Consider the following 56,091-nt stretch of genomic DNA (forward strand, 5'->3'; position numbering starts at 1 on the left):
CGGCGGAAGGGGTGGCCAGCGCCGCCTGGTCCGTCGGAATCTCGGTCTCGAAGAATGTGTAGGACAGGGTGATCTGGGTGACGTAGCGCCCCTCGGGGTCATTCACCATCGCCGGGTCGACATAGAAGGTCACCGGCATCTGCACCCGCTCGCCGGGTTGCAGCACCTGCATCTCGAAGCAGAAGCAGTCGATCTTGGTGAAGTAGCCGCCTGCCGAATAGGGAAACACGTTGTAGCTGGCGCTGCCCGCAACGGCGCGGTCGGTCGGGTTGTAGGCCTCGTAGAAGGCAAGGCCGGTCTCTCCGATCCGCAGGTCCATCTCGGGCACCAGCGGCTTGAATTCCCACGGGAAGCCCGCGACCTTCGATCCGTCGAAGCGGATCTTCACGGTGCGGTCCAGGATCACGTCGGACCCGGTTTCCGCGACCGAGGTCGTGCCCGCAAAGCCCGTCACCTGGCAGAACCAGCGGTAGAACGGCACCGCAGCGAAGGACAGCGACACCATCAGCACCACCACCCCGGCCAGGGCCGTTGCCGTCCGCCGCGGCCCGGTCATTTGACCACATCCGCAGGCAGCAGTTCGGGCCGCAGCACATGGTCGAAACCCTGCATCTGGCCCACGCGCTGCACCTTGACCACGGTCAGCCCGAACACCAGCGCCACGAACCCCGCCAGCACCAGCCCGAGGCCCAGATTGCGTCCGAAGCGGCGTTTGTAGATCTCGTGTTCTTCCCCGAATGCCATGCTACCAGCCTCCCAGCCCGAAAGTTTTCAGTGCGGCTTCCAGCAGGAACGCCCCGAAATGCAGGAACAGGTAATACAGCGAAAAGCGGAACACCTGCTTTTCGACCGCATACTTGTCCGCCTCGGCCATCACCTCGTCGCGCCGCCAGATCCGCACCGCGCCCCACAGGAAGATCGCGTTCAGCACGACCGAGGCCGCCAGATACACCGGCCCGCCGATCGACGTGAACCCGGCCGCCAGCGCCACCGGCACCAGCGCGATGGTATAGACCAGCACATGCGCCCGTGTCGCGCGGCGTCCATGCGTCACCGTCAGCATCGGCACGCCGGCGTTGGAGTAATCTTCCTTCATGAACAGCGCCAGCGCCCAGAAGTGCGGCGGCGTCCACATGAAGATCAGCGCGAACATCAGCGCGCTTTCCATCGATACGCCCCCCGTCGCCACCGCCCAGCCGATCATCGGCGGAAAGGCCCCGGCGGCGCCGCCGATCACGATGTTCTGCGGCGTCAGCCGCTTCAGCCACATCGAATAGACCACGGCATAGAAGAAGATGGTGAAGGCCAGCAACCCGGCGGCAAAGAGGTTGGTCGCCAGCCCCAGCATCACCACCGAGATCCCCGACAGCGCCAGCCCGAACCCCAGCGCCTCGCCCGGGGTCACCCGGCCCGCAGGCACGGGGCGGTTGCGGGTGCGCCGCATCACGGCGTCGATGTCGGCATCCCACCACATGTTCAGCGCGCCCGAGGCCCCTGCCCCCAGCGCAATGAACAGGATCGCGGCCAGCCCGACCACCGGATGCACGCCCACGGGTGCCACCAGCAGCCCGACCACGGCGGTAAACACCACCAGCGACATCACCCGCGGCTTCAGCAGCGCCACGAAATCGGCAAAACCCGCCTCGACGCTTGCCGTGTCCGGGGCCACATCCACCCGAATGTCACTCATACCGCTTCCCCCCAGGCAATGCCCGTCCCGGTCAATCTGCCGCCGCAAGTGTCACAGGCGTGCCGACATCGGCGCTCAGCTGCACATTCCCGGCCTTGGCCCCGGCCAGCCAAACATCATACGCCGCCTGGCTGACGACCTTGACGGTGATCGGCATGTAGGCATGGCTCTTTCCGCACAATTCGGAACACTGACCGAAATAGACGCCCTCGCGTTCCGGCGTGAACCACAGTTGCGCCAGGCGGCCCGGAACCCCGTCCTGCTTGACGCCGAAGGCGGGCATCGCCCAGGAATGGATCACGTCGGCGCCGGTCACCTGCATCACGACGGACTTGCCGATCGGCAGCACCACGGCGGTATCGGTCGCCAGCAGGAAGTCGTCGCGGCTGTAGCCCAGCGCCTCCAGCTTCATCACCGCCACGTCGTCCAGCACCTCGGCCCGCCCGATCGGCTGGTCAGCGCCCAGCGCATCGACCCGGGTCGCGCCATCGACCAGGAAACTGTCGAAGGCCACATCCTCGCCGACGTATTCATAGCCCCAGTACCACTGGTAGCCGGTGACCTTGATGGTGATGTCGCCCTGCGGAATCTCCTGCTGCTTGAACAGCACCGGCAGCGAGAACGCCCCGATGAACACCAGGATCACGATCGGCACCACCGTCCAGGCCACCTCCAGCGGCGAGTTGTGGGTGAAGGTCGCGGGCGTCGGGTTGGCGCGGCTGTTGTAGCGGATGATCACCCAGATCAGCAGCGCCGTGACCAGAACGGTGATCGCGCTGATGATCAGCAGGACCATGTGATCCAGATCCTGCAGGTCGCGCGCGATCTCGGTCGCGGCGGGCTGGAAGCCCATCTTGCCGTCGATCGGCCGTCCGACCGTCTCAAGCCCCTGCGCCAGCGCCGCCCGGCCAAGGGAAACCATGCCGCATCCGGCAGCACTGGCGGAAAGAAAGGTCATCAGACGCATGTTCATATCCCGTTCGAAATCGCGGTTTTCGGCGCCGCCTGTCTGCCCTGCCCGGTGGTTGGGCAGAATCCCGTTGTTTCTGCTTCCTTTGAAACCATATTGAGACTTCGACGACAAGAGTCGTGTTGCGTCACTTCGACGCTGTTTGACATGGATCAAGGACAAAGCGATGACCGACACCCCGTTCCGGCCCTTCGAAAGCCATATCGACGAAGCGGTTGCCCTGTCCGTGCTGCGCGAAGCAACCGCCGGGGCCGAGGATGGCGAATTGTTCCTCGAACGCCGCCGGTCCGAATCGCTGGTGCTGGACGACGGGCGCGTCAAGACCGCCAGCTACGACGCCGCCGAAGGCTTCGGGCTGCGTGCGGTCAACGGCGAGGTTGCAGGCTACGCCCATTCGACCGAGATTTCCGAACGCGCCCTGCGCCGCGCCGCCGAAACCGCCCGCCTCGCGGTCGGATCGGGCGGCGGCACGCTGGCGACAGGCCCGCGGCGCAGCGATGCCCGACTCTACGGCGATTCCGACCCGATGCAGGACGCGACCTTCGCGGTCAAGATCGACCTGCTGCGCGAGATCGACGCCTACGCCCGCGCGCTCGACCCGCGCGTGGTGCAGGTCTCGGCCACGGTGTCCGCCGGGCTGCAGGAGGTCGAGATCCTGCGCCCCGACGGCCAGCGCCTGCGCGACATCCGCCCGATGGCGCGGATCAACATCTCGGTCATCGTCGAGCAGAACGGGCGCCGCGAAAGCGGCGGCACCGGCGGCGGCGGCCGCCACGGCCTCGCGCAACTGATGGAGCCCGCGTACTGGGAGGCGCAGGCGCGCGAGGCGCTGCGCATCGCCTGCGTGAACCTCGAGTCCGTCCCTGCCCCGGCCGGCACGATGGACGTGGTGCTGGGCGCGGGCTGGCCCGGCATCCTGCTGCACGAGGCCGTGGGTCACGGGCTGGAAGGCGACTTCAACCGCAAGAAGACCTCGGCCTTCGCCGGGCTGATGGGCCGGCGGGTCGCGGCCCCCGGCGTCACCGTGCTGGACGACGGCACCCTGCCCGACCGGCGCGGCTCGCTCAGCATCGACGACGAGGGCACGCCCTCGGCCCGCAACGTGCTGATCGAGGACGGCATTCTGGTCGGCCTGATGCAGGACCGCCAGAACGCCCGCCTGATGGGCGTCGCCGCCACCGGCAACGGGCGGCGCGAAAGCTTCGCCCACATCCCGATGCCGCGCATGACCAATACCTACATGCTGGGCGGCACCACCGACCCCGCCGACATCATCGCCAGCCTGAAGGACGGCATCTACGCCGTGGGCTTTGGCGGCGGCCAGGTCGACATCACCAACGGCAAGTTCGTGTTCTCCTGCACCGAGGCCTACCGGGTGCAGAACGGCCGGATCGGCGCCCCGGTCAAGGGCGCCACCCTGATCGGCGATGGCGCCACCGCGCTGCAGCAGATCCGCGCCATCGGCAACGACATGGCGCTCGATCCGGGCATCGGCAACTGCGGCAAGGCGGGGCAGTTCGTCCCGGTCGGCGTCGGTCAACCCACCCTGCTGATCGGCGGCCTCACGGTCGGCGGCTCGGCAGCATGAACCGGCGGTCCGGGCCTTTGGCACAGACGGGGGGCTGTCTGCCCCCCACGCCTTCGGCTCCCCCCGAGGGTATTTTCGCCAAAAAGAAACCGCAGGGCACCTACATGTTTCTCATTGGTCCAAATACCCTCGGGGGGTGAATTGGCCGCAGGTGTCGGTGTTCACTTGGTCTGAATGTGTGGTGCAAATGGTTTGATATCGGAAGAGGGAACCTGACGGCGGAAGACCGTGGCTGACGATTTCGGGGAATAGCTGGGAACAGATGGTTACTCGCGATTGGGGAGGTCGGGCGGTTTGCCGTGGCGTTGCCACCAGCGGTGCAGGCTGCTGCGGCTGATGTGGCGGTCGGGCGTGAAGTGTTCTGCCACGGCGGTGACGATCTGGTCGAAGGTCATCCGATCAAGCCGCGCGCGGACGAAGGCTTCAATCTCCGGGTCGGCGGTGATCCGGGATGGGACTCCGCATCGGTGAAGGCGCGATGTTCGGCGGTTGGCGAGACTGGGTCGGGCGTCGGGATGAAGCCGCCGTGAAGGATGGCTTCAAGGGCGGTTAAAGCGTTTGCGGTCGATGCAGTGGCAAGGGCAAGAAGGTCGCGGCTTCGCTGCGTCTGAGCCAGGGCGTCGGCGACCAGGGCTGCGGTGGCGCGCGGCGTGCTGCGGTGATCGGTCATCTCGACTGCCTTGCCGCTTCGGCCTTCAGCCATTTCCGGACGCTGATGTCGCTGGTGCGGAGCGTCCGGGCGATATCGGCGGTGGAATGGCCCTGCCATTCCAGGACGGCGGCAAGCCATGCCTTGGCAAGCGGGACGCGGCGTTGCGTGATCCGGGTGGACCTGCCCAGAGCGCGGGCCTTGTCCGGTCCGACCAGAGTTTCAAGGCGGGACCGGCCCTTGGGTTCGGCTGCCAGGTAGAGTTCCGCCCCGTCGAAGGTCAGCAGGAATTCAACGGTCAGCTCCGCGCCCAGCACGTTGAAGTAGGGTTCCACCTGCGCGGTTGGCCGGGGGAAGGGGCGCGCGAGTTCTGTCATTCGGGAAGGTTCCTGCTTTGCGGTGTTTCGCCCGACCCCCCGCCAACCGGCCCAGGAAAAAAAAATCCGGCCGGCGGGGTGCCACTCGCGGAGCTCTCTCTTCTCCGCTGGCATCAGGCCGGGTTTCCCCGACCCGATCTTCAATCCCTCAGCGTGCCCGGAGGCAGCCCGAGCTGCGCGCAGACGGCTTCCGCCATGTCAGACCCGGTGCGCGACGCGGGGCTTCCCGGCGGCTGCGCGCCCATGTGCGACGGCTTGAGGAGATGCGCAAAGGGCGGCACCGTGCTGGCAACGAAGCGGTCAAAGCTCGCCTCGTCGTTCATGCAGAGCGCGGTGGCCCATCCCTTCATCGCTGGCGAAATGTAGCCGCGCCGCAGGGCATCCGCGACCTTCTGAGGCGGTGGCAAGGGTCAGGTTGCGTTCGGCCAGCATGGCCTGCACCGTCTCGACCGGCACGAACTTGGCCGGGTCCGGGGCATCAGTGCCCTTGGCCTTCAGCAGCTCTGCCAGGGCGGCCAGCATCTCTTCTTCGGTTGCGTCCGGCCCGAGCTTCAGGGCTTCGGCAAGGCGGGCGTAGCGTACTGCGGGAGTGCTTTCGGGGGGCATGGTGTCTTCCTGACTGGCAAGGGCGGCAAGGTGGAGGTTCGGGTTGTGCACGAGGCCCGCGCCTTTCAGCCGGACAATCGCCTTGGTCTTCGGGTGGAAGAGGAAGCTCGGGACAGGTAGCGGTATTCCCGGTTGCCGATCATCTCGCGCGCGGTGGCCGTCCATTCCACCCGGCCCCAGAGCCCGCCCGCCGCGATCTTCAGTTCCTTGATCCAGCCCGCCGCCGGAACCGGGCCGTTCAGCTTGGCTTCCGGCCGGTCGTTCTGGTGTTCGTAGTCGATCGGCAGATCGACGCCGGCCGACTGGAAGGCCAGCACCAGGGCGGCCGGGTCCGCCAGATCGAATTCGCGACCGTCGCGCCCGGTCATCCGCCCTTCCGGGAAGAGCTGCACCCATTCGGGCGCGGAACCGCCCGGCGCAAGGGCGCGGTCGCAGATGCCAAGGGCAAGCCCGGGCATGGCGTCAGGCCACATACGGCGTGACGATCAGTTCCGCCGTGCCCTTCCAGGGGTTCGACCCGCCGCCGTCCTTCGTTTCGGTGTTCAGCGGGTGCAGCGCCGCGCTTTCCAGTGACGGCGGCACCACCAGGACAGTCGGGGGCACGCCCAGGATGCGCCCGCCGTCGCTCTTGAAGTTCATCATCGCCGCCCGCGCGGCAGCGTAGTTCGCTTCGGTCAGGTCGGCTTTGGAGCCGAAGGCAAGCTGCCAGAGACCGAAGCCAGCATTGACCCGCGCCCGGACGCCGTAGATGTACTCGTCGTTCATGAACACATGCTGGTCGTTGGCGCCGGTGATCGACTGGAACTCGTACTTCTCGCGTTCCTGCCAGATGATCGGGCGCACGGCGCGCGACGTGTCCAGCAGGAACCAGGGCGCGCCCGATCCCGCCTGCATGTTGCTGACCAAAACCGGCGCGGCCCCGGCGTCCAGTTCAACCGGGTGATCGGTGTCGAAGAAGTTCTGGCCGTCGAAACAGTTGGTGGTGAAGCCCGCCTTCAGCAGGCCGAAGACCAGCTCTTCGGGGTGACGGCGGCTGTCCTGCCCCATTTCCGCGAACATCGGCTTGAAGAGCCCGAGCTTGTCGTCGGCAATGTCGGTGCGACCGACCGAAACCGTCGCCTCGAACTTGCGGTTCGCGATGGTGAAGCCGTGCGCCTTCAGCCCGTTGACGTAGCGCCCCCCGACCCATTCGCGCAGGCGGGGGAACATGCCCAACCAGCCATAGGTCTCATCGCGGCTGGCACTCGGCACCGTCATGGCGATCTTGTCGGCATGGGCCGGGGCGGCGGCAAAGGCATCGGAATAGACGGTCTTGAAGCCCCGGAAGGCAAGGTCCAGCGTTTGGCTGTTGATGATCACGGCGATAGGCCCTTCCTGTCATTGCGGCTTTGTGCAAGCCGTTGTGGATGGAAGGACCATACTCGCGCGCGCGCGTGCAAAACACCCGCACACCCTTGCGGGGGAATGCGGCTGGGCGGGTTGAAGGGAGGGCTTGCCGGTCCCGTACCTGAACGCCCGAAGCGGTTTCGCGTTATGAGCGCGACGGCCTCATGCCCCGGCAAGCCGCCCGAGACTATCAGACCGCCCCGATTCCGGGAAGCCCCGGGCGAGGCCGCGCGACCGGCGCGGAGCTGGAATCGAACCAGCATCAGGTCTTCGATTTCTCGAAAAGCCCCCTTCCCAATCGGGGGACACCGCGCCGATATTCCCGCCCGGATGCGCGGCCAACGGAGCCTGCCAATCAGGATCGTGAAATTAAACAGGTGTCCGACGAAATTAAACGGGGTGAGGGGGTTTCCGGTAGTCAGGTGGCCCGGAACACGAAAGGGCCTTCCACGGCCTTCCTATGGAGTCTGCGGCAATGGCAAAGGGCGGCACGATTTCCCGCGCCGCCCATTCTTGCACCCCGTCCAGGTTGTGTTTCGGCGTGCAATTTTGACCCCTCAGGCGGGGTGATCGGCGTGCAATTTTGACCCCCCTGCTGATCTGTCAGACCGTTCGTTGCGGGGCAGCGGACGGAGGGGGAGTTGAAGCGGGTGGATACGATCGCGCGGGTCCGGCGGGCCTTTCATGTTCAGGGTTGGTCGATGAAGAAGATCGCCCGGGATCTGCATCTGTCGCGCAATACCGTGCGCAAGATCCTGCGGTCGGGTGAGACGGACTTCACCTATGAGCGGGAGCGACAGCCGATGCCGCGGATCGGGCCTTGGCAGGGTCAGCTGGAGCAGTTCCTGTCGGCCAATGCGGGCAAGGCGTCACGAGAACGGCTGACGCTGATCCGGATCTTCGAGGAACTGCGCGGGCTCGGATACGAGGGCGGCTATGATGCCGTGCGTCGGTTCGCCAAGGCCTGGTCGCAGAACCGGGGGGCCGCGACGGCCGAGGCCTATGTGCCGCTCTACTATGCGCCGGGTGAGGCGTATCAGTTCGACTGGAGCCACGAGGTCATCCTGATCTCGGGCGTAACCGTCACCGTGAAGGTGGCGCATGTCCGGCTTTGCCACAGCCGGATGATGTTCGTCCGGGCCTACATGCGCGAGAGCCAGGAGATGGTCTTTGACGCGCATGACCGGGCGTTCGCCTTCTTCAAGGGCACCTGCACGCGCGGGATTTACGATAACATGAAGACGGCGGTCGAGGCGGTCTTCAGTGGCAAGGAACGGCAATACAACCGCCGTTTCCTGCAGATGTGCAGCCATTACCTGGTCCAGCCTGTCGCTTGCACGCCTGCCTCAGGCTGGGAGAAGGGCCAGGTCGAGAACCAGGTCGGGTTGGTGCGCGAGCGGTTCTTCACGCCGCGCCTGCGGGTCAGGAGCCTGGAAAAGCTGAACGCCTGGCTGATGGACAAATGCGTGGCCTATGCCAAGGCGCACCGCCATCCCGAACAGACCGACAAGACGATCTGGGAGATGTTCGAGGCCGAGCGCCCCCATCTCGTTCCCTATGTTGGCTCCTTCGACGGCTTCCACAGCGTGCCTGCTTCCGTGTCGAAGACCTGCACGGTCCGGTTCGACAACAACAAGTATTCCGTCATGGCCACGGCGGTCGGGCGGCCTGTCGATGTCCATGCCTATGCCGACCGGATCGTCATCCGGCAGGATGGCGCGGTGGTCGCAGAACATCCCCGCGCCTTTGGTCGGGGTGAGACGGTTTATGATCCGTGGCACTATGTGCCTGTTCTGGCGCGTAAGCCCGGCGCCCTGCGCAATGGTGCCCCGTTCAGGGACTGGGTCCTGCCGCAGGCCATGGCCGCTGTCCGGCGCAAGCTGAAGGGCAGCGACGATGGTGATCGTCAGATGGTCCAGATCCTGACCTGCGTGCGGGATGACGGGCTGCAGGCGGTCGAAGCGGCCTGCCGCGAAGCCCTCGATCAAGGCGTCCATTCCGCCCCGGTCATCATCAACATCCTTGCCCGCAGCAAGGACGCCGCACCGCCACCGCTGCTGCTCACGCCCGCAAGCCTGCGCCTCACCCATGCGCCGGTGGCAGATTGTGCCAGATATGACAGCCTCAGGAGGACAACCAGTCATGGAACGAACCCAAATCCTCGACCTGATGAGCAGCCTCAAGCTCTACGGGATGCGCAGTGCCTATGACGAGGTCATGGGCAACGGCATCAAACGCCAGCATGAACCGCCGCGCATTGTAGGGGATCTGCTGCAGTCCGAGATCGCCGAGATCGAGCCAGCGTGTCGCCATCGGTTCGAGACCGCTGGCGAGGGGCCCGGTCCATCCGCTACCAGATGACCATCGCCAAGCTGCCGCTGGCCAAGGAATGAGGAGGGTCAGCGGACCTTCCAGTGGAAGGTCCGCCCGACGAATGACGCCTTCGACTTCACCGGCACGCCGATCAACGAGGGTCTGGTGCGCGATCTGGCCACCGGCGGCTTCGTGGCCGACCAGCGCAATGTCGTCCTGATCGGTGGCACCGGCACCGGCAAGACACACCTTGGGATCGCCATCGCCCGCGCGCTCATTCGCAACGGCACGCGCGGCCGCTTCTTCAACGTCGTCGATCTGGTGAACCGGCTGGAGACCGAGACCCGCGGTGGCAAGCAAGGCCGCACGGCGGACTATCTGACCCGCATGGACTTCGTCATTCTCGACGAGCTGGGCTATCTGCCCTTCGCCCAGTCTGGCGGTCAACTCCTGTTCCACCTCATCAGCCGCCTCTACGAACGCACCTCGGTCATCGTCACAACAAACCTCGCCTTCGTCGAATGGCCCACCGTTTTCGGCGACGCCAAAATGACGGCCGCCTTGGGTGGTGTCGCGGGAGTGGTGGAAATTTGAAGGCGGCGTAATCTCCGGGTGAACTGAAACCCACCCAGCCGGCGGCGCCAACCGCCAGGGAGATCACGCCATGAACGACATTACCGACAGCTCGGCCTTTTCGCTACTGCCCGACACGACCGGGTATGACCCGATCGAGGAGCGCCTGCGGGCGAGCGTCCGCGCGACCATCGAGACCATGTTTGAAGAGGAACTGGCCGAGTTTCTCGGCCGCATGCGCTACGGTCGCGGCGACGAGAAGGCGAAGGGCTATCGCCACGGGCACCGCGAGCGGCAGCTGACCGGCACCTTCGGCACCGAAACGGTGTGCGTGCCCCGCGCCCGGGTCGAGGACGAGGACGGCAAGGCTAAGGAATGGCGCTCGAAGGCGCTGCCGCGCTACCAGCGGCTGACGAAGAAGGCCGAGGCGCTGATCGCGGCGGTCTATCTTGCCGGGACCAACACCCGGCGCGTCAAGCGGGCGCTGTTCGGGCTGTTCGAGGGCGCCGTCAGCAAGGATGTGGTCAGCCGGGCCTGGCGCAAGGTGAAGGTGGATTGGGATGCCTGGTCGGCCCGCAGCCTGGCCGACGAGGACATCGTCCGGCTGATCCTCGACGGCACCGTGATCCGGACCCGGCTGGACCGCAAGGCCACCAACATCTCGGTGCTGGCGGCGATCGGCATCCGCCGCGACGGGCAGAAGGTATTGTTATCCATCAAGAACATGGGCGGAGAGAGCACATCTGCCTGGCGCCAGTTCCTCGACGACCTTGATGCCCGCGGTCTGAAGCGGCCCGAATTCGTCATCGTCGATGGCGCTCCCGGGCTTGAAGCCGCTCTGGTCGCGCTCTGGGGCGAGGCTCTGCCGATCCGGCGCTGCACGGTCCACAAGCACCGAAACCTGCTGGCGCACGCGCCCAGGCACCTGCACGACGAGCTGACCGAGGACTACCGCGACATGATCTGCGCCGACACCGCCGCCGGGATCGAGACCCGCCGCAAGGCATTCCTGCGCAAGTGGCAGCTCAAGTGCAAGGCCGTTGCCGACAGCCTTGAAGAAGCAGGGGACCGGCTCTTCAGCTTCACCCGCCTCGATCCCTCGCAATGGAAGTCGGCCCGGACCACCAACGCCATCGAACGGCTGAACGAGGAGTTCCGTCGCCGCGTCAAGACCCAGACCGTGCTGCCCTGCGCCGAGACCGTGCCGATGCTGCTCTGGGCGCTGCTGGCATCCGGTCAGATCCAGATGCGCAAGGTCGACGGCTGGGAGACGCTTTCCCAGCCCCTCGACCCGATGCCTCTTGACGCAGCCGCCTGAGAAACCGAACCTTCACATGCCCGGAGTGAGCCGCCAGGGAATTTCCACAGCATTCGCGACACGACCCGTTCCGGCCCGGTCTTCGGTGAACCGGGTTTTGCCGTCCAATGTTCTATAATATGTGGTGAAGGGCCCCAGGATCGTTTATCGGAACTTCAAAACGAAATTCTGCACGCCATCGAATCCGGGAACCAAAACCCGCGATCCCGAAGTTTCCCGAGCCCGCCAAGACGAGATGGCATCCAAGATCACGCATCCCTGACCCGCGACCATGCTGACCCGACATGCCACCCGACGAGCAGATACACCCATCCGAGACGCTCCCATCTTCATGCGGAGCCGGTGTCGTTTCCTCGCGTGCAAACACTTTGACCAAGGTATGCCGAACATCATCTCGATATCGACCATGAGCATTGACCTCCGGAGCCTCCCGAAATCCGATGAGCAGACGGAGTCGAATGCGAGAGATTTGGTTGATCTCACGCCGCATGATGGCGTCCTTTTTTGAGTGCCCGGAGATCAGGAATTACCCAGCGACGCCTTGAACGGACCATCCGGACTGCCAACTCCGGACGCAAGATGTTCGATGCCCCCACCTGGGCACCTCGAAAAATTGCCGTGACGACGCTGCCTTTGTAGGATGAAGGGGGCGTTTGGCTACTGGAGGATAACGATGGCGCAGATGGGGTTCTTTGATCTTTCAGACCGTTACGCGAGCCTTGATGCCAAGCGGGACCCGTTGGTCGAGATCGACGCCATCGTGCCTTGGGAGGAGTTTCGTCCGACGCTGGAGCGGGTCTGGCGGAAGCCTGAGGCGGAGCGGAAGTCGCGGGCAGGGCGCAAGCCGATGGACGCGGTGGTGATGTTCAAGACGCTGGTGCTGGGCGCGCTCTACAACCTGTCCGATGACCAGATGGAGTATCAGGTGCGCGACCGGCTGTCCCTCATGCGGTTTCTTGGTCTGGGGCTCGAGGACCGGGTGCCCGACGCCAAGACCGTCTGGCTGTATCGCGAGGGTCTGGCGCAGGCGGGTGTGGTCGATGCGCTGTTCAAGCAATTCGACGGGTATCTGGCGCGGCAGGGTTATATCGCGCGCGGCGGGCAGATCCTGGACGCCTCCATCGTGCCGGTGCCGCGCAACCATAACAAGCGGGATGAGAACAAGGTGCGTGTTTCGCTTGATGGTGGGCATCGATTTCACGGGATCATGGGCAGTCATTTCGCGTGAAGCTGGGCACTGATTTCGCGGGATCGCGGGCAGGTCTGGTCGGCAAATTGAGGATAGTTGCGCCTTCAGGAATGAAGGGGTGGCTTGATGCCGACAGGACGATTGAACATGCGCCGGATACGAGATGTTTTGCGATTGAAGCTTGGGCAAGGCCTGAGCGAGCGGTCCATTGCCGCTTCCCTCGGTCTGAGCAAGGGGAGCGTCGGAAGCTACACCCAACGGGCGCGTCATGCCGGGCTCACGTGGCCCTTGCCGGAGGGGATCGATGACGACAGCCTTGAACTTCTTTTGTTTCCAGCCCCGCCCACGGTGCCGGACGCGGAGCGGCTTGTGCCCGACTGGGCGGAGATTGACCGCGAGTTGCGCCGCCCTGGGGTGACGCGGATGCTGCTCTGGGAAGAATACCGTGCCGCGCACCCCGGGGGTTTTGCCTATACTTGGTTTTGCACGCATTACGAGGCTTGGAAGGGTCGGGTGCGCCCGACGATGCGCCAGACACATGTGGGCGGCGAGAAGGTGTTCGTTGACTTTGCCGGCGACACCATCGACGTGATCGACCCCACGACCGGCGAAGCGCGGGCCATGAAGCTGTTCGTGGCGGCAATGGGGGCATCGAATCACACCTATGCCGAGGCGGTGGCATCGGAGGGGTTGGAAGATTGGATCCTCGCGCATATCCGGATGTTCGCCTTTCTGGGCGGCGTGCCAAAGGCGGTGGTTCCGGACAATCTGAAGTCCGCCGTGATCAAGGCAGACCGGTTTGATCCGGGGCTGAACCGGACCTATGCCGAGATGGCGGCGCATTATGGCACCGCCGTTCTGCCCGCCCGGCCGCGCAAACCCCGGGACAAGGCGAAGGTGGAAGTGGCTGTCCAAGTGGCACAACGCTGGATTCTGGCGCGGCTGCGGAACCACCGGTTCTTCTCATTGGCCGAGTTGAACGTGGCGATCCGGCGGCTGCTGGACGAGTTGAACATGCGCGTGATGCGCGGCTATGGCGCCAGCCGCGCCGATCTGTTTGCCACTTTGGATCGGCCCAATCTTCAGCCCCTACCGCCCGAACCTTATGTCTTCGCCCGCTGGAAGCGCGCCCGCGTGGCACCCGACTATCACGTTGAGGTCGACAGCTCATGGTATTCCGTGCCCTTCGCGCTGATCAAACAAGAGGTCGATGTTCGCACAAGCGGCCAGACGGTCGAGATATTCCATCGTGGTCAGAGGGTTGCGAGCCACGTGCGCACCCCGGGGCGGCGCAGCCATGTCACCGTGGCCGACCATATGCCATCGGCCCATCGTCGCTTTGCCGAATGGACCCCGGCCAGAATGCTGGCGCAGGCAACCAAGACCGGCCCCGCCGTCGCCGCCTTTTGCGAGATGGTGATGGCTGACCGCCCCCATCCTGAACAGGGGTTCCGCACCTGCCTGGGTGTGCTGGCCTTGGTCAAAACCTATGGGCCGGAGCGCGTTGATGCGGCCTGCCAGCGGGGTGTGACCATCCGGGCCCGCACCGTCACCTCCATTCGTTCGATCCTCAAGACCGGCCTCGATCGCGCCTTCCTGGAAGGCTCCGAAGAGGTCGCCCCCCTCCAGCACGCCAACATTCGTGGCGGCAGCTATTACCATTGAGAAAGGACTAAAATGCTGACCCATCCCACCCACGACCGACTGTTGGCGCTCGGCCTGACCGGCATTGCATCGGCGCTCGAAGAACAACGCAGGTCAACCGCCTTCGACGCCCTCTCGTTCGAAGAGCGTCTCGGCCTGCTGGTCGACCGCGAGGCTGCAGAGCGCGACACCAAGAAACTGGCCTCCCGGCTCAAGTTTGCGGCTCTGCGCCAAGATGCCAGCGTCGAGGATCTGGACCTGCGCAGCCCACGTGGTCTTGACCGCAGTGTCATGGCGCATCTTGCCGATGGCGGCTGGATCGCCCGGCACGAGAACCTGCTGATAACCGGGCCGACCGGTTTGGGCAAAAGCTGGATCGCCTGCGCCCTTGGCCACAAGGCGTGCCGGGATGGGCGGCCCGTCCTCTATCAACGTGCGCCGCGCATGTTCGAGGCCCTTGCTCTGGCCCGTGGCGATGGCCGCCATGAACGCATCCTCAAAACCATCGCCCGCATGGATGTGCTGATCATTGACGATTGGGGCCTCGCCGTCCTCACCGCCCCGGAGCGCCGTGACCTGCTGGAAATCCTCGAAGACCGCCACGGCCGCGCTTCCACCATCGTCACAAGCCAACTCCCCGTTGACCAGTGGCACGAAGCCATCGGCGACCCAACGCTCGCAGATGCCATCCTCGACCGCCTCGTTCACAACGCACACCGCCTCACCCTCTCAGGTGAAAGCCTGCGCAGGCGCTCCGCCGTCACAAAAAAGCTTGACCAAATCGTTCAAGCCTGACTCCATGAAAGCGTCGGCCAGCCTGCCCACGATCCCGTGAAATGACTGCCCAGAATGGCGCGAAACGCGTGCCCACGATCGCGCGAAATCAGCGCCCATTCTCCGCGAAATCCGCAAACAAGGCGATCAAGAACGGCGAGGTGCCGGAGGGCTGGGCCGACAAGCCCGCCATGCGGTCGCAGAAAGATACCAATGCGCGCTGGACCAAGAAGCACGGGAAAGTGTAGCGCGTCAACCAGCATGTCCGTGACCGTCAACCACGTTGGCCGGTTTTAGGCCGCTGGGTTGGCGTATCTGGAATTGTTTTTCGCTCAGCCTTCTCCTTTGTCCTTGTTGTCGGCGATGGTTGTCGTTGGCGGTCTGCTCAGCGCCTCTTTGTTGGAGGCGGCCGCGCGCTGGCGGAAGCTTTCGGCATTCATCTCCAGGATCGCTGCGTGATGAACCAGCCGGTCGATGGCGGCGACGGTCATCGCCTTGTCCGGGAAGATCTGGTCCCAGCCGCTGAAGGGCTGGTTGGCGGCGATGGCGATGCTGCGGCATTCGTAGCGCCGGGCGATCAGCTCGAAGAGCACGCCTGTCTCGGCCTGATCCTTGTGGGCGTAGGTGATGTCGTCGAGGATGATCAGGTCGAACTTGTCGAGCTTGGCGAGCGCGGCTTCGAGCACCAGATCGCGGCGGGCGGCCTGAAGTCGCTGCACCAGATCGCTGGTGCGGGTATAGAACACGCGGTGTCCCCGCTCGATCAGGGCATGGCCTATCGCGCAGAGAATGTGCGTTTTGCCCGTGCCGGAATTGCCGATGGCGATCAGATTGCCGCCACCCTCCAGCCAGTCGCCGGCCGCCAAGGCCTCGATCCGGGCGCGCGGCAGGGTTGGCAGCGCCTTGAAGTCGAAGGTCGCCAGCGTCTTGCCAGCCGGTAGCTGTGCCTCGTTCATGTGGCGCTGAATGCGGCGCATGTCGCGCTCGGCCAGTTCGTATTCCGCGAGGACAGCCAGAAAGCGGGCAGCGGGCCAGCCTTCGGTGTCGGCACGGGTGGCGATGTCGGCCCAAAGCTTGTGGAAGCTGGGCAGGCGCAGCGCGGTCAGCATGCCTGGCAGCGTGTGGATGTCGATCTCGCGGGAGGTCATGCGCAGGCTCCCAGAAGGGCATCGAAGCTGTCGAGCGAGGGATGGGCGACGGCAACATCTCTCGGCAGCGCCGTTTGCCGCGGGTTCAGGCAGGATGCCAGAGGTCCGGGATCGGGCACCCGGCCCGCGTCCAATTCTGCTGCCAGCAGATGTGCCAGTTCCGCCTCGCAGGCCCGGTCGTGGGCGATGAACAGCAGGTCGACCATGCGGCGGCAGGCGTCGCGGCGGGGCAGATCGCGCTGCAGCACCTTCCAGGCCTCAGCGTATTCGGTTCGCGGGAACAGGCTGTCGCGGTAGATCGAACTCCACAGGGCTTGCGGTTTGCGCCGCAGCGCATGGATGACGTGATGGTAGTTGATGACATGCACGCGATGGCCATCGCCGCGACCTCGCGCCCTTGTATGGCTGACGACCAGGGTGCTGCCGAGAAAGGCCTCAAGGCGATCGTCGTAAAGGTGGACCCGCAAGCGCTGCCCGATCAGCTGCGACGGGGCGCTGTAGAAGATGCTCTTGACCAGAAAGCCGCTGGTGCGGGTGACCGGAACCACGGTCTCTGTAAAGTCGGTGGTGCGCCGGCGCGGCAGGGGCTTCAGATGCGCCCGTTCCACCTGCGTGGCCGCCGCCCGCTGCCGGTTGCGCCGTGCCACCAGAATGTCGATGAAGCGGCGGTAGTCCTCGATGCTGGCGAAGTCGCGGCTGCCGCGCAGGATCAGCGCCTGTTCGATGGCCTTCTTCAGGTGCCGGTTCTGGGACTCCACCGCGCCGTTCTCATGAGCTTCCCCGCGGTTGTTGCGACTGGCCTCCATGCCGTAATGGCCGACGAAGGCATTGTAGCGCGTGGTGATATCCTGGCGCTGGTCAGCCGTCAGGTTGCGGAAAGCGGCCGAGAGGCTGTCGGTGCGATGCTCCTGTGGTGCCCCGCCGAGCGACCAGAGCGCCTGCTGCAGGTTCTCGGCCAGGGCCGTGAAGCTCTCCCCGCCCAGGACCACCCCGACATGCTCCCACCGGCTGTAGACCATGACGAAGTGGTAGAGCAGATGCGGGAATAGCTGGCCCGCGATCGTCACCTCCAGCTCCTCGGCATGGGTGAAGTCCGACTGGGCCATGAAGCCAGGCTCCGGCGTCTGGCGGAAGATGATGTCGCGCTCGGGTCCGTTCAGCGCCCGCCACTGCCGCACCCGCCGTTCCAGGGTGCGCCGGATGCGGTCATCGGGGAAGGCCAGCGGGTGCAGGCCCTGAAGGTGGCGCAGCAGGGTGACTGAACCGCCCCGGGTTTACCGGAGGGCAAAACTCTCGGAGAATTGCCCGTTATGGAACAGACCTCAAAGAAGAAGACCTCGAAGCCGTATTCACCTGAGTTCCGCGAGCGTGCGGTGCGGCTGGCGATGGAACACCGCGATGATTATCAGAGCGAGGCTGCGGCGCTGACGGCGATTGCAGGTAAATTGGGCTGTTCGACGGACAGCCTTCGCGTCTGGATGCGACAGGTCCAGCGCGATGGTGGCGAACGGCCGGGACCTACCAGCGCTGAGATCGCGCGGATCAAAGAGCTTGAGCGCGAGAACCGGGAACTGCGGCAAGCGAACGAGATTCTGCGCAAAGCTTCAGCGTATTTTGCCCAGGCGGAGCTCGACCGCCCGTTTCGCAAATGACTGCTTTCATTGAGGAAAGCCGAGAGGCATTCGGGGTCGAGCCGATCTGCAGGGCACTGCAGTTTGCCCCTTCCACCTTTTATGACCGGCGGGCGATCATGCGTGATCCTGACCGGGCCTCGGCCCGGGCCAAATCGGATGCCGCCCTGAGCCTCAAGATCGACGCGGCCTGGGATGCCAACCGCAAGCTCTATGGCGCGCGGAAGATCTGGCATGTTTTGCGACGGCAGGGTGAAGACGCCGCCCGCTGCACCGTGGAACGATTGATGCGCCATCTGGGCATCAGGGGCGTGGTCCGTGGCAAGAAGGTCATCACGACCAATCCTGACACGTCTCTGCCTTGCCCGGACGACAAGGTGAACCGGCTGTTCATGGCGGATCGGCCGAACAAGCTGTGGGTTTCAGATTTCACCTATGTGCCCACATGGTCCGGCACCGTCTACGTGGCCTTCGTCATCGACGTCTTTGCACGTCGTATTGTCGGTTGGCGCGTCTCGACATCGATGAAGACCCAGTTTGTGCTCGACGCGCTGGAGCAAGCGATCTGGCAAAGAAAGACGCCGGATAACAAGAGCTTGGTCCACCATTCGGACCGCGGATCACAATACCTGTCGATCAAATACACCGAACGCCTGGCCAAGGCCGAGATCGACCTTTCCGTTGGAACAGTTGGCGATGCCTATGACAACGCCTTGGCTGAATGCGTCATCGGCCTGTTCAAGACAGAGGTCATCAACCAGATCGGCCCCTGGAAATCAATGCGCGAGGTCGAATGGGAAACGCTGAAATGGATCGATTGGTATAACAACCGCCGCCTGCTTGGCCCAATCGGATACATCCCACCCGCAGAAGCAGAGGAGGCGTTCTATGCAAACCTGAACTCACTCGATATGGTCGCGTAGTCATTGAACAAACCACCCTCCGGTAAACCCGGGGCGGTTCAGAGAGGCTGTCGGTGCGATGCTCCTGTGGTGCCCCGCCGAGCGACCAGAGCGCCTGCTGCAGGTTCTCGGCCAGGGCCGTGAAGCTCTCCCCGCCCAGGACCACCCCGACATGCTCCCACCGGCTGTAGACCATGACGAAGTGGTAGAGCAGATGCGGGAATAGCTGGCCCGCGATCGTCACCTCCAGCTCCTCGGCATGGGTGAAGTCCGACTGGGCCATGCGGCCCGGCTCCGGCGTCTGGCGGAAGATGATGTCGCGCTCGGGCCCGTTCAGCGCCCGCCACTGCCGCACCCGCCGTTCCAGGGTGCGCCGGATGCGGTCGTCGGGGAAGGCCAGCGGGTGCAGGCCCTGAAGGTGGCGCAGCAGGGTGACGGCCTGCAAAGTGCTGTCCCTCTCCAGCAAAGGAAGGATGTCGCCCTCCCAATAACCCTCGAGGGGATCGGCCACCGTGCGCCCGTGAACAATCTTGCGGTTCGAGGGCAGCGTCGGATTGGCATCGAACCGTCGGGCCGTGCGCTCACTGAACCCGGCGCGGGCGGCCGACGTGCGCTGACTGTGATATCGGAGGTCGGACATGTATAATCTCAATTGCTGGTCGGTGATGGGTTTGTAGGCCAACCCGGATCCTCCGTTTGACGGCAGAGGAACCCGGCTTACCAACCCGCAGCGACCAGCACCTTCCCCGAAATCACTCAAGCCGGTGGGGCTGCCCTCCAGACGGGCATGCCCGTCTTCCGTTCAGCCCCACCGGCCAAGGTGGTTGTCGGCACCGGCCAAGATGGTTGTCGCTGAACATGCGCAAGGTCGACGGCTGGGAGACGCTTTCCCAGCCCCTCGACCCGATACCTCTTGACGCAGCCGCCTGAGAAACCGAACCTTCACATGCCCGGACCACACCGCCAGGGAATTTCCACAGCATTCGCGACACGACCCAAAGCGCTGGGCCTGTTGCTGGCAGCAATCACCATCGCGTTCGCGGCCTGCTCGAACCAGTGGCGCAGGACCGCTCACTCCTGCTGAACCTCCGCCACACGGGTGAACGCGCCGGTGGGCTGGCAGAGCACTTTTCGACATCGGAGAGAACCCATGAAATCCAACGCCAGATGCTTGAGGCCGTCAGCCGCTGCCCTGCCAATCGCGATGCCCTGCCTGACCGGCGGCCCGATGGCCGGTTCTGAAAGCTTGGGACGTGTCTGTCCGCCCTTGGTGGTCTTGCGACCGATCAGGCATTTGACACCAAAGAGATGGGCGCGGTTCCGGAGGGCACTTTGGTCGTACGTATGCCCTGCATTATGGGGTTTTGTCGGCTCAAGGCAAAACCAAAAACTGTGGAAGCCCGACCTTGGCATACCAAAGCGCACCCGCCACTGCGAGACCGGTCATCAGAAGTCCGGCGCCGACCAGCCAAGGATAACTTGCTGTTCCCATCCGAAATGCAAGGAAGATCCGGATCACGGTATTGACCATGATGGCGACGGCCATGGGAAGCACGGCTTCGGGGCTTGTCATCTGACCCGCGCCCACCAATGACGCCAGCGCGACTGCAGCCGAGCTCGTGCTGACGGCTCCGGCAATCGCAACCGTGATGATCACGCCGCTCGCGCCGAACATATCGTTCACGAAGGCGGAAATCACCAGGACCGCAGTCACGACCACAGCAAAGGCCACGGCGCTTCTGATGCTGAAGATCTGGGAAGGCAACTCGACGCCGGCCTGCTCGCCGCCTTGACGCAACCCGATATAGGTCAGCACACCTCCATAGATCGCGGCGACTATGATCGGCAGCGCGAGGATCGGTACGGTTGCGGCAAACAGCATTGGACTGAGAAACAGCAGGATCACCCCGGTTTGCAGGAGCGACGAGATCGACGAAAGGGTCGCCCCTGCGGCGGCCGCAAGTGCTTGCGCCGGGATTTCCTTCGCCTTGGTGGCCATGGCCGAGACGACGGCAGTTGATGACACGAATCCGGAAAGCAATCCGCCAAGGGGCAGACCGAGTCGCGCCCCGAGAACGCGCGTGGAGATGTGACTGCCGGCACCGATGGCCATCACGAGCAGGACCATGAGGAACAGACGCTGAGGATTGATTGCTTCACCGGGTCCGATACCCTGGTCGGGCAGGACGGGCAGGATCACCAGGGTTGCCACCCCAAGGATCAACCCGTCACGCAATTCTACTGCAGTCAGAATCGATCGACTGAAGTCGTGCAGGACCGACCGCGCGAACAGAAGCGCGGCCACGAGCACCGCAGCAGCGGCGGCAAGCATCGTGTTGTCTGCCGCCAGCCCGCCGAGGATGACCACGATCAGCAGCGCGAAACTTGTGGTCAGCCCGGACTGGGCTTTCGGCGCGGTAAATTGCGCCAAAGCCCAAAGCCCCCCGACAAGGCCAAGTGCTACGGCAAGCAGCGGCCAGCCACCCGCGATCTGGCACAGCGCGCCAAGCAACGCTGCCAGTGCAAAGGTCCGTACACCGGCCGTGGCAGCAGCACCCTGCTTCTGGGCGTTGCGCTCCCGCTCGATGCCGATCAAAATGCCGATGCCGAGAGCCTCAAGGAGTACGTAGATTTGGGCTGGGTCCAGGGTCATCGCAAAGCGCCTCCAGCCACACCTCCGCTTAGCAGCGGCGTGATCACGCAACGGGTTGTCGCGAATTGCGCGTAACCTCGGGCCTAGACTTGGTCAAGCCCACTCGGCGGGTACCAGACATGGGCCGCGGGCAATCTCGAAGATCGGCGACAATCTGAACGCATTCGAGGATTTGGTTCTCGATCGCTGCTACTTTCGTCTGACGACGATCCGGCCTGAGCCGGTCAGGGCTGGCTGGCGCGGCCTGAGGTGGACCGCGATCACCGAGGCCAGTGTCAGCGGGGCAACGAACCAGATCATCGCAAAGGTGAATGTCGCCAGCTAGGATTAAGCAAGTCCCTAAGAAGACGTAACAGGCCAGGAATACCGCCCCCTGCCCGCGCGCAATCTCGCGGCCGGTCAAAAAGATCGGCGCCACCTGCATCTGCTGCCAACCCGCCCACCCACGCGCACCGATGTGGCTTGGACCGGAACCTCTGTGCTAATGGATCTGCGAGCGCATCAATTCGGCAATCGTGCGGTGCGGTCGACGATTTTCCGTTAGCAGAAATTGTAAAATACGGGTGCAGTCTCCATCTTCCTAAGGTGGGTATGTCCACGCCTAGGGGGAATTGGCACGATGGCACTTGCGGACGGAAATGGGAAATGGATCCTCGGTGGCGGCGTGCTTGCAGCGGCGGTCGCCGGGGGATGGCTGCTGTTCGGCAATGCTGGTGAAGGCGAAAGTACTGAGGACGATGAAGAAACGTCTGTCCCCGAAGTCCAGCCGTCAGTTGGCGCTGACGACGAAGATGGCGACAGCGAAGATGACGCCGAGACAGAAGACGAAAACGAAGCGGGTGAGGCGCCTGAATCCAACTGATCATGCGACGCGAAGTCTGAGTTGCTGGGGCAGATCTGGTAAGCTCTGCGGGCAGAAAGTGTGCCTCATATGACAGGGGCGGGCCAGAGCTGGGCTCCGGCGCGCAACAGGTGCCATCCGCTTGCGCATGTCTGCAATCTGGGCCCTCCGTCTTGTCAGGGCGCTGAGAACGAGGAGGTTCTCCTTCGGCAACCTGCGTCCAGCCTCTGGCCGGAAATGCATGGACCGGGCGATAAGGTCAGCATCAATCCGCTTTGTCTTCGCTTGTGTGCCGCACGAGAGAGCTTAGGCCTTGATCTGTGCCGGCGGGAAGTTGCGTCGCGTCCACGCCCGCGGCGAGCGTGGCCAAGAGCAAGCATTCCTGACCGCCCTTCGCCTCAAACCCAACCTTCACCAGCCCTCGCGCTCTCCCGGGCCGCAGCTATCAGCTGTTCATGGCCCTCGGATGAGGCCGCCAATCTGAACCTCTGCTCGTCGGCAAAGCCAAACCCGTCCTGCCACTCGCAGAACACATCCATCCCGACCAAAGTCGTTGCTGCATTCGTCGCCATCGCACGCAAGCTCGCCGCCATCGCAAACGCCATCCTCAAATCTGGTATCCCTTGGCAAGCAGAGCCGACTACTGTGCCACAATTGCTAGGCGTTCCGTCGGCTTTGAGGACTGCCACAGTGCAGCTCTTGCCACCGCTTGACCATCCGCTCCGGGCCGGGTGAGGTGCGTCATTCCAGATTGACGTCGCCGAGGCGCGGAGCATGGACGTGTGTTTGCACAAGGAAGGCAGCGGCTACGCCCGCGATAGCTCCGAACAGATGAGCCTCCCAGGAGACTCCCGGTTGACCCGGCAGAACACCCCAGAGAATGGAACCATACAGGACACCGACCAGCAGTGCCGCGCCCAGCGTGATCGGCGAGCGATCCACCAGGCCGCGCGCCACAAGGAAGCCGAACCAGCCGAAGACCAGCCCTGACGCACCGATATGGATGGCGGAGCTTCCGAACAGCCAGACAAGGCCGCCGCCGAGGCCAATCACCACGGCGTTTACAGACAGCAAGGCCCGTGTGGTCGTGGCCACAAGCAACCCACCCATCACCAACAGCGGCGGCGTATTGGCCATCAGATGCGCGAAGTTTCCGTGCAGGAGGGGCATTGCGATGACGCCGTCCAACCCGCTGACGTGCCGGGGGATAAGGCCGAAGGCGGGGTTGAAGCCGTAACCGATGATCCAATTGACGGCGTGGACCGCCCAGAGCAGTGCGACAAAGGCTGCAAGCGCCGTGGCGCGCCGAAAGAATGCGCGCATGTGATCCCGATTTCTCATGTCGGCAAAGTATACGTCTTCACAGCGTCTTCAACGGCTTTCGCGCGCAGCACGGCAGGCCGTCTCTGCGAACGAGGATCGCGGGGGCCTACCTACTCCTTCACGGCTCAAGCTGAACGAATTGCTGCTTCCGGATAGTTGCGATGTGGCATCCGAGTCTGTTCTCTATGACGGCTTCGGGCCGAAAGCGTCATCACTGTCCATTCGGCGTCACGTCCCTCATCTCCTTCTGCAGCAGCAGAGCCACTTGGTCGGAGGTGAACTTGAACCCCTGTCCGTCCGGGATGCGTTCGGCCGAAACCGGATACTTCGGCCTGCGAGGGTCGATGCCGACAATCCGGAAGGTCTCGCGACCAGTGCTGAACTGGCGGCCGTAATCGGTGGCAGACAATCCGAATGCCTCGGCAAGCGCCTCAAAGCGTAGCCTTTCGGGGTCGAGAGCAGTGCCATCTGGGAGCGGGATCGACACGCGGAAGGCGGCATCGAAGCCCCATCGCAGGTCCATGCTCGTCATGTCTTTTGCCTCGACCACGAGACCGTGGCGGGAAGCGATGTCCTGGCAGGCCTTCAGCATGTCAATGTGCAGGCGCTGGCAAAGCACCGGGGTCAGGTTTCGCGGGGATTTGGTATTCGACATGGCAGGATCGGAACTAGGGGTTTCCACCAAGTGCTACAACATAAGGAGGTGCCGATCAAACCCTAGCGCGCACGCCAAGTCGGGTGTGTTTCGGCGTGCAATTTTGACCCCTCAGGCGGGGTGATCGGCGTGCAATTTTGACCCCCCTGCTGATCTGTCAGACCGTTCGTTGCGGGGCAGCGGACGGAGGGGGAGTTGAAGCGGGTGGATACGATCGCGCGGGTCCGGCAGGCCTTTCATATTCAGGGTTGGTCGATGAAGAAGATCGCCCGGGATCTGCATCTGTCGCGCAATACCGTGCGCAAGATCCTGCGGTCGGGTGAGACGGACTTCACCTATGAGCGGGAGCGACAGCCGATGCCGCGGATCGGGCCTTGGCAGGGTCAGCTGGAGCAGTTCCTGTCGGCCAATGCGGGCAAGCCATCGCGCGAACGGCTGACGCTGATCCGGATCTTCGAGGAATTGCGCGGGTTCGGATACGAGGGCGGCTATGACGCTGTGCGCCGGTTCGCCAAAGCCTGGGCGCAGAACCGGGGGGCGGCGACGGCCGAGGCCTATGTGCCGCTCTACTATGCGCCGGGGGAGGCCTATCAATTCGATTGGAGCCACGAGGTCATCCTGATCTCGGGCGTGACGGTCACCGTGAAGGTGGCCCATGTCCGGCTGTGCCACAGCCGGAGGATGTTCGTGCGGGCCTACATGCGCGAGAGCCAGGAGATGGTTTTTGACGCGCATGACCGGGCGTTCGCCTTCTTCAGGGGCACCTGCACGGGAGGCATCTACGACAACATGAAGACGGCTGTGGAGGCGGTCTTCACCGGGAAGGACCGGCACTACAACCGCCGCTTTCTGCAGATGTGCAGCCATTACCTTGTCCAACCTGTCGCCTGCACACCCGCCTCAGGCTGGGAGAAGGGCCAGGTCGCGAATGCTGTGGACATTCCCTGGCGGCTCACTCCGGGCATGTGAAGGTTCGGTTTCTCAGGCGGCTGCGTCAAGAGGTATCGGGTCGAGGGGCTGGGAAAGCGTCTCCCAGCCGTCGACCTTGCGCATCTGGATCTGCCCGGATGCCAGCAGCGCCCAGAGCAGCATCGGCACGGTCTCGGCGCAGGGCAGTGCGGTCTGGGTCTTGACGCGGCGACGGAACTCCTCGTTCAGTCGCTCGATGGCGTTGGTGGTTCGCGCCGACTTCCATTGCGAGGGATCGAGGCGGGTGAAGCTGAAGAGCCGGTCCCCTGCTTCCTCGAGGCTGTCGGCAACGGCCTTGCACTTGAGCTGCCACTTGCGCAGGAATGCCTTGCGGCGGGTCTCGATCCCGGCGGCGGTGTCGGCGTAGATCATGTCGCGGTAGTCCTCGGTCAGCTCGTCATGGAGGAGCTTCGGTGCATGGGCCAGCAGGTTTCGGTGCTTGTGAACCGTGCAGCGCTGGATCGGCAGAGCCTCGCCCCACAGCGCGACCAGAGCGGCTTCAAGCCCGGGAGCGCCGTCAACAATGACGAATTCGGGCCGCTTCAGCCCGCGGGCATCAAGGTCGTCGAGGAACTGGCGCCAGGCGGAGGTGCTCTCTCCACCCATGTTCTTGATGGATAACAATACCTTCTGCCCGTCGCGGCGCACCCCGATCGCCGCCAGCACCGAGATGTTGGTGGCCTTGCGGTCCAGCCGGGTCCGGATCACGGTGCCGTCGAGGATCAGCCGGACGATGTCCTCTTCGGCGAGGCTGCGGGCCGACCAGGCATCCCAGTCCACCTTCACCTTGCGCCAGGCCCGGCTGACCACATCCTTGCTGACGGCGCCCTCGAACAGCCCGAACAGCGCCCGCTTGACGCGCCGGGTGTTGGTCCCTGCAAGATAGACCGCCGCGATCAGCGCCTCGGCCTTCTTCGTCAGCCGCTGGTAGCGCGGCAGCGCCTTCGAGCGCCATTCCTTAGCCTTGCCGTCCTCGTCCTCGACCCGGGCGCGGGGCACGCGCACCGTTTCGGTGCCGAAGGTGCCGGTCAGCTGCCGCTCGCGGTGCCCGTGGCGATAGCCCTTCGCCTTCTCGTCGCCGCGACCGTAGCGCATGCGGCCGAGAAACTCGGCCAGTTCCTCTTCAAACATGGTCTCGATGGTCGCGCGGACGCTTGCCCGCAGGCGCTCCTCGATCGGGTCATACCCGGTCGTGTCGGGCAGTAGCGAAAAGGCCGAGCTGTCGGTAATGTCGTTCATGGCGTGATCTCCCTGGCGGTTGGCGCCGCCGGCTGGGTGGGTTTCAGTTCACCCGGAGATTACGCCGCCTTCAAATTTCCACCACTCCCGCGACACCACCGCCCAGCGTCGGATGCCCGGCAAAGCCAAGCTCGCGCGTCGGCGTGAAGATCCTGATCCGGTAATCCGCATCGGGGTGGGTCGGCGGCAAGAGGAACGTCGTTTCGGACAGGTTGGTCCAGGCCGCGAAATCCTGCATCGTCGGGTCGCCAAGCCCCTGGCCGTCAAGCACGACCGCCAGACCGTTTCCCTTCATGGCCACCTCGGTGAAGACATCGCATTGAAGAAAACGCCGTTCCCGCATCGTCGTTTCCCTTTCATGCCCCATCCTGCCCCGACCGCCCGTAGCACGGCGCGCCGCGTGCCGGAAGCCCGGGCTCCGGCCGATGCAAGGTGCGGGGTCCGGCCGCCGGGGCGGGCCGTCCTGCTTTGCTTGCTTGACGTTGGCACCGGTTTGCCCAATCGTTGCGCCACCGCACTCAAGAACCGGATCTGGGCAAATCCCGACAATCGCTGCCGCTGCCTGACTGCAAGCACCCGGTGCAGGTCGAAATGCCGAACTTGACATTGACCCAGCGATTGTTCCTTGTGACGGCCGTGGCGATCATGCCGACGGTGGCCATTCTGGCGTTCAATCTCGTGACCTTGCGCCACGACGCCGAACAGCGCCTGGGCGAGGATGCCGTGGCGACCGCCCAGATCGCCACGCTGGAAATGCGTCGCATCGTCAGTGGCGTGGAAAGCACGCTGCAGGCCATAGCCAACGCGCCGGTGGTGCGGGATGCCGATGCCGAGGGGTGCGGCGACTATCTTGCGCGGGTCACGGCGGCGCTGCCGCGCATGGCAAGCATTGCCGTCGCCGATGCCACGGGGCAGGTTCGGTGCCTGTCCTCCTCCGCCCGGCCGATGCCGAGCATTGCCGACCGCGACTATTTCAGAAAGGTCCGCGCGAAGTCGGTTCCGGCGGTGGGAACCTATGTGATCGGCCGCGTTTCGGGCGTCGCGGCCCTGCCGATCGCCATGCCGCTTGACCCTGACACCAAGTGGGCAGGCGGCGTGATCCTGGCAGAGCTTGATCTGGCCTGGCTGGGGCAGCGCATCAAGGAACGCAGCATGGCCAGCGGCAATGCGCTGACCATCGCAGACCGGAACGGGAGGATCATCGCGCGCGAACCCCTGCCGGAAACCTTTGTCGGCACGACCATTCCGGCGGCGTATCTGCACCTGGTCAGCGCCCCGGCGCCGGGCACCGAAATCGTGGTCAGCCAGGACGGAACCCGGCGGATGATCGGGTATTTCCCGGCCTCGGCCGCGACCGATTTCCTCTACATCAGCGCCGGGCTGGCAACCGGGCGGATTCATGCCGCCACGACGCGGCTGACCCTGATCGGGGCGGCGGTCGGGCTGGTGGGGATCCTTTCGGCCTTCGCGCTGGCGCATGTCACCAGCGACTACTTCGTGCGCCGTCCTTTCCGCCAGCTGATTGCGACCATCGAAGCCTGGCAGCGGGACGAGACCGACCGGCGCACCCACATGGGAACGGACATGGCGGAATTCGGCAGCGCGGGCCGAGCGCTGGACGGGTTCATGGATCAACTCGTCGCGGCCCGCCAGGCGCGGCGGGATGCGGAACGGCAACGGGAACTGCTGGTGAAAGAGCTTGACCACCGCGTCAAGAACATCGTGGCGACCGTGCAGGCGATCGCGCGCCAGACCTTCCGCGGCAAGGGACAGGATCAGGCCGTGCGCGCCTTCACCGACCGGCTGGATTCGATGGGGGCCGCGCACAAGCTGCTTCTGGACGACGTTTGGCAGGCAGCGCCGATCAGGATGCTGGTCGCCGCCGCCATCAAGCCGTTCGACGACAAGCCGTTCGTTGACAGCGCGGGCGATGCCGGGGCGGGTGAAGACCCCGACGCGCGGCGGTTCGTGGTGGCGGGTCCGGATATCGAGGTCGGCGCCAAGGCGGCAATGACGCTGTCGATGGCGCTGCATGAGCTGTGCACCAACGCCGCCAAATATGGCGCGCTGAGCGTGCCCGGCGGCAGGGTGGACATTGCGTGGCAGGTCGGCTCTGACGGCACCGAGCGCACCTTCCACCTGACCTGGACGGAACGGGGTGGCCCCACGGTGGAAAAGCCGGGCGAGCGCGGCTTCGGGTCGGTCATGATCGAACAGGTGCTGGCCCAGCAGATCGGGGGCGAGGTGACGATGGACTTCCGCCCGGCCGGCCTCGTCTGCCACATCAGGGCGCCGCTGCACAATGTCGGCACCGCCCCGGCCGGACCTGATCCGGACAGGCCGATGCCCGCGGCGCGGCCCACGGCTGCTGCCTCCTGACAGCTGCCCCGCTGGCCCCGCGCGGCGCTGATCCACGCCTGCGCCGACGAGGACTCGCCTGTGCCTGCCTGCGACTGCGCCGACCACGACGCGCCTTCGCCTGCCAGGAAACGACCCGCGGGCATCGCCGCGGCGCGGCGCCGATGCCCGCAGGTCAGTTGCCGTCCGTCGGCACGCGGTGGCGTCCAGACTGTCACTCGGCCTTCGTCAGTCGCCGGATGCCGGAAGACCCGCCGCGGGTCTCGGTGACCAGATAGACCGCACCATCGGGCCCGACCTTCACATCGCGAACCCGCGCATCGACCGGCACGCGTTCCTCGAAGGCAACCCGGTCGTTTTCCAGATGCACCACGACCAGAGCCTGCGACGCGAGGCCACCGATCAGGAAGGCGTCCTGCCATTCGGGGAACTCTTCGCCCTGATAGAGCGCCATCCCCGAGGGGGCGATCACCGGATCCCAGTAATACACCGGCTGTTCGGTTTCCCGCGTCGCGGTCACGCCGTCACCGATCGGCCGGCCGATGTAGGCAACGCCGTAGGTCACCTCCGGCCAGCCGTAGTTCAGGCCCGCTTCGGGGCGGTTGAGCTCGTCGCCCCCGCGCGGGCCATGCTCGACCGTCCAGAGCCTGCCCTGCCCGTCCAGCGCCGCCGACTGCATGTTGCGGTGCCCGTAGCTCCAGATTTCCGGCAGGGCGCCGGGCTTATCGGCAAAGGGGTTGCCGGGCAGGGCCGCCCCCGACTGATCTATGCGGAAAACCTTGCCGAGGCCGCTGGAAAGCTCTTGTGCCTGTGCGCGCACCGCCGCGTCAGAGCGTTCGCCCACCGTCACGAACAGTTCTCCCTCCGGGCCGAACACCAGGCGCGAGCCATAGTGCTTGTCGCCGTCGTAGGTCGGCGTCTGCCGGAAGATCACGGCGGTCCCGTCAAGCCTGCCGCCGCCCTGCGCGTCAAGCACCAGCCGCGCCGAGGCGACCGATGTGCCGTTGCCACCCTCGCGCGGTTCTGAAAAGGAAAAGAAGATCCTGCCCGACGCGGCGAAATCCGGCGCCAGTGCCACGTCGAGCAGACCGCCCTGCCCGCGGGAATCGACCTCGGGCACCCCCGCGATCGCGGGGCCGACGGCACCATCCGGGGTGACGACATGCATGGCACCCTGCTTGGCCGTCACCAGCATCCGCCCGTCCGGCAGGAACTCCAGCGCCCAAAGATGCGGCAGGTCGGCCGCGATGACTTCGGATGCCACCTTCGGCATGGTTTCGGGTTGCGGCGCGCGGGTCTGGTCGGCGGACTGCGGCCGCTGGTCGGCACCATGCGGCGGGGCGGTTTCGATCGGCGCCGTCTGGGCATGGGCCGCAAGGGCCATCGCGGCCGCCGAAAGAAGGGTAGCTGCCGTCAGGAGGAGTGTCTGCTTCATGTCGAATTCCTTGTCAATTGGCACGCCGCCGTCGGGGCCGGGTTGCAGTCCGGTCGGCCGCGCCGCCGGGCGCCGACCCTCCGGCATCGCGACAGGCTGCCAACGCGGCGGAAGGGACGATGTTCCCCGCCGGGGGAACATTCGGGCCGCGCAGGCGGTTACACGACTGCCATCACAGCGGAGAGAACGCATGTCAGCACCCAACACCAACCTCGACAAGCAGAAGCGCCGACACCGGGGGCCGCTGATCGGCATGGCGGCGGTCGTCCTGTTCGGCGTCGGGATCATCGCCTACTGGCTTACGGAAGAGTCGGCCGACGGGCAATCGCCCGCTGACGCCCCTGCCGCCCATACCGATCCGGAAACGCAGCCTGACCCTGCCACGCAGACCGCGCCCGCGCAACAACCGGGCGATGCGCCGGCAAGGCCCTCACCCTGATGTGAACGGGCGCGTTCGGATCTTGCTGACACGCGCCGCCCACGCGCCCTGCAAGGCTGCCTGCCGGGGCACACCGGCCAATACCCCGGGCGCGCGCACCCGCGACGGGCATGGATGGGGCACGGATGGGGTTGCCGCGAATCTTCCGGCAGCCCAATCGGCGCGGCGCCGACGCCCGACCGGTGAAATCTGCCAAAAACCGTGGGTTGCCAGCAGGAAGCCAGTCGCGCCCCACGCCTTGCGGAGAAAATACGATCTTTTCGGTCGCGTTTTTATCACGCGCTGTTGAGCGGCCCCGCAAGAAGTGCAAGGATTGCACCATCAGCCATCGTGCATCCGCGAGAAGGTTTTGCCATGATCGACCACATCTCCCGTCGTCTTCTGCTGGGTTCGGCCGCCGGCCTGTTGGCCGTCTCTGCCCTGCCGCATGTCACCTACGCGCAGGCGGGGGGCAAGCGGCTGATCGTCGCCGCCGACAGCGAGCCGCGCCAGCTCAACCCCGCCATCGTCGCATCGAACGGGGTGTTCTTCATCGCGTCCAAGGTGATCGAGCCGCTGGCCGAGGCCGGATACGACGGGCTGACGCCGCTGCTTGCCACCGGCTGGCAAGGGTCGGACGACGGGCTGTCGATCACCTTCACCCTGCGGGAAGGGGTGACATGGCATGACGGCACGCCGTTCACTTCGGCCGATGTCGCATTTTCGGCGCTGGAGGTCTGGAAGCCCCTGCAGAACATCGGGCGCGAGGTGTTCGCCAACCTCGACACCGTCGAAACCCCCGATCCGCTGACCGCCGTCTTCCGGTTTTCCAGGCCGACTCCGCTGCAACTGATCGAGAACGCGCTGCCGGTGGTGTCGTCGGTCCTGCCACGCCATCTTTACGCGGGCACCGACATCCGGGAAAACCCGGCAAATGCCCGTCTGGTCGGCACCGGGCCCTTCACCTTTGCCGAGCACAAGCCCGGCGAATACTACCTGCTGAAGAAGAACCCCGCCTACTGGAACAGGGACCAGCCGCTGGTCGACGAGATCCTCTACCGCGTCCTGGCCGACCGTGCCGCCGCGGCAAGCTCGCTAGAGGCGGGCGAGGTGCAGCTTGCCGCCTTCTCGGCGGTGCCGCTCGTCGATCTGGCGCGCATCGGCGCGGTCGAGGGGCTGGAGGTGGTGACCAAAGGCTACGAGGCGCTGACCTATCAGTTGATCGTCGAGATCAACCACCGCAACGACTACCTGAAGAACCTGAAGGTGCGTCAGGCCATCGCCCATGCCATCGACCGCCGCTTCGTGCTTGACGCGGTGTTCCTCGGCTACGCCGCCGAGGCGACCGGGCCGGTGCCTGCCACCGCGACGGCCTTCCACACGCCGGATGTCACGCTTTACGGGTTCGATGTCGAAAAGGCCAATGCCCTGCTGGACGAGGCGGGTTTTCCGCGCGGCGCGGATGGCACGCGTTTCGGGCTGACCCTGCTGCCCGCGCCCTACTTCAACGAGACAAGGCAGTTCGGCGACTATCTGCGGCAGGCGCTGGCCGCCGTGGGCATCGACGCGAAGATCGTCTCGAACGACAGCGCGGCCCACCAGAAGGCCGTCTACACCGATCACGCCTTCGACCTGGCCATCGCGCCCACCGTGTTCCGCGGCGATCCGGCGATCTCGACGACGATCCTCGTGCGGTCGGGCATTCCGGCGGGGGTCGGCTTCTCGAACCAGGGCGGCTATGCCAACCCCGCGATCGACGCGCTGATCGACGAGGCGCTGGTGACGCTCGACCCGGCAAGGCGCGTGGCGCTTTACCATGACTTCCAGAAGAAGGTGACCGAGGACCTGCCGCTGATCAACGTGGCCGACTGGACCTTCACCTCGGTCGCGTCGGACCGGCTGGAGAACATCGCCGCCAATCCGCGCTGGGCGGTGTCGAACTGGGCCGATCTGGGGCTGGCCGACTGAGCCCGTGCCCCGCCTGTTCCGCCTGATCCTGCGGCGGCTGATCGGCAGCATTCCGGTGCTGCTGATCGTGCTTGTGGGCACGTTCTTCCTGCTGAACGCGGCCTCGGGCGACGCGGTGGATGCCTATCTCGGCTCGATCGGCGGCGGCGATGCGGCGCTGGCGGAAAGCCTGCGGCGGGACTACGGGCTCGACGGCTCGCCGCTGGCCCGGCTGTGGTTCTATCTGGTCCGGCTGGCGCAGGGCGACATGGGCTGGTCGGTCGCATTGAACCGCCCGATCGGCGCGCTGATCGTGGAACGGCTGCCGGCGACGCTTTGGCTGATGGGCAGCGCCACGGCGGTTTCGTTCCTTGCCGGTTCGGCGCTTGGCGTGGTGGCGGGGCGCAGGCCGGGGTCGCTGGCGGACCGGCTGCTGTCAACCGGATCGCTGGCGCTCTATTCGGTGCCAAGCTTCTGGTTCGGCCTCGTGCTCGCGGTGGTCTTTGCCGTGCAGTTGCGCTGGTTCCCGGTGTCGGGGCTGGAAACGCTGGCCTCGGGCAAGACCGGCCTTGCCCGGGCGCGCGACGTGGCCTGGCATCTGGCGCTGCCGGTGGCGGCGCTGGGAATGATCTATCTCGCGCTGTTCCTGCGGATGATGCGCGCGGGCATGGCCGAGGCCTGGCGCCGCGACTTCACGCTGGCCGCCCGGGCGCGCGGCCTGTCGGACAGGCGGATCACGCTGAACCATGTGGCGCGCAATGCGCTGCTGCCGCTGGTGACGATGCTGGGGCTTCAGGCGGCGGGGATGCTGGGCGGCAGCGTGGTGATCGAAAGCATCTTCGCCATTCCCGGCTTCGGCAGGCTTGCGCAAGAGGCGGTGGCCGGGCGCGACGCGCCGCTGCTGATGGGCATCATCCTGACCAGCGCGGGCGTGGTGGTGGCGGCCAATCTCGGCGTCGATCTGGTCTATGGCCTGCTCGACCCGCGCGTGGGCTCGGGCGCGGGGGGCGGGAATGATTGACCGCTTCCTGAGACGGCCCGAAGGTGTGGTCGGGCTGATCCTGCTGCTGGCGCTGGTCGCGGCGGCGCTGGCGGCGCCGTGGCTGTTCCCCGGCGACCCGCAGGCCATCGCGGGCCGGCCGATGATCGCGCCCTTCACCGACCCGGCCTTTCCCCTCGGCACCGACCGGCTGGGGCGCAACCTGCTGGCCGGCCTGTTCCACGGCGCGCGCACCTCGCTGCTGGTCGGCGGGGCGGCGGCGCTGGCGGCAATTCTGATCGGCATCGTCGTGGGCACGCTGGCGGGCTTTGCCGGCGGGCTGGCGGACGAGGCGCTGATGCGGGTGGTCGATGCGTTTCAGGTGGTGCCGGGGTTCCTGCTGGCGCTGGCGTTCGTCAGCGTCACCGGCCCCTCGCTGGGGGTGGTGATCCTGGCCATCGCGCTGGGGGCATGGACCGGCCCCGCCCGTCTGGTCCGGGCCGAGGTGCTGTCGCTGCGCGAGCAGGAATTCGTGGCCGCCGCCCGCGTGCTGGGAATGCATCCGCTGGAAATCGCCTTCAGGGAAATCATGCCGCTGGCCCTGCCCCCGGTTCTGGCGCTGACCGCGGTGATCGTGGCGGGCGCGGTGCTGACCGAATCCGCCCTGTCCTTTCTGGGCCTCGGCGATCCCAACGCCGTGACATGGGGCGGGATGATCGCCGAGGGGCGCAACCAGTTGCGCTCTGCCGCCTGGCTTTCGATCATCCCCGGCATCGCGCTGGTGCTGACCGTGCTGGGCACCTATCTGTTCGGCGAGGCGCTGGTCGAGACCCTGCAGCGGCGGGGGAAGGCATGACCCTGGCGCTGATCGAGGGCCTGACCGTCACCTACCCCCGCGCCGCAGCCCCCGCGCTGTGCGATGTGTCGCTGACCATCGCGGCGGGCGAGCGGCTGGCACTGATCGGTGAATCCGGGTCGGGGAAAAGCACGCTTGCGCGCGCGCTTGCGGGGCTGCTGCCGCCCGGCACCCGCAGCGCGGGGCGCATCCTCTGGCCCGGCGGCCGGCCTGCGGCGGGGCGCGACTACGGCTATGTCTTCCAGGACCCGGGGTCGAGCCTGAACCCGGTGCTGTCGATCGGCACCCACCTGTCCGAGGTCATCCGGACCCACCTGCGCCTGCCCCGCAGGGCGGCGCGGGACCGGGCGCTGGCGCTGCTCGACCGCGTGCAGATTCCGCATCCCGCCGAGGCGCTGCGCGGCTTTCCGCACCAGTTTTCCGGCGGCCAGCGCCAGCGCATCGCCATCGCGCTGGCCATTGCCGCGGGCCCCCGCCTGCTGATCGCGGACGAGGCGACCAGCGCGCTGGACATGCTGGTGCAGGCCGAGGTGGTGGCGCTGCTTGACGGGCTGGTGCGCGAGATGGGCATGACGCTGGTCTTCATCACCCACGACATGGCGCTGGCCTCGCAAATGGCCGACCGCATCGCCGTGCTGCACGAGGCGCGGCTGCAGGAGGTCGGCCCGGCGCGGCAGGTGATCGACGCCCCCCGCGCGGCCTATACCCGGCACCTTCTGGCACAGCACATCGACCTTGCATCACCGCGCCTGATCGGGGGCAGCGGTGACTGAGGCGCTGCTGACGGTCACCGCCCTGCGCAAGGCCTATCCCGGCCGCCGCGCCGTGACGGCGCTGGACGACGTGTCGTTCAGCCTCGCCCCGCGCGAGACGCTGGGCCTTGTCGGCCCCTCGGGCAGCGGCAAGTCCACGCTGGCAAGGGTGATCGCCCGGCTGATCGCACCCGATGCGGGCCAGATCCGCTTTGACGGCGAGGATTGGCTGGCGCTGCGCGGGTCGGCCTTGCGCCACCGCCGCGCCCGGTTGCAGATGGTGTTCCAGGACCCGCTGGCCGCCTTCAACCCGCGCGCCACGGTCGGCGGTGCCATCTGCGATGCGCTGCGCATCCATGCCATCGCGCCGCGCGCCGAATGGGCCGACCGCACGGCGGCGCTGCTGGGGCGCGTCGGCCTGACGCCCGATCTGGCGCGTCGCGGCATTGCCGAGATTTCCGGCGGCCAGCGCCAGCGCGTCGCCATCGCCCGCGCCATCGCCACCAACCCCCGGCTGATCATTCTCGACGAGGCGGTGTCGGCGCTGGATGCCTCGGTGCGGGGCCGGGTGCTGGACCTGCTGGCGGGGCTGCAGCACAGCCAGGGCTTTGCCTTCATCTTCGTCTCGCATGATCTGGCGGTGGTGCGCGCCATTTCCCATCGCATCGCGGTGATGGCGCATGGCCGCATCGTCGAGACCGGCCCGACCGAAACCCTGATCACCGATCCGCAGACCGACCTGACCCGCGCGCTGATCGCGGCGGTGCCGCGCCTTCATCCGCTCTGACCCCCAGCGAGGACAAACATGACCTGGACCCCCCTGCCGCTTGCCCCCGCCTTTCCGCCCGCGGGCTTTGCCCCGCTTGCCGACCGCATTGCGGCGCTGCTGGGCACGCAGGGCGACGTGCTGCTGATCCAGGGCGAGGCGGTGGTGGCGCTGGAGGCCGCCGCCACCAGCCTCGGCCGCCCGGGCCTGCGCGCCCTGAACATCGTGACCAGCCTTTACGGCGCCTGGTTCGGTGCCTGGCTGCGCAGGCAGGGGGCCGAGGTGACCGACCTGCGCGCCGACCCCGGCCTGCCGGTCACGGTGGCGGCGGTGGACCGGGCGCTGGATGCGGGCCGCTACGACCTGCTGGCCGTCGTTCACGCCGAATCCGCGAGCGGCATCCTGAACCCACTGGCCGGGATTGCCGCGCTCGCCCGTGCCCATGGTGCGCTGGTCGTGGCGGATGCGGTGGCCTCGGTCGGCGGGCACCCGCTGGAGGTGGATGCCCTGGGGCTGGACGTGACGGTGATCGGGCCGCAGAAATCGCTGGGCGGGCAGGCCGGGGTATCGGCCATCGCCCTGTCGCCGCGGGCCTGGGAGGCCGTTGCCCCGCAGGGCGAGGCGCCCTCGATCCTGTCGCTGGCCGATCAGCGCGCGCTCTGGCTCGCACCCGGGCGCGGCGCCCTGCCGGGCACGCCCTCGGCGCTGGAATTCCATGCGCTGCAGGCGACGCTGGACCGGGTGGAGGCCGAGGGCCTGCCCGCCCTCATCGCGCGCCATGAAGGCGCCGCCCGCGCGGCCCGCGCCGGGGTGAAGGCGCTGCTGGGCCGCGAATGGGTGCCGCCCGCGCAGGCATCGAACCTGGTGACTGCGGCCCCCCTGCCCGAGGGGCTGTCGGCCGCGCAGGTGCTGGCCGCCCTGCCGCCCGAAAGCACCATCGGGGCAGGCGTCGGGCCGGGGGGCGACCGGCTGCTGCGGCTGAACCACACCGGCCCCCGCGCCCGGCTCGACACCGTGCTGGGCGATCTCGCCGCCCTTGGCGCCGCCCTGCGGCACCTGGGCGTGCAGGCGGATGTCGGCGCGGCACTGTCGCGTGCGGTGTCGGCCTGATGCCGGCCCTGCTCCGCCCGCAGGCCGTCCTGTTCGACCTCGACGACACGCTGATCACCGCCTATCGCACGCCGCAGCGCACCTGGCGCGCGATCATCGCCGAACATGCCGAAGCCCTGGGCGAACATGACACCCGCTGGGTGACCGCCGAGGTGATCGACCGCGTGCTGGCCTTCCTGTCGGACGAGGAGGGCCGCAAGCTCTGGCGGCTGGAGGGCGACACCACCCGTCGCCGCGTGGTGCGCACCGCCTTTCACCGGCTGAACCTTGCCCGCCCGACCAGTACCGCGCCGCTGCATGGCGCGGATGCCGACCGCATCGCTGACCGCTTCGAGACCTATCTGGAGGAAACCATCACCCTGAAGGACGACGCGCACCTCGTGCTTGACCGGCTGCGCCACGCCGGGCTGGCGCTGGGGCTGCTGACCAACGGGCAAAGCGGACGGCAACGCGCCAAGCTGGCGCGCTTCGGCCTCGCGCGCCATTTCGACGCGATCCAGATCGAGGAGGAGGCCGGTTTCGGCAAGCCCGAGCCACTGGCCTACCTGACCCTGCTGGCCACGCTGGCGGCCCCGCCGGATCGGGCCTGGATGGTGGGCGACGATCTGCTGTGGGACATCGAGGCGCCCGCGGCCCTGGGCCTGACGACCGTGCTGCTGGACGAAAGCGGCACGGCCGCGCAGACCGCGCCCGCCCACGCCGTCATCACCCGGCTGGCCGACCTGCCGGACCTGCTGTCGCCCTGAGACCACCTGTAGAGTCACCCATAAAAAGCACAATTTTGGACCTTAAGTAGCTGATTTCGTTGTGGTCGCGTTCTGCCAAACCAGATGGGTGACGCATCGAATTCACAAAATGACATCATCGGATTCACCAAAACCGCTATTTTCGCCAGATATCACGGTATTATTGCCAAAAACAGCGGCGATAGGTGCGTATTTCCCATTATTCGATGGCACTGATGGCGGCATGCCCTGTGAGGCGAGGAACGCCGCCACATCACCGCGCCGATAGATCCGAGCGCCGAGGGACGAGGCATCTATTGCAGGCATGATGCCGGCCATCTTCAGCTCTCGCTGGACGGACGTGGAGTGCCGTCCCACTTGGCGCGAGATCAACGCAAGCGTGATGTATTCTGCCAGAAAACGGCTCTGTTGCACAAATCCCGTGAGGGATTCATCTTGTGAATCCAGCGTGGTAGCTGGACGGCATGAGCAGACCCATACCCCCCGCCTACAAGACCAGGAACTGGCCCGCCTATAACGAAGCGCTGAAGCGCCGCGGCTCGCTGACGATCTGGTTTGATACCGCCATGATCTGGGAGGCTGCGCCGACAGGTAAGCGCGGCCGACAGCCTGACTATAGCGATGCCGCGATCCAGACCTGCCTGACCATCAAGGTGTTGTTTGGCATGGCGCTCAGACAGACGACTGGCTTCGTCGAAAGCCTGCTGGGGCTCATCGATTTGGATTGGGCTGTGCCCAATTTCAGCACGCTGAGCCGTCGCCAGAAGACCCTGAAGGTCAACATCCCCCACCGCGGCTCGCAAGGCCCGCTGCATCTTCTGATCGATAGCACCGGGATCAAGGTTGAAGGCGAAGGTGAATGGAATGCGCGCAAGCACGGCGGCACCAAACGTCGGGTCTGGCGCAAGATTCACATCGGGATAGACGAGAAAACACTGGAAATCCGCGCAGCCGAGTTCACCACCAGCGATGTCGGTGACGCGCCGATGCTGCCCGAACTGCTCGACCAGATCCCGCCCGATCAGGAGATCGCCAGCGTCACCGCTGATGGCGCCTTCGACACACGCAAGTGTCACGACGCCATCGCCGCCCGCGGTGCGGCCGCCATCATTCCGCCCCGCAAGAACGCCAAGCCATGGAAGCCCGACACCCCCGGGGCAATCGCCCGCAACGAAGCCCTACGCGCGTCGAAACGCTTCGGCCGAACCATCTGGCGACGATGGAGCGGTTATCACCGCCGAAGCCGCGTCGAGACGAAGATGCACTGCGTCAAATTGCTGGGTCAGCGCCTCATGGCGCGGGACTTTGACCGTCAGGTCGCCGAGTTTCAGGTCCGTGTAGCCGTGCTGAACGGCTTCACGGCGCTCGGTATACCCGTCACTGAAGCCGTGGGATGAGTCTGTCCAGGGAAAGGGGAGATCTGTCTGTCACCCGATTTGTGCAACAGAGCCTTGTGAACGCAGAATATCCACTTTCCGCCCTCAAGAAATGTTCTGCAACAGCGTCCTCGAAATCTACGAACGAGCAAGTCCTGCAGCTCATTTCTTGGCGTCCATACAATGCTGCTGCAGAACGGATTTCGCTCCAGACGCCCCGGAAAGCGTGAGCACCTCTCCACCTTCCGACCCCTTACAAATAAGGCGCTGTTAATCCGATGCATCATTTCTGACATCAGAACCGCCGTTTTGGCGCCTATTATGGTCACCTCTACAACCACCGCTGCGGTTGCGGCTCAGGCCTCCAGTTCGGCGTCCCAATACAGATAGTCCAGCCAGCTTTCGTGCAGGTGGTTCGGCGGGAAGCGGCGGCCGTGCATCTGCATCTCCTCGGGCGAGGGCTGGCGCGGCGGGCGCTTCAGGCGCATTCCGGCCTGGCGCAGGCTTTTCGACCCCTTGCGCAGGTTGCACGGCGAACAGGCCGCCACCACGTTGTCCCACGCGGTGATGCCGCCCCGCACCCGCGGCACCACGTGGTCGAAGGTCAGATCGCCCTTGGCACCGCAATACTGGCAGCAGAACTCGTCGCGCAGGAACAGGTTGAACCGGGTGAAGGCCACCCGCTTCTGCGGCTGCACGAAATCCTTCAGCACCACGACCGACGGGATGCGAATCTCGGACCGCTGGCTGCGCACCACCTGATCGTATTCCGCCACGATGGTGACACGGTGCAGGAACACCGCCTTGATCGCCTCCTGCCACGGCCAGAGCGACAGCGGGTAATAGGACAGCGGGCGGTAGTCGGCATTCAGCACCAGTGCCGGATACTGCTTCAGGGCTGCGGGTTCCCGCACGAAGGTTGTCCTGAATTCGCCATCCATCATTCAGATTGCTCCTTCCCCGCCCCGCCGCCCACTGGCACCGGGGACGGGGAGACCCGCCCCGGCAAATCGACTATATCTGGCGTTTTGCGCCTGACAAGCCCCGCAATCTCGCGTTCTACCCTGCGGCAAGGGCTAACGCGGTCAGATCACAAAGACATGACGGATCGCGGGCGTTCCGTCGCTTGCCTGCGTCAGTGCGCCAGTCTTTCGCGCAGGAAGGCCAGCGCCACCGACAGCCCGTCGGGAGCGATGCCGTGCCCGGTGCCTTCCATCACGTGGCCGAAGGTCTCGAACCCCGCCGCAACCAGCGCGTCACCGGCCAGCCCCATGTCGGCAAAGGGCACCACCGGATCGGCGTCGCCGTGGATCAGCAGCACCGGCGGCTTCACCCGCGCTTCGGGGGCCAGCCGGTCGGGCGCCAGCAACCGGCCCGAGAATGCCACCACCCCCGCCATCGCCCTGGCCCGGCGGGGTGCCACATGCAGGCTGATCATCGAGCCTTGCGAAAACCCGACCAGCGCCAGCCGGTCGTCGGCCAGACCCGCCTCGGCCAGCCGCGCATCCAGAAAGGCATCCAGATCGCCGGCCGCCGCGGCCAGCCCCGCCGCCGCCGCCGCCTCGGACGACCCGTCGATCCACGGAATCGGAAACCACTGCCGCCCGAAGCCGCCCCCGGCACAGCGTTCCGGCGCGTCGGGCGACAGGAACAGCGTGTCGGGCAGGTGCCGCGCCAGCGGGTCGGCCAGCCCCAGCAGGTCGGCCCCGTCCGCGCCATAGCCATGCACGAACACCACCAGCGAGCGCGTCCTGCCCGATGCCGCCGCCCGCCGCCCGTATTCCAGTTCCCGCGTCACCTGATGCCCTCGCGCTGTCTTGCCACCCGGTAATAGGCCCAGAGCAGCCGCGCCGCAACCGCCCGCCACGGCGACCACGCCTCGGCCATCTCGCGCAGCACACGCTCCGACGGGCGGGCTTCCAACGCGAACAACACCCGCGCCGCCTCCTGCAGGGCCAGATCGCCGGGGGCAAAGACATCGGCGCGGCCCAGCGAGAACATGGCATAGATCTCGGCCGTCCAGCGCCCGATGCCGGGCAGCGCCACCAGATGCGCCACCACCGCCGCATCCGGCATCACCCGCAGGGCGGCATAGTCCACGCCGGCCCCGGCCAGCGCCTGCGCATAGCGGATCTTCTGGCGCGACAGCCCGCAGGCGCGCAGGGCCTCGTCGCCCGCCGCCGCCACCGCCGCGGCCTCGGTCAGCCCCGCCGCCTCCAGCCGCCGCCAGATCGCCGCCGCCGCCGCGACCGAAACCTGCTGCCCGACGATCGCATCCAGCAGCGCGGCAAACCCGTCCGCGCGCCGCCGCAGCGGCAACGGCCCGGTCAGCGCCAGCGCCCGTGCGAACTGCGGCTCGCGAAGGGCCAGCCAGGCCGCCCCTTCCGCCACGCAGCCGCCACCGCTGATGATCCGTCCGACCAGGGCACGCCCTCCACTTCTGTGCGCGACGATACCCCCGCCTGCCCCCTTGTCCACCCTTCCCGTTTCATCTTTGCCCAAATATCCCCGCCGGAGGCACCCGCCCGCATCGCTGCCCCGGCGGCGAAGATCATGCGCTTTCCCCCTTGGCGGCAGCGCGGTCCTTCACTACCGATGGTGGCATGACCGAAGCCCCCCCCTCCTCCACGCACCTGATCGACGACACCCGTGCCCGGCGCACGGTGTTCGTGCTGGTCGCAGCCCAGGCCCTGCTTGGCGCGCAGATGCCGATGATCTTCACCATCGCGGGTCTGGCGGGGCAGTCGCTGGCGGCCAATGCCTGCTGGGCGACCCTGCCGATCTCGATGATGGTGATCGGCTCGATGCTGGCCGCCACGCCGCTGTCGGCGCTGATGCAGCGGTATGGCCGCCGCACGGGCTTTGTCGCGGGGGCCCTTTGCGGGGCGCTGGGCGCGGCGATCGGCGCCTGGGGGCTGGTGACCTCGTCGTTCGGGCTGTTCCTGCTGGGGGGGCTGCTGTCGGGGGTCTACATGTCGGCGCAGGGGTTCTACCGCTTTGCCGCCGCCGACACCGCGTCGGACTCGTTCCGCCCCAAGGCGATCAGCTGGGTGATGGCGGGGGGGCTGCTGTCGGCGGTGGTCGGGCCGCAGCTGGTCAAGGTCACGGCAGGGGCGATGGTGGTGCCGTTTCTGGGCACCTATCTTGCGGTGATCGGGCTGAACCTGATCGGCGTCTTCCTGTTTGCCGCACTCGACATTCCCAGGCCCCGCCCGCCGCAACCCGGCGTCGCCCGTGGCCGCACCCGGTGGGAGCTGATCCGCACCCCGCGCATCGCGGTGGCGGTGATCTGCGGCACCGTCTCCTACGCGCTGATGAACCTGGTGATGACCTCGTCGCCGCTTGCGGTGGTCGGCTGCGGTTTCGATACCGGCGACGCGGCCGATGTGGTCACGGCGCATGTGCTGGCGATGTATGCGCCCTCGTTCTTCACCGGCCACGTCATCGCGCGCTTCGGGGCGGAAAGGGTGGTGGCGCTGGGGCTGGTGATCCTCGCGGGTGCCGGGGCGGTGGCGCTGACCGGGGTCGAGATCGAGACCTTCTTCGCCGCACTGATCCTCTTGGGCATCGGCTGGAACTTCGGCTTCATCGGCGCCACGACGATGCTGACCGCCGCCCACACCACGCAGGAGCGCGGCCGGATGCAGGGGCTGAACGACCTGCTGGTGTTCGGCGGCGTCACCCTCGCGTCCTTCAGTTCCGGCGGGCTGATGAACTGTTCCGGCGGGTCGGTGCAGGCGGGGTGGGCGGCGGTCAATCTGGCCATGCTGCCCTTCCTCGTGCTGGCCGGGGGCGCGCTGATCTGGCTGGCGATGCAGCCGAAGGAAACCCGGGGCTGACATGGCAGGCGGGGCTGGCGTGTCTTGGTCCGGCATGGCAGGGTTGCGGCAAAACTTCCCGGCATCGCCTGACCGCGCTGCCCCCGATCAAGGAACCCCTGCCATGCCGCTGCTGCAGTTGACCTATGCCTCGCGCCCGTTCGGCTTCAATGCCCCCACGCTGGCGGCCATCCTGCTCGACGCCCGGCGCTGCAACCAGCGCGACGGCATCACCGGAGCGCTGATCTGCCGCGACGACCTGTTCCTGCAACTGCTCGAAGGCCCCGAGGCGGCGGTCGAGGCCGCCTACCAGCGCATCGAGCAGGACGACCGGCATCTCGAGGTCCGCCCCCTGACCCGCCGGATGATCCCCGACGACGGCCGGATGTTCGCCAACTGGGCGATGAGGGACGACCCGGCACGGTCGTGGATCTGGGATCACGCGGCGGTGAACGACGGTGCGGTGGACCGCGCCACCGAGGCGGAAGTCATCGCTATCTTCGAACGTCTGGCGCAGGAAAGCGCGGCGTAGGTCACCAGCCCCCGGCGAGGGCCCGCCACGCCAGCCCGCCACGCCGCACCAGTTCGGGCAAGTGCAGCGTGCCACTCGCCACCCGCCCCGGCTCGCGCACCGCCAGCCGCAACAGGCCCCGCGTCTGCCATCCGGCCCAGAGCGCCGGGCGTGCGCCGCGCGGCAGCACCGGGCGCAGGGCGGCCTGCGCCCGCGCCAGCCGCGCCAGCCCTTCGGCCGCCAGCGCCGCCACCGCCTGGCGCCGCCCGTCGAGCAGCGGCACCCGGCCCCGCGCCTCCAGTTCCGGCACGGCGCGCAGATAGGCGGCCAGCCCCGCCGCCCGACCCGCCTCGCGCAAGCCAACCTCGGCCGCGCCCGGCGCCCCCAGCGCCCGCCCCGCCAGCCACATCAACCCGCCCGCGGTATCGTCGAGATAGGCATCCAGCGCCGCCGCATCGGCATGGGCCTCGCGCCCGATGTCCCACAGGCGGGCGGTGCACATCCGGTCCAGCACGTCACCGGGCAGGCCCGCATCGGCCATCAGCGCCGCCAGCGGCCCCATCACCTGATGCCCGCGCACCACGCCCCGCGCCGCATCCTCCAGCGCGTCGCGCCACCATTGCAGCCGCATCTCGGCGATCATCGGCTCGGTCGAGCCCCAGGCCGCCCGCGCCAGTTCCAGATTGAACGCATAAAGCGGCAGCAGCCGCGACCGCGCCGCGACCGGGGCGGCAATGGTTGCGGCAAAGCGGTCCGGGTCGCCGCGCGCCACCAAATCGGCACAAGCCGCCAGGCTCACGCCGCGGCCCCTGCCCCGGCCGGCACGTCGCGGATCAGCTTCCAGGTGATGGCATCGACCAGCGCCTCGAAACTGGCATCGATGATGTTGGCCGAGACCCCGACCGTGGTCCAGCGCCGCCCCTGACCATCCTCGCTGTCGATGATGACCCGCGTCACCGCCTCGGTGCCGCCCTGGGTGATGCGCACCTTGAAATCGACCAGCCGCATGTCGTCGATGATCCCCTGCCACGGCCCCAGATCCTTGGCCAGCGCCTTGGACAGCGCGTTGACCGGCCCGCGGTCGCACCCCGCAGCATCGAGCGATTCCGAAACCGACAGCATCTGCCGCGCGCCGATCTTCACCACCACCACCGCCTCCGACAGGCTGACGACGCCCGTGGCGGTCTTGCGCCGGTCGACGGTGACGCGGTAGCGCAGCACCTCGAAGAACGAGGGCAAAAGCCCCAGCACCCGCCGCGCCACCAGCTCGAAACTGGCCTGCGCCCCGTCATAGGCATAGCCCTGATCCTCGCGGGCCTTCACCTCGTCGAGAATCCGCCCAAGCCGCGGGTCTTTCGGCGCGACCGCGATCCCCGCCGCCTCCAGCCGTGCGCGCAGGTTCGACTGCCCGGCCTGGTTCGACATCGGGATCACCCGCGCATTGCCGACCAGCGCAGGGTCGATATGCTCGTAGGTCGCGGGGTCCTTCAGGATGGCGCTGGCATGAAGCCCCGCCTTGTGCGCAAAGGCCGAGGCCCCGACATAGGCCGCCGCCCGCCGCGGCACCCGGTTCAGGATGTCGTCGAGCATCCGGCTCAGCCGCACCATCCCCGCCAGAGCCTCGGGCGTGACCCCGGTCACGAACCGTTCGGCATAGGGCGCCTTCAGCAGCAGCGTCGGGATCAGCGTCGTCAGGTTGGCATTGCCGCAACGCTCGCCGAGCCCGTTCAGCGTGCCCTGCACCTGCCGCACCCCGGCATCCACCGCCGCCAGCGACCCAGCCACGGCGGTGCCCGCATCGTCATGACAGTGAATCCCCAGGCAGTCGCCGGGAATGCCCGCCGCAATGACCTCGCCCACGATCCGCCCGATCTCGGCAGGCAGCGTGCCGCCGTTGGTGTCGCACAGCACCAGCCAGCGCGCGCCCTCGTCCAGCACCGCACGCAGCACCGTCAGGGCATAGGCCGGGTCGGCGCGATAGCCGTCGAAGAAGTGTTCGGCGTCGAACAGCGCCTCGCGGCCAGAGGCACGCAGATGCGCCACCGAAGACCGCACCGCCTCGAGGTTCTCCTCCAGCGTCACCCCCAGCGCGGTGGTGACATGAAAGCCGTGGCACTTGCCCACCAGACAGACCGCAGGCGTGCCCGCATCCAGCACCGCCGCCAGCACGTCGTCATTCTGCGCCGACCGGCCCACCCGGCGCGTCATGCCGAAGGCGGTCATCGTGGCGCGGGTCTGCGGCGCCTCGCCAAAGAACTCGCTGTCCGTCGGGTTGGCCCCCGGCCAGCCGCCCTCGATGTAATCCACCCCCAGCCCGTCGAGCGCCAGCGCGATCTGCCGCTTCTCGGCCGTCGAGAACTGCACCCCCTGCGTCTGCTGCCCGTCGCGCAACGTGGTGTCGTAGAGATACAGCCGCTCACGCATCGCCCGGCCCCCGGGTTTCTTCTTGGCCGCAATACCCTCGGGGGGTGACGAGCGCCCGGAAAACCTGCCCGTGGCAGGTTTTCAGCGAAGCACGCGCGGCCCGTGGCCGCGCTGGGGGCAGACAGCCCCCGGCGTCAGATGCCAGGACTGCCCTCATTCCAGCGCATCCAGCTTCGCCGCGTCGAACTCCGGCGCGAAGTCGAAGATGTAGCTGCCGTCGGGCCTGTCCTGCACCACGACCCCGGCCGCATCCAGCCCCTTGCGGATCGCATCCGCCCGCGCCCAGTCCTTGCGCAGGCGCGCCTCGGCCCGTTCGGCCATCAGCCCCCGCACCCGTTCCGCCAGCCTGTCATCCACCACATCACCCTCCATCCAGTCGCCCATTCCGTCCTCCAGCAGGCCCAGCAGCGCGGCCGAGGCTTTCAGCCCCGCGCCATCCCCCGCCGCTGCCAGCCCATGCAGGCCCGCAATCGCGCCCGCGGTGTTCAGATCATCCGCCAGGGCCTCCAGGACCGCGACAGCGGGGCTTGGCGCGGGCTCGATGCCCGCGACGAGACCGCGCCACTTCCGCAAGTTCGCCTCCGCCTGCGCCGCCTTCTCCGCCGTCCAGTCCATCGGCTTCGAATAATGCGTGCCAAGATAGACCATGCGGATCACCTCGCCCGGAATGCCCTGATCCAGCAGGTCGCGCACCGTGAAGAAATTGCCCAGCGACTTGGACATCTTCCGACCCTCGACCTGCAACATCTCGTTGTGCAGCCAGAAGCGGGCGAAGCCGGCGCCGGGGTGGGCGCAGCAGCTTTGGGCGATCTCGTTCTCGTGGTGCGGGAATTGCAGGTCGATGCCGCCGCCGTGGATGTCGAAGGCCGCCCCCAGCAACTCGAAGCTCATCGCCGAGCATTCGATGTGCCAGCCCGGCCGCCCCCGGCCCCAGGGGCTTTCCCACCCCGGCAGGTCGCCGTCCGACGGCTTCCATAGCACGAAATCCATCGGGTCGCGCTTGAAGGGCGCCACCTCGACCCGCGCGCCTGCGATCATGTCATCGACCGACCGGCCCGACAGCGCGCCATAGGCGGGGTAGGACCGCACGTCGAACAGCACATGCCCCTCGGCCTCGTAGGCATGGCCGCGTGCGATCAGTTCCCCGATCATCGCCACCATCGGCGCGATGAAGGCGGTGGCGCGCGGCTCCAGCGTCGGGCGCAGCGCCCCCAGCGCATCCATGTCGGCGTGATACCAGGCGATGGTCTCGTCGGTCCGCTCCGCGATCAGGTCTTCCAGAGGGCGCGGATCACCGGCCTCGCGCCGCGCCAGGGCGGCCGCATTGATCTTGTCGTCGACATCGGTGAAATTGCGCACATAGGTGACCCGGCTTTCGCCAAAGACCTGCCGCAGCAGCCGGAACAGCACGTCGAACACCACCACCGGGCGGCCATTGCCCAGATGGGCGCGGTCATAGACCGTCGGGCCGCAGACATACATCCGCACATTGCAGGGGTCGATCGGCACGAAATCCTCTTTCGCCCGGGTCGCCGTGTTGTGCAGCCTGATCGTTGTCATGGTCCTGTCTCCTGCGCCGACGCGCATCCCTCATCCCGTGCCGCGCACGACACGCGCCGGGCGGGTTTGCCAACTTCGTCTTGCGCTGAAAACGAAAGGAACGGCCCGCCTGACGTGCGTCAGCGGCAAATGCAGCAGATGCGAAGGGTGCCCGTTCTGTCCATGCGCCCTTCTAGCGCGTCATGCCGGGGCCGCCAAGCCTCTTGTGCGACCGCTGCACCGCTGGCATCCTGAGACGATGAGCCGCGCCCTGGTGAACCTGCATTGCATGACCCTGCCGGGGGCCGAGGTGTCGGACCCATGGGGCGGCGGGCATGACGCCTGGAAGGTCGGCGGCAAGATGGTCGCCGTGGTCGGCGTGTCCGACGACGGCGTTTCGGTAAAATGCCCCGATGTCGAGACCGCGCGCCTTATGATCGAGGTCGGCCGTGCCCTGCGCGCGCCCTATTTCCACGCAAGCTGGATCCGGGTGCCCTGGGGCCTGGTGCCCGAGTCCGAAATCATCGAACGGATCGAAGGCTCCTACCGGCTGATCCGCGCCGGCCTGCCGCGCAAGGTGCAGTCGATGCTGGGATAGGCGGTGTGGCCGGGAGCCAAAATTTTTCCTGAAAAATTTTCCTCTCACGCCGCCCGGCGTTTGGCCCTTGCCCCTGCCGCGCCGCTGCGCATGATCCGGGGCAAGGAGTCCTGCCATGAACCATGACGATCTGCGCCTCTGGTCGAAACGCGCCGCCGACTGGGCGCATGACTATCATGCGGGCCTGCGCGACCGCCCGGTGCGCGCGCCGCTGGTGGCCGGTGCCGTGGCGGCCAGACTGCCCGCCGCCCCGCCCGAGGCGGCCGAGCCGATGGAGGCGATCTTTGCCGATTTCGAAGCCATCGTGCCGCCCGGGATGACACATTGGCAGCATCCGCGCTTCTTCGCCTATTTCCCCGCCAACGCCGCCCCGGCCTCGATGCTGGCCGAACAGCTTGTCAACGCCATCGCGGCGCAGGGGATGCTGTGGCAGACTTCGCCCGCCGCGACCGAGATCGAAGAGGTCATGGTGCAATGGCTGCGTCAGGCGCTGGGCCTGCCCGAGGGCTTTCGCGGCACCATCCACGACAGCGCCACCACCGCGACACTGTCGGCGGTGCTGACGATGCGCGAGCAGGCATTGGGCTTCCAGGGTGTGCAGGCCGGGCTTTCGGGCCAGCCGCGCCTGCGGCTTTACGCCAGCGCCGAAACCCATTCCTCGGTCGACAAGGCGGTGCGGGTGGCGGGCATCGGGCAGGACAACGTGGTCAAGATCGCCACCGACACGCAGCACGCCATGAAACCCGGCGCGCTGGCCGGGGCGATTGCCGCCGACCGCGCGGCGGGGTTCCTGCCGGTGGGGGTGGTGCTCTGCTCCGGGGGCACCTCGATCGGGGCCTTCGACCGGATCGGGGATTGCATCGCGGTGGCCAGGGCCGCGGGCCTGCCGGTGCATGTCGATGCCGCCTGGGCCGGATCTGCGATGATCTGCCCCGAGTTCCGCGACCTCTGGCAGGGGATCGAGGGCGCCGACAGCATCGTGTTCAACCCGCACAAGTGGCTGGGCGCGCAGTTCGATTGCGCGGTGCAGTTTCTGGCCGACCCCGCGCCGCAGATCCGCACGCTGGGCCTGCGCCCGGCCTACCTTGCGACGCCGGGCGCCGACGAGATCACCAATTTCAACGAATGGACGGTGCCGCTGGGCCGCCGCTTCCGCGCGCTGAAGCTGTGGTTCCTGCTGCGCGCCTACGGGCTTGACGGCTTGCGCACCCGCATCCGCAACCATGTCGCATGGTCGCGCGAACTTTGCGGGGTTCTGGCGGCGCTGCCGGGGGTCGAGATCGTCACGCCGCCGTCGCTGTCGCTGTTCACCTTTGCCCTGACCGTCGGGGATGGCGCGACCGAGGCGCTGCTGGCGGCGATCAATGACGACGGGCGGGTATACCTGACGCCGACGCTGGTTGACGGGCGGCCGGTGATCCGGGTGCAGGTTGGCAGTTTCGACTGCACGCGGGATGACGTGATGGAGGTGGCGCGCGTGGTGGAGCGGTTGCTGTGATCCGGCTTGCGATCTTCCTCGTGCTCTGGCCGCTGGCCGTTCTGGCGCAGGGCCTGCCAGAGCCGCGATCAGCCTACATCAACGACTTCGCGGATCTGATTGATCCTGATACGGAAAGCCGGATCGAGGCTGCGTTGGCAGCCGCCCGCGCCGACACCGGAATGCAGGTCACGCTGGTGACCATCGCGCAGGCTGCCGATCATGGTGCCGCCTCGGTCGAGGCCTTCGCGCGCGATCTGTTCAACGCCTGGGGCGTGGGTGACCGCTTGCGCAACGACGGCATCCTGATCGTGGTGGCGGGCGGCGACCGCGCGGTGCGGATCGAACTGGGCGACGGCATTCCGCCGGTCTGGGATGGCGTGGCGCTGCGGGTGATCGACACCGTGATGCTGCCCGCCTTTCGTGACGGCCGAATGGCGGCGGGAATCGAGGCCGGAACCGGGGCGGTGCTCGACAGGATCGTGCGCCCGATCACGGCCAACCTGCCACCGCCCGCCGCGCCGTTCAACCCTGTGCCCTGGGGCATCGCCGGTCTGGTGGCTGCGGGCGTGCTGTGGCAGCAGGTCCGCAAGCGTCGCGCGCAGGCCACGGGTGCCGCGCGGTTGCCGGTCGCGGGGCGCACGGGGCGGGGTGTTCCGGACCGCGATGACCGGCAAGGCGTCGATCAGGGCGATGACCCGCGCGCGCGCCGCCCGAACCCGCCGGGTGGCGACGACGACGGCTTCGGTGGCGGAAAATCATCGGGTGGCGGTGCCTCCGGGCGCTGGTAGGCGCAGGGCAGCCGGGCGGGCCACCTTTTCGCAAGACCATTCGAGGGAGAGCATCAATGCGTATCGACCAGACTTCGGCCATCATCACCGGCGGGGCCTCGGGCCTCGGGGCGGCAACGGCGCGGGCGTTCCGGGCGGCGGGGGCGCAGGTCTGGCTGTTCGACCGCGACCCGCGCGGGGCCGCGTTCGCCAGAGAGATCGGCGCGGGCTTCTCGGCGGTCGACGTGACCGACGAGGCGTCGGTCGCGGCGGGGATTGCTGCGGCCAGGGCCGGGATGGGGGCGGTTTCCGTGCTGGTCAACTGCGCGGGCATCGCCACCGGCGAGCGGGTGCTGGGCCGCGCCGGGCCGCATGGGCTGGAAAGCTTCCGCCGCACGGTCGACATCAATCTTGTCGGCAGTTTCAACGTGTTGCGGCTTGTTTCTGCCGAAATGGCGGGCAACGCGCCGCAGGACGGCGAGCGCGGGGTGATCATCAACACCGCCTCGATCGCGGCGTTCGACGGGCAGAAGGGTCAGGCCGCCTATGCCGCCTCCAAGGCCGGGATAGCGGGGCTGACGCTGCCCGCGGCGCGCGATCTGGCGAGTGCGGGCATCCGGGTCTGCGCCATTGCGCCGGGGGTGTTCCTGACGCCGATGCTGGAAGGTCTGGCCGCCGAGGTGCAGGACGGGCTGGCGGCGGATGTCACCTTCCCGCGCAGGCTGGGGCGGCCCGAAGAATATGCCGCCCTCGCGCGGTTCATCGTCGAGTGCGGCTATCTGAACGGCGAGGTGATCCGGCTGGACGGCGCGTTGCGGATGCGCTGACCGGCTTGCGCCACAGGTCGTTTGCCGTCACGCCGGGACCGTCAGGCGGAGGGTTGCATGAATCGGGTGAAGGTCATTCCGGGCGGAGGGCGCGGCGGCACGCGGCATCAGCCTCGAACGTGCGCCGGGTGTCGTGACGCTTTCGGGCATCGCGGACGATGGCCGGGTGTTCCTGATCCCTGATGTCAGCGGCGATCCCGTGTTCCTGAGCGTCAGTCGCGGTCGGCCAGCGCCAGCCATTCTTCCTCGGCCGCGGCAAGGCTTGCCTGGCGTTCGGCCATCATCTCGGTCGCGCGGCGGAACTTCGCGGGCTCGCGGGTGAAAAGGTCGGGCGTTGCCAGCAACTCGGCCAGCTTGGCGATCTCGGCCTCGAACTTTGCGATCATGCCGGGCAGGCTTTCCAGCCGGACCCGTTCCGAGAAGCTCAGGCCATCGGCCTTCCGCTTCGCGTCTTTCTTCAAGACCGGCTGCGAAGCGTTTGGTTTTGAAGGGGTTTCCACCGCACCCTCGCCACGTTGCCGCCGGTAGTCGGACCAGCCGCCGGGGTAGGCCATCGCCTGGCCGTTGCCTTCCAGCGCGATGGTGGTAGTGGCCACACGGTCGATGAAATCGCGGTCGTGGCTGACCAGCAGCACCGTGCCGTCATAGTCGCCCAGAATGTCCTGCAACAGATCCAGCGTTTCGACATCCAGATCGTTGGTCGGCTCGTCAAGGATCAGCAGGTTGGATTCGCGCGCCATGATCCGCGCCAGCAGCAGCCGCGCCTTTTCGCCCCCGGAAAGAGAGCGCACCGGGGCGCGCATCTGGCGTTCATCGAACAGGAAGTCCTTGAGGTAGCCCACCACATGCCGCGGCACGCCCCGCACCATGACCTGATCCTGCTGGCCGGAAACCCGCATCTCGGGGTCCGTTGTCATGTTGTCCCAAAGGCTGGCGTCCAGATCAAGCTGGGCGCGGGTCTGGTCGAACACCGCGATCTGCAGGTTGGTGCCAAGGATCACGCTGCCCGCATCGGGGGCAACCTCGCCCACCAGCATCTTCAGGAGCGTGGTCTTGCCGACGCCGTTCGGGCCGACAAAGGCCACCCGGTCGCCGCGCAGCACGCGCAGGTCGAAATCGTGGCAGATGGTCAGCGGGCCGAAGGCCTTCATCAGGCCCTTTGCCTCGATCACCCGCTTGCCCGACTGCGGCCCGGCCTCAAGCTCCATCGCCGCCGTGCCTTGCCGACGGATCTGGGCACCGCGTTCGGCGCGCAGTTCGGCCAGCGCGCGGACCCGGCCCTGGTTGCGCTTGCGCCGGGCCGAGATGCCCTCGACGGCCCAGCGGCCTTCGGCCTTGATCTTGCGGTCAAGCTTGTGGCGGGCCTCGTCTTCCTCGGCCCAGACGGTTTCGCGCCATTCCTCGAAGCCCTCGAAGCCCGATTCGCGGCGGCGCACCTGCCCCCGGTCGATCCACAGCGTCGCGCGGGTCAGCGCGCGCAGGAAGGCGCGGTCGTGGCTGATCAGCACAAAGGCGGTGCGGGTGGATTTCAGCTCGTCCTCCAGCCATTCGATCGCCTGGATGTCGAGGTGGTTGGTCGGCTCGTCGAGCAGCATCAGTTCGGGCGCATGGGCCAGCAGCTTGGCCAGCGCCGCGCGCCGCTTTTCGCCGCCCGAGGCCGATGACACCGGCGCTTCGGGGCGGAACTTCAACCCCTCGGCCACCATGGCGACGCGGTATTCCTCGCCTTCCGGCAACTGGCTCGCGGCATAGTCGCCCAGCGTTTCCCAGGCGGAAAGGTCGGGATCCTGCTCCATGTAGCCGACCGTGACGCCCGGCGACACCACACGCTCGCCCCGGTCGGGTTCGACCAGCCCGGCCATGACCTTGAGCAGGGTGGATTTGCCCGACCCGTTGCGCCCGACCAGCGCCACCCGGTCGCCGGGATGCACCACCAGATCAAGCTCGTCGAAAACGGGCTCGCCCCCGAAGGTCAGCGAGATGCGGGACATTTGAAGTAGCGGTATGCGTGCCATGCGGGCGACGTATCCGGGCGGGGGGGCGGCGTCAACCGGCGGCGGGTGCCGGGGCCGGGTTATCTGCGGTGGCGACCGGGTCTGCGGGCCTGCGGCGGGGCGCGGGTGTGCCCTGCGCCAGCTTTTCCTGCCGCGCCGCGCGCAGCTGCGCAAAGTCGTCGCCCGCATGGTAGGAAGACCGGGTCAGCGGCGTGGCCGACACCATCAGGAACCCCTTGCCGCGCGCCGCCGCCTCATAGGCCGCGAAATCCTCGGGCGTCACGAACTCGGCCACGCGGTGATGCTTCACCGTGGGGGCAAGATACTGCCCGATGGTCAGGAAATCGACATCGGCCGCGCGCATGTCGTCCATCACCTGCAGCACGGCTTGGCGGTCCTCGCCCAGCCCCACCATGATGCCCGATTTGGTGAACATCGCCGGATCAAGCTCCTTCACCCGCTGCAACAGGCGCAGCGAGGTGAAATAGCGCGCGCCGGGCCGCACTTCGGGGTAAAGGCCGGGCACGGTTTCAAGGTTGTGGTTGAAAACGTCGGGCCGGGCGGCCACCACGGTTTCCAGTGCCTCGGGGCCGCAGCGCAGGAAATCGGGGGTCAGGATCTCGATCGTGGCATCGGGGGCGCGGTGGCGGATGGCGCGGATGGTCTGGGCAAAGTGCTCGGCCCCGCCGTCGTCCAGATCGTCGCGGTCGACCGAGGTGATGACGACATGCTTCAGCCCAAGCTGCGCCACGGCGTGCGCCACCCGGCCGGGTTCGAAGCTGTCAAGCGCCTGCGGGCGGCCGGTGGCCACGTTGCAGAAGGTGCAGCCCCGGGTGCAGATCTCGCCCATGATCATCATGGTGGCGTGGCCGAGACTCCAGCATTCCCCGACGTTGGGGCAGTTGGCCTCTTCGCAGACCGTGACCAGCTTCTGGTCGCGGATGATGTCGCGCGTGTCCTTGAAGCCCTGCGAGTTCGGCGCCTTGACGCGGATCCACGACGGCTTCTTCAGCCGCTCGTTGTCGGGGCGGTGCGCCTTTTCCGGGTGACGCTGGTCGGGAAGCTTGAGATCGCGCAAGGAAACATCCCCCTTACAGGCTGCTACCCCGGAAATAGGCTGTTTGCAGGCCCGTGGCAACCGGACGGCGGCGATGATCCGCAACGGGGCGGAAGACTCTCCTGCTGTTTTCATCCTGGTTCGATCCTCGGGGGTGATGAGCGCCCGGAAAACCAGCCGGTGGCAGGTCTTCAGCGCAGCGCGCGCGGCCCGTGGCCGCGCCGGGGGGGCGCGGACGGCCCCCCTCCTGTCCGCCTAGCCGATCAACGGCCCCGAGCGCCCGTAAGCCTCGTCATAATGCCGACGCAGCCGCTGCAACGCGATGCGCAGCACGATCTTGCCCGAGCGCGCCGACCACCCCATGCGTTTTTCGGCCACCTCCAGCCCTTCCAGAAAGCAGCAGCAGCGCAGCACCATGTCGCCCAGCCCGGGGCCGAGGTCGCGCAGCGCCAGCGCCACCCGGTCGCGGGCCGACCGGGGGCCCTCGGCGCCTCCGCCATCGGGCCGAAAGCCGCCGCGGTCGGCGCCCGTCAGAAAGCGGTCCCAGTTCTGCGCCACGCGCGGCCCCATCTGCGCCAGTTCGAAATCCTCGCGCAGGCGTTCGGCGGCCACCACCAGTTCGGGCTCCAGAAACGGCTTGCCGTCCTTGTCGCGCCGCCGCCCCAGCACCGCCACCGGGCTTTCGGCCACATTGCACCGCATCCGGCGCGCACCCGTTCCGGGTTCGCCCACCATGCGCTCGCCCCATTCGCGGTGCTGGTCGGCAAAGGGTGTCGCGGCCTCGGCAAGACCGGCGTGCTGACGGTCGGCCTCGACCACCATCCGCTTCAGCGCCGCGCGGCCCGCGGCGGTGATGTCATAGGTGGCCACCCGGCCGGTCTTGCGACAGGCGATCCAGTCCTTCAGCGCGAAGGCCTGCGCCGCCGCGCGGTCCACCACCGCGGTCTGCGCCACCCGTCCATCGGGGTATTCGCGCAGGACGGCGGCCTTGTCCATGTCGGCGGCTATCGCCAGCACGGCGCCGGGTTCGGCCAGACGCCGCAGCACGCGGCGGGCCTCGAGGGTCACGCTGGCGTCATCCATCACGAGCGTGGCGTTCCGGGTCAGGGGGTGGATCGGGGCCGACATGTCGGGGGCGTCCTTTCTGGCTGGGTCAAGTGTCTTGGCGCCCTGCACCCGCCCCAGAACCGCCAGCGCCTCATCCACAAGCGGATCGTCGCGGCGGTTCTCGTAGCGGCGCACCTGGCGCATCACGGTCGAGGCGGCACAGCCTTCGCGGCGCGCAAGTGCACGCAGCGACAGGCCGTCCTCGGTATGGTCAAGGTAAAGCCGCACGGCTTCGGGCAGCCATGCGGGCAGCGAGACATCTGCGCTCAGGTTCGATCCCATCGTCATTCCTGTGCCGCCCTTTCGGGAGATCCGGTCCAGCCTTGGACATTCGCGACCCTGAGTGGCATTGGTTACCTGTTCGTTAATAAATCCGCATTTTCTGATAATTGTTTCTAATTCCTAAACAAACGAGAAAGGTCCGCACGCTGTTTCGACGGGATGCGCAACGCCCAGTTGCACGGATGCAATCTGTCAACACCGAAAACAGGAGAACAGCCATGACCGATTTCCGCACGCTTCTCGCCGATCTGCGCCGCCCCCGGCTTCTGATCCGCGCTGCGCGCCATGGGGTGACCGACTACCGCCGCGACCGCGATCTCAAGCGCCTGATCGCCACCCACGGCACCGCCACCCCCGAAATCGCCCTGCCCCGCCTGCTGTGCGAGGAGGAACGGCTGGAGGCGACCCGCCGCGCCGGCGATGCCAGCTATTCGCTTGGCCGCCATATCGAGGTGCTGATCGCCCTGATGGCCGAGGCGCGCCTGCTGCCGCGCGCCGCTCAGGCG

General features: G+C 66.8%; 52 protein-coding genes, 1 tRNA gene, 5 pseudogenes and 1 other annotated feature (2 of these 59 running past the window's edge). Of the genes and pseudogenes, 28 read left to right on the plus strand and 30 right to left on the minus strand.

Annotated features, from left to right (window positions below; all coding sequences use genetic code 11):
- The 4 genes in view from RNZ50_13025 to coxB are tightly spaced (at most 31 nt apart) and all read right to left on the minus strand, a layout consistent with a single transcriptional unit that may run on beyond the window.
- Positions 1 to 556, minus strand: partial view of a cytochrome c oxidase assembly protein gene (locus RNZ50_13025; protein MDT8855920.1) — the 5' portion only. Its footprint begins 11 nt before the window's first position; 556 of the gene's 567 nt are visible here — the first part of the coding sequence; the start codon lies at positions 554 to 556; the stop codon falls past the left edge of the window.
- Positions 553 to 744 (minus strand): hypothetical protein, encoded by a 192-nt coding sequence (locus RNZ50_13030; GenBank protein MDT8855921.1) that lies wholly within the window; start codon positions 742 to 744, stop codon positions 553 to 555. The genes RNZ50_13025 and RNZ50_13030 overlap by 4 nt, the downstream gene beginning before the upstream one ends.
- 1 nt (position 745) lies before the next feature.
- Positions 746 to 1,690: a heme o synthase gene (cyoE, locus tag RNZ50_13035; GenBank protein ID MDT8855922.1), complete on the minus strand. Its 945-nt coding sequence runs from the start codon at positions 1,688 to 1,690 to the stop codon at positions 746 to 748.
- A 31-nt stretch (positions 1,691 to 1,721) separates the two neighbouring features.
- Positions 1,722 to 2,612: a cytochrome c oxidase subunit II gene (gene coxB, locus RNZ50_13040; protein MDT8855923.1), complete on the minus strand. Its 891-nt coding sequence runs from the start codon at positions 2,610 to 2,612 to the stop codon at positions 1,722 to 1,724.
- Between the two features lie 214 nt (positions 2,613 to 2,826).
- Here coxB and tldD point away from each other — a divergent pair, with 214 nt between their 5' ends.
- Positions 2,827 to 4,248, plus strand: a complete 1,422-nt coding sequence (tldD, locus tag RNZ50_13045) for a metalloprotease TldD (protein MDT8855924.1) — start codon at positions 2,827 to 2,829, stop codon at positions 4,246 to 4,248.
- Positions 4,249 to 4,514: 266 nt separating this feature from the next.
- Here the strand turns inward: tldD and RNZ50_13050 are convergent, their stop codons facing one another.
- From RNZ50_13050 to RNZ50_13085, 8 genes are all read right to left on the minus strand, one after another.
- A complete protein-coding gene (locus tag RNZ50_13050) occupies positions 4,515 to 4,643 on the minus strand; it encodes a hypothetical protein (protein ID MDT8855925.1) in 129 nt (42 codons plus the stop codon).
- The gene (locus RNZ50_13055; GenBank protein MDT8855926.1) at positions 4,640 to 4,918 is read right to left on the minus strand and encodes a hypothetical protein; all 279 of its coding nucleotides are present in this window, start codon (positions 4,916 to 4,918) and stop codon (positions 4,640 to 4,642) included. Before RNZ50_13055 ends, RNZ50_13050 begins: the two co-directional genes overlap by 4 nt.
- Positions 4,915 to 5,274, minus strand: a complete 360-nt coding sequence (locus RNZ50_13060; GenBank protein MDT8855927.1) for a helix-turn-helix domain-containing protein — start codon at positions 5,272 to 5,274, stop codon at positions 4,915 to 4,917. Before RNZ50_13060 ends, RNZ50_13055 begins: the two co-directional genes overlap by 4 nt.
- Positions 5,275 to 5,414: 140 nt before the next feature.
- On the minus strand, positions 5,415 to 5,624 hold the full coding sequence (locus RNZ50_13065; protein MDT8855928.1) for a hypothetical protein: 210 nt from the start codon (positions 5,622 to 5,624) through the stop codon (positions 5,415 to 5,417).
- On the minus strand, positions 5,575 to 5,931 hold the full coding sequence (locus tag RNZ50_13070; GenBank protein MDT8855929.1) for a hypothetical protein: 357 nt from the start codon (positions 5,929 to 5,931) through the stop codon (positions 5,575 to 5,577). The genes RNZ50_13065 and RNZ50_13070 overlap by 50 nt, the downstream gene beginning before the upstream one ends.
- Before the next feature lie 14 nt (positions 5,932 to 5,945).
- Positions 5,946 to 6,338 carry a phage protease gene (locus RNZ50_13075; protein MDT8855930.1) on the minus strand — a complete coding sequence of 131 codons (393 nt, stop codon included), beginning with the start codon at positions 6,336 to 6,338 and terminating at the stop codon, positions 5,946 to 5,948.
- 4 nt (positions 6,339 to 6,342) lie between these two features.
- A complete protein-coding gene (locus RNZ50_13080) occupies positions 6,343 to 7,239 on the minus strand; it encodes a Mu-like prophage major head subunit gpT family protein (protein MDT8855931.1) in 897 nt (298 codons plus the stop codon).
- A gap of 262 nt (positions 7,240 to 7,501) precedes the next feature.
- Positions 7,502 to 7,581: transfer RNA gene (locus RNZ50_13085), tRNA-Ser, on the minus strand.
- Between the two features lie 326 nt (positions 7,582 to 7,907).
- Between RNZ50_13085 and istA (RNZ50_13090) the strand changes: the two genes are divergently transcribed.
- From istA (RNZ50_13090) to RNZ50_13120, 7 genes and pseudogenes are all read left to right on the plus strand, one after another.
- The gene (gene istA, locus RNZ50_13090; GenBank protein MDT8855932.1) at positions 7,908 to 9,476 is read left to right on the plus strand and encodes an IS21 family transposase; all 1,569 of its coding nucleotides are present in this window, start codon (positions 7,908 to 7,910) and stop codon (positions 9,474 to 9,476) included.
- Positions 9,409 to 10,143, plus strand: a pseudogene (locus RNZ50_13095) (ATP-binding protein). The gene istA (RNZ50_13090) and the pseudogene RNZ50_13095 overlap by 68 nt, the downstream one beginning before the upstream one ends.
- A gap of 100 nt (positions 10,144 to 10,243) precedes the next feature.
- The gene (locus RNZ50_13100) at positions 10,244 to 11,470 is read left to right on the plus strand and encodes an IS256 family transposase (protein MDT8855933.1); all 1,227 of its coding nucleotides are present in this window, start codon (positions 10,244 to 10,246) and stop codon (positions 11,468 to 11,470) included.
- A gap of 673 nt (positions 11,471 to 12,143) precedes the next feature.
- Positions 12,144 to 12,635, plus strand: a pseudogene (locus RNZ50_13105) (transposase).
- 150 nt (positions 12,636 to 12,785) lie between these two features.
- Positions 12,786 to 14,324: an IS21 family transposase gene (gene istA, locus RNZ50_13110; GenBank protein MDT8855934.1), complete on the plus strand. Its 1,539-nt coding sequence runs from the start codon at positions 12,786 to 12,788 to the stop codon at positions 14,322 to 14,324.
- Positions 14,325 to 14,336: 12 nt separating this feature from the next.
- Positions 14,337 to 15,098 carry an IS21-like element helper ATPase IstB gene (gene istB, locus RNZ50_13115; GenBank protein ID MDT8855935.1) on the plus strand — a complete coding sequence of 254 codons (762 nt, stop codon included), beginning with the start codon at positions 14,337 to 14,339 and terminating at the stop codon, positions 15,096 to 15,098.
- A 116-nt stretch (positions 15,099 to 15,214) separates the two neighbouring features.
- A pseudogene (locus RNZ50_13120) lies at positions 15,215 to 15,319 on the plus strand (IS5/IS1182 family transposase).
- Positions 15,320 to 15,409: 90 nt separating this feature from the next.
- Here the strand turns inward: RNZ50_13120 and istB (RNZ50_13125) are convergent.
- Complete coding sequence (gene istB, locus RNZ50_13125) at positions 15,410 to 16,225, minus strand: IS21-like element helper ATPase IstB (protein MDT8855936.1); 816 nt, start codon at positions 16,223 to 16,225, stop codon at positions 15,410 to 15,412.
- On the minus strand, positions 16,222 to 17,478 hold the full coding sequence (gene istA / locus RNZ50_13130) for an IS21 family transposase (GenBank protein MDT8855937.1): 1,257 nt from the start codon (positions 17,476 to 17,478) through the stop codon (positions 16,222 to 16,224). Before istA (RNZ50_13130) ends, istB (RNZ50_13125) begins: the two co-directional genes overlap by 4 nt.
- A 57-nt stretch (positions 17,479 to 17,535) precedes the next feature.
- Between istA (RNZ50_13130) and RNZ50_13135 the strand changes: the two genes are divergently transcribed.
- A protein-coding gene (locus RNZ50_13135; protein ID MDT8855938.1) for an IS3 family transposase occupies positions 17,536 to 18,779 on the plus strand; the annotation gives its coding sequence in 2 pieces (ribosomal slippage) (positions 17,536 to 17,839 and positions 17,839 to 18,779; 1,245 coding nt in all).
- Positions 17,832 to 17,948 (plus strand) — a sequence feature (AL1L pseudoknot). (Overlaps the previous gene by 117 nt.)
- A 1,351-nt stretch (positions 18,780 to 20,130) precedes the next feature.
- On the opposite strand, the gene RNZ50_13140 is transcribed toward RNZ50_13135, so the two are convergent.
- Positions 20,131 to 21,411, minus strand: a complete 1,281-nt coding sequence (locus RNZ50_13140; protein MDT8855939.1) for a DUF4010 domain-containing protein — start codon at positions 21,409 to 21,411, stop codon at positions 20,131 to 20,133.
- 619 nt (positions 21,412 to 22,030) lie between these two features.
- Between RNZ50_13140 and RNZ50_13145 the strand changes: the two genes are divergently transcribed.
- Positions 22,031 to 22,273, plus strand: a complete 243-nt coding sequence (locus RNZ50_13145; GenBank protein MDT8855940.1) for a hypothetical protein — start codon at positions 22,031 to 22,033, stop codon at positions 22,271 to 22,273.
- 720 nt (positions 22,274 to 22,993) lie between these two features.
- Here RNZ50_13145 and RNZ50_13150 read toward each other — a convergent pair.
- Positions 22,994 to 23,575 carry a rhomboid family intramembrane serine protease gene (locus RNZ50_13150; protein MDT8855941.1) on the minus strand — a complete coding sequence of 194 codons (582 nt, stop codon included), beginning with the start codon at positions 23,573 to 23,575 and terminating at the stop codon, positions 22,994 to 22,996.
- A gap of 211 nt (positions 23,576 to 23,786) precedes the next feature.
- Positions 23,787 to 24,230 carry a hypothetical protein gene (locus RNZ50_13155; protein ID MDT8855942.1) on the minus strand — a complete coding sequence of 148 codons (444 nt, stop codon included), beginning with the start codon at positions 24,228 to 24,230 and terminating at the stop codon, positions 23,787 to 23,789.
- 195 nt (positions 24,231 to 24,425) lie between these two features.
- On the opposite strand from RNZ50_13155, the pseudogene istA (RNZ50_13160) reads away from it, so the two are divergent.
- Positions 24,426 to 25,172 (plus strand): annotated as a pseudogene (istA, locus tag RNZ50_13160) (IS21 family transposase).
- A gap of 39 nt (positions 25,173 to 25,211) precedes the next feature.
- Here istA (RNZ50_13160) and RNZ50_13165 read toward each other — a convergent pair.
- Together RNZ50_13165 and RNZ50_13170 are read right to left on the minus strand one after the other, a co-directional pair.
- On the minus strand, positions 25,212 to 26,438 hold the full coding sequence (locus RNZ50_13165) for an IS256 family transposase (GenBank protein MDT8855943.1): 1,227 nt from the start codon (positions 26,436 to 26,438) through the stop codon (positions 25,212 to 25,214).
- Between the two features lie 70 nt (positions 26,439 to 26,508).
- Entirely contained in the window at positions 26,509 to 26,781 is a 273-nt protein-coding gene (locus RNZ50_13170) for a PhzF family phenazine biosynthesis isomerase (protein ID MDT8855944.1), read from the minus strand.
- A gap of 248 nt (positions 26,782 to 27,029) precedes the next feature.
- On the opposite strand from RNZ50_13170, the gene RNZ50_13175 reads away from it, so the two are divergent.
- Positions 27,030 to 28,817 carry an HWE histidine kinase domain-containing protein gene (locus tag RNZ50_13175; protein MDT8855945.1) on the plus strand — a complete coding sequence of 596 codons (1,788 nt, stop codon included), beginning with the start codon at positions 27,030 to 27,032 and terminating at the stop codon, positions 28,815 to 28,817.
- 193 nt (positions 28,818 to 29,010) lie between these two features.
- On the opposite strand, the gene RNZ50_13180 is transcribed toward RNZ50_13175, so the two are convergent.
- A complete protein-coding gene (locus RNZ50_13180; GenBank protein MDT8855946.1) occupies positions 29,011 to 30,231 on the minus strand; it encodes a PQQ-dependent sugar dehydrogenase in 1,221 nt (406 codons plus the stop codon).
- Positions 30,232 to 30,421: 190 nt separating this feature from the next.
- Here RNZ50_13180 and RNZ50_13185 point away from each other — a divergent pair, with 190 nt between their 5' ends.
- The 8 genes from RNZ50_13185 to RNZ50_13220 all read left to right on the plus strand — a co-directional run bounded on the left by RNZ50_13185 (position 30,422) and on the right by RNZ50_13220 (position 37,805).
- Positions 30,422 to 30,670 (plus strand): hypothetical protein, encoded by a 249-nt coding sequence (locus RNZ50_13185; GenBank protein ID MDT8855947.1) that lies wholly within the window; start codon positions 30,422 to 30,424, stop codon positions 30,668 to 30,670.
- Positions 30,671 to 31,024: 354 nt separating this feature from the next.
- On the plus strand, positions 31,025 to 32,617 hold the full coding sequence (locus RNZ50_13190) for an ABC transporter substrate-binding protein (GenBank protein ID MDT8855948.1): 1,593 nt from the start codon (positions 31,025 to 31,027) through the stop codon (positions 32,615 to 32,617).
- A gap of 4 nt (positions 32,618 to 32,621) precedes the next feature.
- Positions 32,622 to 33,617, plus strand: coding sequence for an ABC transporter permease (locus RNZ50_13195; GenBank protein MDT8855949.1), 996 nt, complete (start codon positions 32,622 to 32,624; stop codon positions 33,615 to 33,617).
- On the plus strand, positions 33,610 to 34,431 hold the full coding sequence (locus RNZ50_13200; protein ID MDT8855950.1) for an ABC transporter permease: 822 nt from the start codon (positions 33,610 to 33,612) through the stop codon (positions 34,429 to 34,431). The genes RNZ50_13195 and RNZ50_13200 overlap by 8 nt, the downstream gene beginning before the upstream one ends.
- Complete coding sequence (locus RNZ50_13205; protein ID MDT8855951.1) at positions 34,428 to 35,204, plus strand: ABC transporter ATP-binding protein; 777 nt, start codon at positions 34,428 to 34,430, stop codon at positions 35,202 to 35,204. Before RNZ50_13200 ends, RNZ50_13205 begins: the two co-directional genes overlap by 4 nt.
- On the plus strand, positions 35,197 to 35,970 hold the full coding sequence (locus RNZ50_13210) for an ATP-binding cassette domain-containing protein (GenBank protein MDT8855952.1): 774 nt from the start codon (positions 35,197 to 35,199) through the stop codon (positions 35,968 to 35,970). The genes RNZ50_13205 and RNZ50_13210 overlap by 8 nt, the downstream gene beginning before the upstream one ends.
- 18 nt (positions 35,971 to 35,988) lie before the next feature.
- Positions 35,989 to 37,059: an aminotransferase class V-fold PLP-dependent enzyme gene (locus RNZ50_13215; GenBank protein MDT8855953.1), complete on the plus strand. Its 1,071-nt coding sequence runs from the start codon at positions 35,989 to 35,991 to the stop codon at positions 37,057 to 37,059.
- The gene (locus RNZ50_13220; protein MDT8855954.1) at positions 37,059 to 37,805 is read left to right on the plus strand and encodes an HAD family hydrolase; all 747 of its coding nucleotides are present in this window, start codon (positions 37,059 to 37,061) and stop codon (positions 37,803 to 37,805) included. Before RNZ50_13215 ends, RNZ50_13220 begins: the two co-directional genes overlap by 1 nt.
- 102 nt (positions 37,806 to 37,907) lie before the next feature.
- On the opposite strand, the gene RNZ50_13225 is transcribed toward RNZ50_13220, so the two are convergent.
- Positions 37,908 to 38,123: a hypothetical protein gene (locus RNZ50_13225; protein ID MDT8855955.1), complete on the minus strand. Its 216-nt coding sequence runs from the start codon at positions 38,121 to 38,123 to the stop codon at positions 37,908 to 37,910.
- Between the two features lie 146 nt (positions 38,124 to 38,269).
- Here RNZ50_13225 and RNZ50_13230 point away from each other — a divergent pair, with 146 nt between their 5' ends.
- Positions 38,270 to 39,202 carry an IS5 family transposase gene (locus RNZ50_13230; GenBank protein ID MDT8855956.1) on the plus strand — a complete coding sequence of 311 codons (933 nt, stop codon included), beginning with the start codon at positions 38,270 to 38,272 and terminating at the stop codon, positions 39,200 to 39,202.
- A 335-nt stretch (positions 39,203 to 39,537) separates the two neighbouring features.
- Here RNZ50_13230 and RNZ50_13235 read toward each other — a convergent pair whose 3' ends face one another.
- The 3 genes from RNZ50_13235 to RNZ50_13245 form a co-directional block, all read right to left on the minus strand.
- Positions 39,538 to 40,122 carry an HNH endonuclease gene (locus RNZ50_13235; protein ID MDT8855957.1) on the minus strand — a complete coding sequence of 195 codons (585 nt, stop codon included), beginning with the start codon at positions 40,120 to 40,122 and terminating at the stop codon, positions 39,538 to 39,540.
- 194 nt (positions 40,123 to 40,316) lie between these two features.
- Positions 40,317 to 40,979 (minus strand): dienelactone hydrolase family protein, encoded by a 663-nt coding sequence (locus RNZ50_13240; GenBank protein MDT8855958.1) that lies wholly within the window; start codon positions 40,977 to 40,979, stop codon positions 40,317 to 40,319.
- Positions 40,976 to 41,605, minus strand: a complete 630-nt coding sequence (locus tag RNZ50_13245; GenBank protein ID MDT8855959.1) for a DNA-3-methyladenine glycosylase 2 family protein — start codon at positions 41,603 to 41,605, stop codon at positions 40,976 to 40,978. Before RNZ50_13245 ends, RNZ50_13240 begins: the two co-directional genes overlap by 4 nt.
- Before the next feature lie 179 nt (positions 41,606 to 41,784).
- On the opposite strand from RNZ50_13245, the gene RNZ50_13250 reads away from it, so the two are divergent.
- Both RNZ50_13250 and RNZ50_13255 read left to right on the plus strand, forming a co-directional pair.
- The gene (locus RNZ50_13250; GenBank protein ID MDT8855960.1) at positions 41,785 to 43,020 is read left to right on the plus strand and encodes an MFS transporter; all 1,236 of its coding nucleotides are present in this window, start codon (positions 41,785 to 41,787) and stop codon (positions 43,018 to 43,020) included.
- Between the two features lie 103 nt (positions 43,021 to 43,123).
- Entirely contained in the window at positions 43,124 to 43,531 is a 408-nt protein-coding gene (locus tag RNZ50_13255) for a BLUF domain-containing protein (GenBank protein ID MDT8855961.1), read from the plus strand.
- Position 43,532: 1 nt separating this feature from the next.
- Here RNZ50_13255 and RNZ50_13260 read toward each other — a convergent pair whose 3' ends face one another.
- From RNZ50_13260 to cysS, 3 genes are all read right to left on the minus strand, one after another.
- Complete coding sequence (locus RNZ50_13260) at positions 43,533 to 44,309, minus strand: squalene/phytoene synthase family protein (protein MDT8855962.1); 777 nt, start codon at positions 44,307 to 44,309, stop codon at positions 43,533 to 43,535.
- Positions 44,306 to 45,934, minus strand: a complete 1,629-nt coding sequence (gene cimA, locus RNZ50_13265; protein ID MDT8855963.1) for a citramalate synthase — start codon at positions 45,932 to 45,934, stop codon at positions 44,306 to 44,308. The genes RNZ50_13260 and cimA overlap by 4 nt, the downstream gene beginning before the upstream one ends.
- Positions 45,935 to 46,087: 153 nt before the next feature.
- The gene (gene cysS, locus RNZ50_13270) at positions 46,088 to 47,494 is read right to left on the minus strand and encodes a cysteine--tRNA ligase (GenBank protein ID MDT8855964.1); all 1,407 of its coding nucleotides are present in this window, start codon (positions 47,492 to 47,494) and stop codon (positions 46,088 to 46,090) included.
- A 238-nt stretch (positions 47,495 to 47,732) separates the two neighbouring features.
- On the opposite strand from cysS, the gene RNZ50_13275 reads away from it, so the two are divergent.
- The 4 genes from RNZ50_13275 to RNZ50_13290 all read left to right on the plus strand — a co-directional run bounded on the left by RNZ50_13275 (position 47,733) and on the right by RNZ50_13290 (position 51,145).
- A complete protein-coding gene (locus tag RNZ50_13275) occupies positions 47,733 to 48,071 on the plus strand; it encodes an MmcQ/YjbR family DNA-binding protein (protein MDT8855965.1) in 339 nt (112 codons plus the stop codon).
- Between the two features lie 115 nt (positions 48,072 to 48,186).
- On the plus strand, positions 48,187 to 49,569 hold the full coding sequence (locus tag RNZ50_13280) for a pyridoxal-dependent decarboxylase (protein ID MDT8855966.1): 1,383 nt from the start codon (positions 48,187 to 48,189) through the stop codon (positions 49,567 to 49,569).
- A complete protein-coding gene (locus RNZ50_13285; GenBank protein MDT8855967.1) occupies positions 49,566 to 50,339 on the plus strand; it encodes a TPM domain-containing protein in 774 nt (257 codons plus the stop codon). Before RNZ50_13280 ends, RNZ50_13285 begins: the two co-directional genes overlap by 4 nt.
- A gap of 56 nt (positions 50,340 to 50,395) precedes the next feature.
- On the plus strand, positions 50,396 to 51,145 hold the full coding sequence (locus RNZ50_13290; GenBank protein ID MDT8855968.1) for an SDR family NAD(P)-dependent oxidoreductase: 750 nt from the start codon (positions 50,396 to 50,398) through the stop codon (positions 51,143 to 51,145).
- A 212-nt stretch (positions 51,146 to 51,357) separates the two neighbouring features.
- On the opposite strand, the gene RNZ50_13295 is transcribed toward RNZ50_13290, so the two are convergent.
- From RNZ50_13295 to RNZ50_13305, 3 genes and pseudogenes are all read right to left on the minus strand, one after another.
- The gene (locus RNZ50_13295) at positions 51,358 to 53,160 is read right to left on the minus strand and encodes an ATP-binding cassette domain-containing protein (GenBank protein MDT8855969.1); all 1,803 of its coding nucleotides are present in this window, start codon (positions 53,158 to 53,160) and stop codon (positions 51,358 to 51,360) included.
- A 118-nt stretch (positions 53,161 to 53,278) separates the two neighbouring features.
- Positions 53,279 to 54,217 (minus strand): annotated as a pseudogene (gene lipA, locus RNZ50_13300) (lipoyl synthase).
- 234 nt (positions 54,218 to 54,451) lie between these two features.
- The gene (locus tag RNZ50_13305) at positions 54,452 to 55,585 is read right to left on the minus strand and encodes a DUF6456 domain-containing protein (GenBank protein MDT8855970.1); all 1,134 of its coding nucleotides are present in this window, start codon (positions 55,583 to 55,585) and stop codon (positions 54,452 to 54,454) included.
- Between the two features lie 218 nt (positions 55,586 to 55,803).
- On the opposite strand from RNZ50_13305, the gene RNZ50_13310 reads away from it, so the two are divergent.
- Positions 55,804 to 56,091, plus strand: partial view of a DUF6477 family protein gene (locus RNZ50_13310; GenBank protein ID MDT8855971.1) — the 5' portion only. 3 nt of this gene lie beyond the right edge of the window; only the first 288 of its 291 coding nucleotides appear in the window; it begins with the start codon at positions 55,804 to 55,806; its stop codon lies beyond the right edge, outside the window.

It is taken from the genome of Paracoccaceae bacterium Fryx2 (assembly GCA_032334235.1).
GTDB lineage: Bacteria > Pseudomonadota > Alphaproteobacteria > Rhodobacterales > Rhodobacteraceae > JAVSGI01.

Coding starts and splice junctions, on each gene's coding strand:
- RNZ50_13220 (MDT8855954.1), top strand. CDS start 37,059: ATGCCGGCCCTGCTCCGCCCGCAGGCCGTCCTGTTCGACCTCGACGAC.
- cysS (MDT8855964.1), bottom strand. CDS start 47,494: ATGACAACGATCAGGCTGCACAACACGGCGACCCGGGCGAAAGAGGAT.
- RNZ50_13185 (MDT8855947.1), top strand. CDS start 30,422: ATGTCAGCACCCAACACCAACCTCGACAAGCAGAAGCGCCGACACCGG.
- cyoE (MDT8855922.1), bottom strand. CDS start 1,690: ATGAGTGACATTCGGGTGGATGTGGCCCCGGACACGGCAAGCGTCGAG.
- RNZ50_13180 (MDT8855946.1), bottom strand. CDS start 30,231: ATGAAGCAGACACTCCTCCTGACGGCAGCTACCCTTCTTTCGGCGGCC.
- RNZ50_13305 (MDT8855970.1), bottom strand. CDS start 55,585: ATGGGATCGAACCTGAGCGCAGATGTCTCGCTGCCCGCATGGCTGCCC.
- RNZ50_13280 (MDT8855966.1), top strand. CDS start 48,187: ATGAACCATGACGATCTGCGCCTCTGGTCGAAACGCGCCGCCGACTGG.
- RNZ50_13175 (MDT8855945.1), top strand. CDS start 27,030: ATGCCGAACTTGACATTGACCCAGCGATTGTTCCTTGTGACGGCCGTG.
- tldD (MDT8855924.1), top strand. CDS start 2,827: ATGACCGACACCCCGTTCCGGCCCTTCGAAAGCCATATCGACGAAGCG.
- RNZ50_13140 (MDT8855939.1), bottom strand. CDS start 21,411: ATGACCCTGGACCCAGCCCAAATCTACGTACTCCTTGAGGCTCTCGGC.
- RNZ50_13055 (MDT8855926.1), bottom strand. CDS start 4,918: ATGACCGATCACCGCAGCACGCCGCGCGCCACCGCAGCCCTGGTCGCC.
- RNZ50_13275 (MDT8855965.1), top strand. CDS start 47,733: ATGAGCCGCGCCCTGGTGAACCTGCATTGCATGACCCTGCCGGGGGCC.
- RNZ50_13075 (MDT8855930.1), bottom strand. CDS start 6,338: ATGCCCGGGCTTGCCCTTGGCATCTGCGACCGCGCCCTTGCGCCGGGC.
- RNZ50_13165 (MDT8855943.1), bottom strand. CDS start 26,438: ATGAACGACATTACCGACAGCTCGGCCTTTTCGCTACTGCCCGACACG.
- RNZ50_13145 (MDT8855940.1), top strand. CDS start 22,031: ATGGCACTTGCGGACGGAAATGGGAAATGGATCCTCGGTGGCGGCGTG.
- istB (MDT8855935.1), top strand. CDS start 14,337: ATGCTGACCCATCCCACCCACGACCGACTGTTGGCGCTCGGCCTGACC.
- RNZ50_13295 (MDT8855969.1), bottom strand. CDS start 53,160: ATGGCACGCATACCGCTACTTCAAATGTCCCGCATCTCGCTGACCTTC.
- RNZ50_13170 (MDT8855944.1), bottom strand. CDS start 26,781: ATGCGGGAACGGCGTTTTCTTCAATGCGATGTCTTCACCGAGGTGGCC.
- coxB (MDT8855923.1), bottom strand. CDS start 2,612: ATGGTTTCCCTTGGCCGGGCGGCGCTGGCGCAGGGGCTTGAGACGGTC.
- RNZ50_13190 (MDT8855948.1), top strand. CDS start 31,025: ATGATCGACCACATCTCCCGTCGTCTTCTGCTGGGTTCGGCCGCCGGC.
- RNZ50_13235 (MDT8855957.1), bottom strand. CDS start 40,122: ATGGATGGCGAATTCAGGACAACCTTCGTGCGGGAACCCGCAGCCCTG.
- RNZ50_13225 (MDT8855955.1), bottom strand. CDS start 38,123: ATGGCCGGCATCATGCCTGCAATAGATGCCTCGTCCCTCGGCGCTCGG.
- RNZ50_13065 (MDT8855928.1), bottom strand. CDS start 5,624: ATGAAGGGATGGGCCACCGCGCTCTGCATGAACGACGAGGCGAGCTTT.
- istA (MDT8855934.1), top strand. CDS start 12,786: ATGCCGACAGGACGATTGAACATGCGCCGGATACGAGATGTTTTGCGA.
- RNZ50_13030 (MDT8855921.1), bottom strand. CDS start 744: ATGGCATTCGGGGAAGAACACGAGATCTACAAACGCCGCTTCGGACGC.
- RNZ50_13215 (MDT8855953.1), top strand. CDS start 35,989: ATGACCTGGACCCCCCTGCCGCTTGCCCCCGCCTTTCCGCCCGCGGGC.
- RNZ50_13230 (MDT8855956.1), top strand. CDS start 38,270: ATGAGCAGACCCATACCCCCCGCCTACAAGACCAGGAACTGGCCCGCC.
- RNZ50_13250 (MDT8855960.1), top strand. CDS start 41,785: ATGACCGAAGCCCCCCCCTCCTCCACGCACCTGATCGACGACACCCGT.
- RNZ50_13205 (MDT8855951.1), top strand. CDS start 34,428: ATGACCCTGGCGCTGATCGAGGGCCTGACCGTCACCTACCCCCGCGCC.
- cimA (MDT8855963.1), bottom strand. CDS start 45,934: ATGCGTGAGCGGCTGTATCTCTACGACACCACGTTGCGCGACGGGCAG.
- istB (MDT8855936.1), bottom strand. CDS start 16,225: ATGACCTCCCGCGAGATCGACATCCACACGCTGCCAGGCATGCTGACC.
- RNZ50_13050 (MDT8855925.1), bottom strand. CDS start 4,643: ATGACCTTCGACCAGATCGTCACCGCCGTGGCAGAACACTTCACGCCC.
- RNZ50_13290 (MDT8855968.1), top strand. CDS start 50,396: ATGCGTATCGACCAGACTTCGGCCATCATCACCGGCGGGGCCTCGGGC.
- RNZ50_13060 (MDT8855927.1), bottom strand. CDS start 5,274: ATGACAGAACTCGCGCGCCCCTTCCCCCGGCCAACCGCGCAGGTGGAA.
- RNZ50_13150 (MDT8855941.1), bottom strand. CDS start 23,575: ATGCGCGCATTCTTTCGGCGCGCCACGGCGCTTGCAGCCTTTGTCGCA.
- RNZ50_13155 (MDT8855942.1), bottom strand. CDS start 24,230: ATGTCGAATACCAAATCCCCGCGAAACCTGACCCCGGTGCTTTGCCAG.
- RNZ50_13100 (MDT8855933.1), top strand. CDS start 10,244: ATGAACGACATTACCGACAGCTCGGCCTTTTCGCTACTGCCCGACACG.
- RNZ50_13200 (MDT8855950.1), top strand. CDS start 33,610: ATGATTGACCGCTTCCTGAGACGGCCCGAAGGTGTGGTCGGGCTGATC.
- RNZ50_13255 (MDT8855961.1), top strand. CDS start 43,124: ATGCCGCTGCTGCAGTTGACCTATGCCTCGCGCCCGTTCGGCTTCAAT.